This window comes from Adhaeribacter rhizoryzae (genome assembly GCF_008629685.1).
Classification (GTDB): domain Bacteria; phylum Bacteroidota; class Bacteroidia; order Cytophagales; family Hymenobacteraceae; genus Adhaeribacter; species Adhaeribacter rhizoryzae.
The window spans coordinates 276,138-333,808 of sequence record NZ_VWSF01000003.1; the positions used below are offsets into that span (position 1 = coordinate 276,138).

Annotated in this window: 40 protein-coding genes and 1 tRNA gene (2 of these 41 cut by a window edge); 6 read left to right on the forward strand and 35 right to left on the reverse strand. The window is 39.2% G+C overall.

What is annotated here, in order from left to right; translation table 11 throughout:
* From F0145_RS06195 to F0145_RS06290, 20 genes are all read right to left on the reverse strand, one after another.
* Positions 1-72, reverse strand: partial view of a DUF4956 domain-containing protein gene (locus tag F0145_RS06195; RefSeq protein WP_150087446.1) — the start only. It extends 627 nt beyond the left edge of the window; only the first 72 of its 699 coding nucleotides appear in the window; the start codon lies at positions 70-72; its stop codon lies beyond the left edge, outside the window.
* Between the two features lie 82 nt (positions 73-154).
* On the reverse strand, positions 155-1,201 hold the full coding sequence (locus tag F0145_RS06200) for a glycosyltransferase (RefSeq protein ID WP_150087447.1): 1,047 nt from the start codon (positions 1,199-1,201) through the stop codon (positions 155-157).
* A 167-nt stretch (positions 1,202-1,368) separates the two neighbouring features.
* Complete coding sequence (locus tag F0145_RS06205) at positions 1,369-2,268, reverse strand: glycosyltransferase family 47 protein (protein WP_150087448.1); 900 nt, start codon at positions 2,266-2,268, stop codon at positions 1,369-1,371.
* Between the two features lie 141 nt (positions 2,269-2,409).
* Complete coding sequence (locus F0145_RS06210; protein ID WP_150087449.1) at positions 2,410-3,552, reverse strand: glycosyltransferase family 4 protein; 1,143 nt, start codon at positions 3,550-3,552, stop codon at positions 2,410-2,412.
* Positions 3,525-4,745, reverse strand: coding sequence for a glycosyltransferase (locus F0145_RS06215; protein ID WP_150087450.1), 1,221 nt, complete (start codon positions 4,743-4,745; stop codon positions 3,525-3,527). The genes F0145_RS06210 and F0145_RS06215 overlap by 28 nt, the downstream gene beginning before the upstream one ends.
* Positions 4,735-5,709, reverse strand: a complete 975-nt coding sequence (locus F0145_RS06220) for a GDP-mannose 4,6-dehydratase (protein ID WP_150087451.1) — start codon at positions 5,707-5,709, stop codon at positions 4,735-4,737. The genes F0145_RS06215 and F0145_RS06220 overlap by 11 nt, the downstream gene beginning before the upstream one ends.
* Before the next feature lie 70 nt (positions 5,710-5,779).
* Entirely contained in the window at positions 5,780-6,988 is a 1,209-nt protein-coding gene (locus F0145_RS06225) for a glycosyltransferase family 4 protein (protein ID WP_150087452.1), read from the reverse strand.
* Positions 6,989-7,206: 218 nt separating this feature from the next.
* Positions 7,207-8,172, reverse strand: a complete 966-nt coding sequence (locus F0145_RS06230; protein ID WP_150087453.1) for a glycosyltransferase — start codon at positions 8,170-8,172, stop codon at positions 7,207-7,209.
* A gap of 57 nt (positions 8,173-8,229) precedes the next feature.
* Entirely contained in the window at positions 8,230-9,390 is a 1,161-nt protein-coding gene (locus tag F0145_RS06235; protein ID WP_150087454.1) for a glycosyltransferase family 4 protein, read from the reverse strand.
* 86 nt (positions 9,391-9,476) lie between these two features.
* Complete coding sequence (locus F0145_RS06240; protein ID WP_150087455.1) at positions 9,477-10,469, reverse strand: glycosyltransferase family 2 protein; 993 nt, start codon at positions 10,467-10,469, stop codon at positions 9,477-9,479.
* Positions 10,470-10,523: 54 nt separating this feature from the next.
* On the reverse strand, positions 10,524-11,312 hold the full coding sequence (locus F0145_RS06245; RefSeq protein ID WP_150087456.1) for a glycosyltransferase family 2 protein: 789 nt from the start codon (positions 11,310-11,312) through the stop codon (positions 10,524-10,526).
* A 46-nt stretch (positions 11,313-11,358) separates the two neighbouring features.
* The gene (gene rffA, locus F0145_RS06250; RefSeq protein ID WP_150087457.1) at positions 11,359-12,486 is read right to left on the reverse strand and encodes a dTDP-4-amino-4,6-dideoxygalactose transaminase; all 1,128 of its coding nucleotides are present in this window, start codon (positions 12,484-12,486) and stop codon (positions 11,359-11,361) included.
* Entirely contained in the window at positions 12,486-13,136 is a 651-nt protein-coding gene (locus F0145_RS06255) for a NeuD/PglB/VioB family sugar acetyltransferase (protein WP_150087458.1), read from the reverse strand. The genes rffA and F0145_RS06255 overlap by 1 nt, the downstream gene beginning before the upstream one ends.
* 50 nt (positions 13,137-13,186) lie before the next feature.
* A complete protein-coding gene (locus F0145_RS06260) occupies positions 13,187-13,903 on the reverse strand; it encodes a WbqC family protein (protein WP_223815845.1) in 717 nt (238 codons plus the stop codon).
* 16 nt (positions 13,904-13,919) lie between these two features.
* Positions 13,920-15,803 (reverse strand): DCC1-like thiol-disulfide oxidoreductase family protein, encoded by a 1,884-nt coding sequence (locus F0145_RS06265; protein WP_150087459.1) that lies wholly within the window; start codon positions 15,801-15,803, stop codon positions 13,920-13,922.
* On the reverse strand, positions 15,803-17,107 hold the full coding sequence (locus tag F0145_RS06270) for a glycosyltransferase (RefSeq protein ID WP_150087460.1): 1,305 nt from the start codon (positions 17,105-17,107) through the stop codon (positions 15,803-15,805). Before F0145_RS06270 ends, F0145_RS06265 begins: the two co-directional genes overlap by 1 nt.
* A complete protein-coding gene (locus F0145_RS06275; protein ID WP_150087461.1) occupies positions 17,100-18,353 on the reverse strand; it encodes an ABC transporter ATP-binding protein in 1,254 nt (417 codons plus the stop codon). Before F0145_RS06275 ends, F0145_RS06270 begins: the two co-directional genes overlap by 8 nt.
* 71 nt (positions 18,354-18,424) lie before the next feature.
* Positions 18,425-19,321: an ABC transporter permease gene (locus tag F0145_RS06280; protein ID WP_223815847.1), complete on the reverse strand. Its 897-nt coding sequence runs from the start codon at positions 19,319-19,321 to the stop codon at positions 18,425-18,427.
* Between the two features lie 308 nt (positions 19,322-19,629).
* Positions 19,630-21,399, reverse strand: coding sequence for an ABC transporter ATP-binding protein (locus F0145_RS06285; RefSeq protein ID WP_150087462.1), 1,770 nt, complete (start codon positions 21,397-21,399; stop codon positions 19,630-19,632).
* 300 nt (positions 21,400-21,699) lie between these two features.
* Positions 21,700-22,569, reverse strand: a complete 870-nt coding sequence (locus tag F0145_RS06290; protein ID WP_190277479.1) for an FkbM family methyltransferase — start codon at positions 22,567-22,569, stop codon at positions 21,700-21,702.
* Between the two features lie 822 nt (positions 22,570-23,391).
* Between F0145_RS06290 and F0145_RS06295 the strand changes: the two genes are divergently transcribed.
* The 3 genes from F0145_RS06295 to F0145_RS06305 all read left to right on the forward strand — a co-directional run bounded on the left by F0145_RS06295 (position 23,392) and on the right by F0145_RS06305 (position 26,653).
* Positions 23,392-25,245: a T9SS type A sorting domain-containing protein gene (locus tag F0145_RS06295; protein ID WP_150087464.1), complete on the forward strand. Its 1,854-nt coding sequence runs from the start codon at positions 23,392-23,394 to the stop codon at positions 25,243-25,245.
* Positions 25,246-25,932: 687 nt separating this feature from the next.
* On the forward strand, positions 25,933-26,202 hold the full coding sequence (locus F0145_RS26965; RefSeq protein ID WP_150087465.1) for an IS1/IS1595 family N-terminal zinc-binding domain-containing protein: 270 nt from the start codon (positions 25,933-25,935) through the stop codon (positions 26,200-26,202).
* Positions 26,177-26,653, forward strand: a complete 477-nt coding sequence (locus F0145_RS06305) for an IS1 family transposase (RefSeq protein ID WP_150087466.1) — start codon at positions 26,177-26,179, stop codon at positions 26,651-26,653. Before F0145_RS26965 ends, F0145_RS06305 begins: the two co-directional genes overlap by 26 nt.
* Positions 26,654-27,008: 355 nt before the next feature.
* Here F0145_RS06305 and F0145_RS06310 read toward each other — a convergent pair whose 3' ends face one another.
* The 7 genes from F0145_RS06310 to asnB form a co-directional block, all read right to left on the reverse strand.
* Positions 27,009-27,212 (reverse strand): hypothetical protein, encoded by a 204-nt coding sequence (locus tag F0145_RS06310; protein ID WP_150087467.1) that lies wholly within the window; start codon positions 27,210-27,212, stop codon positions 27,009-27,011.
* A gap of 294 nt (positions 27,213-27,506) precedes the next feature.
* Positions 27,507-28,445, reverse strand: coding sequence for a GDP-L-fucose synthase family protein (locus tag F0145_RS06315; RefSeq protein WP_150087468.1), 939 nt, complete (start codon positions 28,443-28,445; stop codon positions 27,507-27,509).
* Between the two features lie 75 nt (positions 28,446-28,520).
* Positions 28,521-29,639, reverse strand: coding sequence for a GDP-mannose 4,6-dehydratase (gmd, locus tag F0145_RS06320; protein ID WP_150087469.1), 1,119 nt, complete (start codon positions 29,637-29,639; stop codon positions 28,521-28,523).
* A gap of 504 nt (positions 29,640-30,143) precedes the next feature.
* The gene (locus F0145_RS06325; RefSeq protein ID WP_150087470.1) at positions 30,144-31,253 is read right to left on the reverse strand and encodes a DegT/DnrJ/EryC1/StrS family aminotransferase; all 1,110 of its coding nucleotides are present in this window, start codon (positions 31,251-31,253) and stop codon (positions 30,144-30,146) included.
* Between the two features lie 315 nt (positions 31,254-31,568).
* Positions 31,569-32,522, reverse strand: a complete 954-nt coding sequence (locus F0145_RS06330) for a UDP-glucuronic acid decarboxylase family protein (protein WP_150087471.1) — start codon at positions 32,520-32,522, stop codon at positions 31,569-31,571.
* Between the two features lie 7 nt (positions 32,523-32,529).
* The gene (locus F0145_RS06335; protein ID WP_150087472.1) at positions 32,530-33,876 is read right to left on the reverse strand and encodes a UDP-glucose dehydrogenase family protein; all 1,347 of its coding nucleotides are present in this window, start codon (positions 33,874-33,876) and stop codon (positions 32,530-32,532) included.
* Between the two features lie 110 nt (positions 33,877-33,986).
* Positions 33,987-35,891 carry an asparagine synthase (glutamine-hydrolyzing) gene (gene asnB / locus F0145_RS06340; RefSeq protein ID WP_150087473.1) on the reverse strand — a complete coding sequence of 635 codons (1,905 nt, stop codon included), beginning with the start codon at positions 35,889-35,891 and terminating at the stop codon, positions 33,987-33,989.
* A gap of 413 nt (positions 35,892-36,304) precedes the next feature.
* On the opposite strand from asnB, the gene F0145_RS06345 reads away from it, so the two are divergent.
* From F0145_RS06345 to F0145_RS06355, 3 genes are all read left to right on the forward strand, one after another.
* On the forward strand, positions 36,305-36,925 hold the full coding sequence (locus F0145_RS06345) for a C40 family peptidase (protein WP_223815849.1): 621 nt from the start codon (positions 36,305-36,307) through the stop codon (positions 36,923-36,925).
* Between the two features lie 308 nt (positions 36,926-37,233).
* Positions 37,234-40,521 carry a TonB-dependent receptor gene (locus F0145_RS06350; RefSeq protein WP_150087474.1) on the forward strand — a complete coding sequence of 1,096 codons (3,288 nt, stop codon included), beginning with the start codon at positions 37,234-37,236 and terminating at the stop codon, positions 40,519-40,521.
* Between the two features lie 141 nt (positions 40,522-40,662).
* Positions 40,663-40,736: transfer RNA gene (locus tag F0145_RS06355), tRNA-Ala, on the forward strand.
* Positions 40,737-41,371: 635 nt separating this feature from the next.
* Here the strand turns inward: F0145_RS06355 and F0145_RS06360 are convergent.
* From F0145_RS06360 to F0145_RS06395, 8 genes are all read right to left on the reverse strand, one after another.
* Complete coding sequence (locus F0145_RS06360) at positions 41,372-42,535, reverse strand: cysteine desulfurase family protein (RefSeq protein ID WP_150087475.1); 1,164 nt, start codon at positions 42,533-42,535, stop codon at positions 41,372-41,374.
* A 14-nt stretch (positions 42,536-42,549) separates the two neighbouring features.
* A complete protein-coding gene (gene brxL, locus F0145_RS06365; protein ID WP_150087476.1) occupies positions 42,550-43,971 on the reverse strand; it encodes a BREX system Lon protease-like protein BrxL in 1,422 nt (473 codons plus the stop codon).
* A gap of 36 nt (positions 43,972-44,007) precedes the next feature.
* On the reverse strand, positions 44,008-46,365 hold the full coding sequence (locus tag F0145_RS06370; RefSeq protein WP_150087477.1) for a hypothetical protein: 2,358 nt from the start codon (positions 46,363-46,365) through the stop codon (positions 44,008-44,010).
* A 1-nt stretch (position 46,366) separates the two neighbouring features.
* Positions 46,367-50,737 (reverse strand): hypothetical protein, encoded by a 4,371-nt coding sequence (locus tag F0145_RS06375; RefSeq protein WP_150087478.1) that lies wholly within the window; start codon positions 50,735-50,737, stop codon positions 46,367-46,369.
* Positions 50,738-51,301: 564 nt separating this feature from the next.
* The gene (locus F0145_RS06380) at positions 51,302-52,375 is read right to left on the reverse strand and encodes a hypothetical protein (protein ID WP_150087479.1); all 1,074 of its coding nucleotides are present in this window, start codon (positions 52,373-52,375) and stop codon (positions 51,302-51,304) included.
* A gap of 232 nt (positions 52,376-52,607) precedes the next feature.
* A complete protein-coding gene (locus F0145_RS06385; RefSeq protein ID WP_150087480.1) occupies positions 52,608-53,435 on the reverse strand; it encodes a phosphoadenosine phosphosulfate reductase family protein in 828 nt (275 codons plus the stop codon).
* Positions 53,436-53,476: 41 nt separating this feature from the next.
* Positions 53,477-56,854, reverse strand: coding sequence for a hypothetical protein (locus F0145_RS06390; protein WP_150087481.1), 3,378 nt, complete (start codon positions 56,852-56,854; stop codon positions 53,477-53,479).
* 6 nt (positions 56,855-56,860) lie between these two features.
* A protein-coding gene (locus tag F0145_RS06395; RefSeq protein ID WP_150087482.1) for a DUF4007 family protein crosses the window boundary here: on the reverse strand, positions 56,861-57,671 show its 3' portion. It continues 176 nt past the right edge of the window; 811 of the gene's 987 nt are visible here — the last part of the coding sequence; the start codon falls outside the window, past its right edge — the gene reads right to left on this strand; the stop codon is at positions 56,861-56,863.

Consider the following 57,671-nt stretch of genomic DNA (forward strand, 5'->3'; position numbering starts at 1 on the left):
ATTTCGATAAGAAAACCCTGCTAAATTATCAATTATTAATCCTCTTACAAATTGGGAAATATCCATCGTCATTAATTAAATAAAAAAAATGTGGAAAAGATTAGCTAAATATAATTAAATACAAACTTAATCAATTTCAGTTACTAACAATAAACTAAGGTTTAAACTCCTCGCTAATCCAATCAGCTATTTTTAACTCTTCAAAAAGATTCGTTACTTTTTTATGATGCCTAAATAAGTTCGTTATAAATCCAAAATGACTTTCTAAATCGGATCTAACCTGATAGTAATTTTTGCCGAAAAAAGCTAAAGGAAGTTCAAAAAAAATATTTTTGATAATCAAATATAAACCAGTAACATAAAGCCAAATAATACCGTGATTAAATCGCTCTTTTTGTTTATTAATTAAAAGTTTGTAAGGCATAAGAAAAGGATAGGTATTGCCAAAACCTTTTTTCATTTTTTTATAATAAGCCCAACTTAAGCGTCCTTTTGGTAAAAAATGCTGAAATTGCATTCTTTCATCATAATAGATTTTATTCCCGGTTAAAATTAAAGCGTAACAAAGTTCAACATCTTCTCCAGGATTTAAATTTTTACCTGTTCGACCAGTAAGAATTTTAATAAAGCCTTTTTTTTCAATATCTTTCAATACAGATTTCCGAAAAACACCGCCTGCTGTATATATAAACCCCCTAATCTTTGATATTTCACCATGTTTAACAGGACCTTGGCCACCAATGGCATAGGCTGACTTCAATGATTCAAACCAAACAGGTGGTGTAATTTCACAAATGTCATTAGCGTGTCCTCCTAAAGCACTTATATGTGGATTTGAAATCATTATCTCATAGGCTAGCTCAACATAATTTTCTGCTAACCAATTATCATCATCGCAAAATAATATAAACTCAAAGTTTGCTTTTTCAATACCCAAATCCCGAGCGGGTCCTGTGCCTGGTATAGGTTGAGGTATAATAAATAAAGGAGCATTATTTTTATACTTTTCCCATTCATTTCTAGCCACTAAAGCCGTATTATCAGTTGAGGCATTATCAATCACAAGAATCTCCCATTGGAGATTTGGCTTTGTTATTTTTTGCTTAGCTAAATGCTTTAAAGTTTGTGGTAAACGACTGCTACTATTATAGCAACAAATTACAACGGAAATTCCCAAAGGGGATCCTGTATTGGAGGGCATGAAAATAATGAATTAATTTTGTCTGCTTTTTTGATCTTATTTAAAGGTTAGCAAAAATAATTCAAAAATGGATAATTCTAATACATTAAAGAAAATATTTTTTCATAAAAAGAATAAGGATAAAATTTAATATTTAAAAATTATTTTTAGTCCTTAACCTTATAGAGCTATAAATTTCTTTCTTTTTCTTTGATTAACTCGTAAATATACTTTGCTGTTGATTTTTCGTCACAAACATTCTGCCACCATTTCAGTGTTTCTTTATGCAGGTTTGCTAATTGCTGCGGACTATTTATTAACTCTTTTAAAATTGAATCTATCTCATTCCAATGTTCAACAAAAATCATAGGCGAGTTTTGGTATGTATGCACATTGGGCATTCTTTCACTGATTATTATACTGCCGGCTTTCATAGATTCGAAATGCCGCATGGTTTCTTTTTGATTTAACCCTGGTGGACATAATACAATTTTACTTTTGTATATCATTTTATTGTATTCAGTTGAGGAAAGACCAGTATGGAAGCCGTTATTAAACTGAATATGCGAATTCGGGAATTTATAACTAAAATTACTCTGTGAACGTTTTTGTAGCCTATATAGAATAGCAAAAGGTAAAAACCTGAGTTTTGTAAAGTAACGGTATAACCTGGCGCGCCCAAGATGTAAATTGCCTGAAAAAAACACGTTAATACTTCTTCTTTCTATAGGCACAACCGGTTGGCTGTCAAAGTTACGGCTATATCCAACAGGTAAATAAAAAAGCTTATTTTTAAATGACTTACAAGGCAAATAATGCCTAAAACCTAAAAAAATTTGATTTAAAATAAAATCATCAGGATACACATCAGATTCATCACAAACAAAAAAAACAATTTGCTTTTTTGAACTTGGCTCAATTTCTATTTTCTTTTTGTCGTTATTTAATTTAAAATAAATAATAACTTCATAATCTGTTAAATTAGAAATTTTAAAAAGCTCATCCAGCACTTTATCAATGTAGCCTAACTCCCTAAAACTTAAAAGTTTTTCTTCTGGAATATTTATTTTAATACGCTGATCTAACATGCGCAACTTGATATACTTTTTAATTTATTAAAAACCGGAAACCCTATTAAATTAGTAAAGAATATAACTGAGTGCTATAACTATTATTAAATTTTATAAAAGACGTAACTGTATGTGCACCTGCTATTTCAATTTAAAATACTAATTTGGCGAAACTATTTCCCGGTACAGTTTCCCCAAGTTTAAATAGGTATTTTTGGCATTAAACTTTTCACGAACATAACGTCTGCTTTCTTTTGCAAAAGCAAGTTGTTTTTCTCGGTCCTTAGCTAATTGCAGGATAGCACTTGTCATAGCTTCCACATTCTTATTTGGTACAAGTAAACCAGATTTATCATTTTCAAAAAGCTCGGCTGGTCCTCCACAATCAGTCGCAATTAGCGGTGTTCCAAAGAATAGGGCATCTAAACAGGTTAAAGAAAATGATTCCGACTCAGAAAAATTTAGAACAATATCTGCTTCTTTAATAGCACCCTCAACATCTTCTACAAACTCCCTGAATTTTACAACATTTTTTAAATTTTCTTTTGTTACTTCCTCTATTAATCCATTCTTAAATACCCGGTTTTTTTCCAGTCCCATATCGCCTCCGGCAAAAGTTAAGTGTAAAGATTTGTCTTTCTCGTAAGCCTTCTTAAAAGCTTCCAAGGCATAATCTTGTCCTTTCCCCTTAATAAAGTTACTTAAATACAATAGCCTGACTGGAGAAGTTTGTTGTATTAATCTTTCTTTTGATGGAAGTACTTCTCTTTCTGGCAGTGGATCATAAATAACTAACGTTTTATCTGATTTGGGAAAGAAGGTTTTTACAGCATTAGATACGCAGATAATTTTAGTGGCAAATTGCAAATTTAACTTAGCCCATGTATTTGCCAATGCCGGCATAAACTTTTGTGGCAGAAAACGAACATGGGTTATTAATACAACATTGGCACCTAGTATTTTAGCCATTATACCCGTCAAATTATAGAAATCGTTCATATGAATAACTTTAGCTTTATGCTGGCGGGCTATTTTTCGCAGCCTAATCCCATTTAGAATTAAAAACGGAAAATACTTAACCAGATTTACGGGATCCTTGCTAATTTCTATAAAGGGGATTGTTTTATAATTAAGTTGCAGGCTTTGCAAAAAAGGTAATGCCTTACTGTTTTCTGGCAAAACATACAGAAAATTAAATTCTGAAGTTAATTTTGAGGTGGAGTTGACAATTGCCTTTAAGGCGCCTGTAATGGCTACAGAATTATCTACAATTACTATTGCTGGTTTATGATCCGTTCCCATTGGTTAGTGATTGTCTCCGGGGTAAAATCCGACATACGCATTTCGGCATTTTTAGCGTAAGTTCTTAAGTTTTCATCTTCTAACAAGGCATCTATTGTTGCCGCCCACATTAGTTTTACCTTATCATTATTTTGGTTTAATAAAGGCATTAAAACACCAAACTTTGTATATTCAGCTTTATCTAAAACAAAATTTGGTTTAGTACCAGGAGCCATAATTTCCCGGGGACCAGTTGGACAATCGGTGGTTATTACGGGCGTGCCACAAATCATTGCTTCTGCTAAAGCATTCGGGAATCCTTCCCAGGAAGAAGAAAAGGCAAATAGTTTAGCTTTTTGAATAAATTTGAATGGGTTGTGCTGATAACCCAGAAAATATACATGGTAATTTGAACTTATTTCCTCCTGCTGATTCCACCAATAGGCTTTCAAGTTCAACTCTTTCGCTTTTTCCAGCAAAGGCATAATTAAGCCGCCATCTCCAATAATTATTAATTTCACATTTGTTGTGGCCCTGGTTAAAGCAAATACTTCCAGTAATTGGGTATGAGCCTTCTGTATATGCAAACGGCCAGAATTTATAATAACAGGTCCATTAAAAATATGTTGGTATACAGCATCTAACGGTTCATTGGCCAGCTGGAGAATTTTTTTAGTTTCATAAAAGTTATAAATGGTTATTATTTTGTTCTTATCCAGATTAAAATCTTGTATTAACTCTTGCTTAATTCCTTCACTAACAGCCACAATAGAATCTGCTCTCTTATAAAGGTAAGGCATAAGTACCTTTTTCCGAATCCAGCCGATGGTTCCACTTATCTCAGCATCAAAAGTCTTGGAGCCCCGAATACTAATAATAACTTTTTCTTTACCTTTCGTTAAAAGATTTATATAGTCAGCACCTTCCAGGAAACTGATGCAAACATCAATAGCTAACCTTTTCTTAATTTCTTTTATTTTTTTTACACGGTTATAGAAGCTTGATATTTTGCCAGCAATGGAATCTGCTCCAAGAATCTCCAGGTCAATTAAGGTACCACCAAAAGGAAATGCAATTCCTTCTAGTTTATTAAAAACTGCTACATATACCTCATGGCTTTTAGCAATTTCCAAGCTTAACTTACTCAACGATCGCTCAGCACCACCGGCACCTAAGCCTGGAATCAGAAATAAAACTTTCTTTTTAACCGGCATTCAAATTATTTTTATACTGCTGGTTAAACCATTGTGCAAAAGCCTCTAAGCCATCTTTTATTCCTGTTTTAGGATTATAATTTAATAATTCCTGAGCTTTAGAAATATCGGCATAAGTAGCTGGTACATCCCCCTCCTGCTCTTCCTGATAAACCAATTTTGCTTTTTTGTTAAAAGCAACTTCTAATTCCTTTATCAAATCTGATAATTTAATAGTTTGATGATTGCCCAGATTAATAATTTCGTACAATGATTTGTTATAATCTAAAGCAGATATAACGCCGTTCACAATATCATCTACATAAGTGTAATCGCGCCGGGTAGAACCGTCACCGTAAACGGTTATTGGTTCTTCATTAATCAACATTTTAGCAAACTTATGAATTGCCAGGTCTGGCCTTTGCTTTGGACCGTATACTGTAAAAAAACGCAGTCCTATAAACCTAATACCAAATAGATGACTATAAGTGTGACCCAATAATTCGCATGCCACTTTAGATGCAGCATAAGGACTTATTGGTTTTAAACCTTGATCAGCTTCTGACCAAGGCATATTTGGGTTAATACCATATACACTGCTGGAGGAGGCAAAAACAAATTGTTTAATTCCCCGGCTACGCGCAAATTCTAATAAGTTTTGGGTACCCACATAATTAACAGTTTGGTAAGCTACCGGATCTTTTATACTAGGGCGAACGCCAGCTTTTGCCGCCAGATGTACAATAACATCAAAATCAGTGTCAAGAGACTGGCTTAACTCCGGAAAATCCAATAAAGAAGCCTCAACTAATTTAAAATTAGGGTTTTGGATAAGATTAGAAAGATTATTTTCTTTTATAGATCTATCATAAAAAGTATCAAAATTATCAATACAAGTAATTCTGTATTTACTTGTTTCTAATAATTTTTCCGCGAGATTACTTCCTATAAATCCAGCACCTCCGGTTAAAAGCAAATTCTTCATTAAGTTAAATTTTTTTTGCGGCCCAAATATAGATAATTAGGCTAGAAGTTCTTTGTTATTTATGTTTAAACTAGAGGTTTAAAGTTTCTAGTTGGTTCTTCTTCTTATTATACAAATCTACATAACTACTAACACAGTTATCCATATTAAATTTTTGCGCGGCTAGCAGGGCATTCTTTGCATGTTCCCGGAAAAGAGTTTTATCATTTATATAACGCTGCATTTCATTTTTAAGAAGTTCTGAAGAAACTTTGTTGCCATTTAAAGGGACTATATTACCAGCCGCATTACCATTTGGTAATGCAATCATGTTTTTAATTTCTCCAACATCTGATGCAATTACTGGTTTTCCGCAGAATAAATATTCTATAATTACGGTTGGTAGGTTATCTGAATTGGAAGGAAGCAAACCAACATCAAAGTTGTTTATCCAGTTTATAGGTTCCGACGAATAGCCAACAAAATGAATATTTTTATGGTGGCCATTCATTGCTTTCAATGAGTTTAAATAATCACTGTGGCCAACTAAAATCAGATTTGTATTAGGTTCTGCCAGCTTAATAAATGCCTCTATTGCAACATCCCAACCTTTGCCGGGGATACCCCTCGAAACCATCCCAAAAACAAAATTTTCGGGTGGTATATTAATTTTTTGTTTTAGGCCCCTCCCGTTTTGTAATAAAGCCGGGTAAAATGGATATCCATTGTATATTTTAACTAAATTAATTTTTTTACTTACTAGTGGTTGAATCTTCTCCTGGAAAAAGGCTAATTGATAATCCGAAATACAAACAATTGCATCAGTAATAGCAACGCATTCAGCTATTTTGGTTTTAAAACTAATAATTGATTTTGGAGGCTCCTCCCAAAAACGCAAATAATCACCGTGAATAGTGGTAACAATTGGAATATTAAGAGAATTGGCTACCTCAGTTGTAACATAATCTACTTTAAACTGGTTGCTGTGTACAACTTGTATATTATGCTTCTTTATTATTTTCTTGAGGTGTTTCTTAATAAGTAAATTTCTTAAACTATGTTCTATATTAATTTTATTAAGCAGAGAATCAAACTTTCGTAAAAACTCATCCAAGGAATGTTTAAAGGTGAGCTTTTTAACATCGGGAGCAAGTTTATTTACAATATCCTGGTCAATTAAATTATCATAAAATCTATACAAAAAAACTTTGTGGTCTTTGCTCAAGGCTTGCGCAAAACGCAAAGCAAAAGTTTCTGCTCCTCCGGTTACTAAAGTTTCTACCGTAATAAGAATATTCATAAGTATTTGCAGTTTCGCTATGGTGATAACCTTGCCAGATTTAAGTATAAATCCAACTGAATTACCAATCTAGTTCAACTTTTAGCTTTAAATTATATATCTCAATTTCTAAAATTGAACAAAGTTCATTTAAGTTCTTAAAATAATTAGTGTATAAATTTAAACTGAAGTTAATTAGCCACCTCCAAAATTATACTCTATTCCCTTTATTACATTCATTAGCTGTTTCTAATAATAGACTTAAATAAATAAAATAAGGTTCTGTAAGATTTAAGACTTTTTAAATTTAGCTTTAACGATTGGGTAAGTAATTCAACGGCATTCTTATAATTCTTTTCATCAATTTTTATAGCTGCCACCCTACGGTAGCATTCTGCCTGCCAAGCTTTATCGTTTATTAAAGCATTAATATAATTATCGGCTTCTTTATAATTTGCCTGGCTTAACCAATCCTGGCCGGTAGTTAATCTTTGCGTAATTAGTTCATTTACCAACCGTTGCCCGGCAAGGCGTTTATAATTTAAGGTTTTAGTAACAGAGTTAGGATTATGCCGATAATAGTAAAGCGGTTCTTCAATAAATTGTATTTTGCTTAATTCTAAAATTTCGTAAATCCAGTATAAATCTTCATAGCAGGCCATATCATTAAAATAGCTATGGTATCCGCCAACTTTTTGTAGAAGATTTTTGGTAATCATAATAGAGGGTAACCAAAAAGGCAGTTGGTAAATATCTTCTTTTGATATTATTTGCTTACTAACACCCTTAGAATTCTTAATTATTTCACCGTTTAAATAAGCAGCAAAGTAATTTGTACCCACTGCTTCTACTTTGGATGCTATTAGTATATTAACCTGCTTTTCTAATTTGGTTGGCGCAATCCAATCATCGGCATCCAGAAAAGCAATTAAACTACCTTGGGTATTCTCTAACAATTTATTCCGGGTTCTTACTATTCCCTGATTATAAGAGTTATGAAATACTTTAATCCTTACATCCTGCCCTGCATACTTATTCACAATTTCTTTAGTAGCATCATCCGATTTATCGTCTGCTACTAATAATTCCCATTGAGAATAAGTTTGTATAAGAACACTTTCAATTGCTTTTGAAACAAACAATTCGCAATTAAAAGCCGGCATTATTATGCTTACTAAAGGGGGTACAGGCTTAACTTCTGGCAATATTGATTAAATAAAAGGTTTTATAACAGCTAGAGATTTTAGGATTAAGTAGCTGCGTTAAATTTTAACTACGTTATTAGAACTTAAATGAGCCTGTAATAAAACTTTCAAAAAGGTTTCTGGTGCATTTAAATTAACTGCATTGAGAGCTGTCTGATAAGCTTGCATTCCTATACTTTCCCATTGATTTTTATTTTGCCATGCCCGCTCCAATGCCTCATCAAAAAGATTGGCTGTAGCTGCCCCTGCTATAAAACCATTATAACCATCTTTAACGACTTCGGGTACCCTTCCAACATAAGTAGTAACTACAGGCCTACCACATAACATAGCTTCTGTAAGTACCATGGGGCCGGTTTCTATTCTGGAACTCAAAAGCAATAAATGATTTTCCCGCCAAATAGCGTTAATATTTTGTACGTGCCCTTTAAAAATCACCTTATCTGCTATGCCAAAATAAGAAACCAACTGCTCCAGATATTTTTTGTCTTTCCCACCACCATATATATTAAGCTGCCAGTTTCTATTTTGCCATTTCTCCTTGCTTAATACCTCAAAAATAATGTCCTGCCCTTTCCGGTCTACGTCAAAACTGGCTACACAGGCAAAATGCACCTTATCTAAAGCAGGAAATTTTATGGGCCCGACATCCTGCAAATTTACCGGATTATCAATTAAACTCACATTGGGAAGCCTTTTTACTATTTGTTTCATAATAGTATCCAACTGAAGCTGACATATCATAAAAACATTTTTTGCCTTACTAAATAAATTTAATAGTATTCTCCTCTTTTCCTCTGTAAGAACCAGGGTTTCGTTATAATTATGGCAAATTATATAATAAGGCTTATTTACCGATAAAAGATATCTTTGAAAATTAGCCATTTCTGTAATCTCATAAGCACCGCACTGATTAAATACAATAACATCAGGGTCAAAAGCTTTAAGTAATTTTTCTGCCTCTGACTCTTTTACAATGGTATTTTTCAAACGCCTGAGTATACGTACGGTAATAGCAGGGTCATACCCTTTCATGAAATGAGTAGCTGCTCCTAGCCTCGCCAGTTCCTTAATTTTATCCGGTATATCATTAAAGAAATGCGTAATGGTAAGTACTTCATGCTTTTCGGTTAACGCTTTTTTGGCGGTTTCATACCATAATGCTTCGCTTCCACCCCATGATACGTGCCCCAAAGTTGAAATGAAAGCTACTTTCATATTCCCAATTTATTTTCTTTAACTTTTATGTAAAGTAATTAATGGCTGATTTACTTAATTCCAAAATCACCAAACCTTTTTGCGCACTATTTAAGGTTGCTTTTTTTTATTCGTTCCTTAATCCAGTATGCACCATCGTAAAGTGCTGAATGAGGGTTTCCAGAAAAATAACCATATAAAAAAACCGATTCTAAACCTTGAAAAAATTTATCCTTGAAAAATATATAATACTTTATTTTGTCTTTATTAAGTAAAGCTTTATGCTGATTAATAATTTTATTTACATACATGGGGTTTAAGCTAAGCTTACCCCTCTTTTGTAATTCTCTAATATTATTCAGTACCAGTTCTCTTGCTTGTATACGCCCTAAAAGCATTTTATCGTGTTTCCGAGCCGTGCTCGTATAATGAGCCCTAATAATACCCTGCGCCTCCACAGTAGTATCATAATAAAACTCAAAACCTAATAAAGCTGCGCGGTACCAAAAATTCCAGTCTTCAAGGCCATGTAGGCCTTCTACAAAACCGCCTACCTGTTCGTAAACTTTACGTCTGAAAATGACTGATGGCGTTAAAAAAAAGTTATCAGCTAGAAGGTTATCTATGATTAGCTCATTTTTGCCCGACACCTGGGTACTGCCAGGTAATTTAAAAAGGCGAAAATTATGTTCAGCTTCTCCATTATCCTCAAATATTAAGGCATTACTATAGACCAAATCAATATGAGGACTTGCATCTAATAATTTTACATGCAGAGCCAATTTATCAGGCTTCAACATATCATCTGCATCCAGGAGCTGAAAATACTCTCCTCTTGCTTTTTTTAAAGCGGCATTTCGGGCTGCCGAAACGCCTTTGTTTTCCTGCTGAATGTAAATAATCCGTTCATCCATTTTAACATAACCAGCAACCACCTCTTTTGTGTTGTCCTTAGAACCATCATCCACAATAATACATTCCCAATTAGTGTAGGTTTGTGCTCTAAGACTTTCCAATGCATCACTAATAAACCTACCATAATTATAACTAGGCATTATAATCGATACTAAAGGATTGATTGCGATGGTGGTATTCGACAAAATGATTATAGAAAAATTATGTATTTATATATTGAAGTATGCAGAATATTTATATCAGAAATTTATATTGGATAACAGACCAATCTTTTTAAGTACGTTAATCATTCTAGATGTCTTAACATGGGCCACAACATTATTGGCTTTGACAAACTCATCAAACAAAATTTTGGAGAAGTCTTTTGTAATAACGTTAAATTTTTCTTCCTCAACCCAATTTTTATTTAACGGGTTACTACTAATTCCATCTTCAGTAAAGTTAGATATCAGAACATCAATTTTACGGTAAGAACATTTATACTTAAGAATTGCTTCCATAAAAAATTTCCAGTCAGAAACAATTTTTAAATTTTCATCGTAACAGCCTACTTTTTCAAACAAAGATTTTTTAATAAAGGTCGCCGGATGGGGTAATGAACTATCAAGAAAATGACTAAATGTAAGATGAGAAGGATACTTTCCTAAGCTTTTTTCTTGGCCTTTTATGAAAGTACATCCTCCATAAACAATATCTTCATTAAAACCAACATAAGCAACATTACCTAGTACCGAATCGTCTACTAAGGTATCTCCAGAATTTAAAAACAATAAATAATCACCATTGGCCCTTGCAATACCTTTATTCATAGCGTTATAGATTCCCTTATCTGGCTCACTTACCCAAAAATCTATATTCCCTGAATATTGATTTATGACTTCAACACTATTATCCGTAGAACCGCCATCAATAATAATATACTCTCTATTTAAGTAATTCTGCGTAATAACACTCTCAATAGTTTGTTTTAACCCTAAATAATTATTAAAATTAATTGTTATTATTGAAATCTTGACTTCATTATTCATAGGTTTACAATAAATCTAAATTTCCTCGTCCGTAATCAATGCTCCATTAATCTTGTAAATGTTTCTTTATTAGATTACATATATAATCAACTTGTGATTCTGTAAGCTCAAAGAACATAGGCAGTCTAACCAAACAATTAGTATACTTATTTGAATTAGTTAGTATTCTGCCATCATGCTTTGAACTGTAGAAATGGCTTGACTCCAGAGATAAATAATGGAAAACCGATAAAACGCCATTATCTTTTAAATATTTTATTAAACCCGTTCTTTGCTCCAAATTTTGGCAGATTAAATAAAACATATGAGCATTATTTGTACCATAATCTGGTAAATATGGTAAATCGATTCCTTTCTGAGGAATAATATCTTTTAGATTATGGTAATACCGGTTCCAAATTGCTATACGCTTTTGCTGTATTATATCTAAGTTCTCTATTTGAGCATATAAAAATGCGGATATAATTTCTGAAGGTAAAAATGAAGAACCAACATCTACCCAACCATATTTGTCCACTTCACCTCGAAAAAACTGTGAACGGTTGGTGCCTTTTTCCCGAATTATTTCGGCTCTGGCAATAAAGCGCTCATCATTTATTGCCAACATGCCTCCTTCACCGCTAATTAAATTCTTTGTTTCATGGAATGAAAAGGCGGCGAGATGCCCAATACTTCCCAAAGATTTCCCTTTGTAATAGCTGTCAATAGCTTGCGCAGCATCCTCAACCACAAACAAGTTATATTGGTCAGCTAAAAACATTATTTTGTCCATATCACAAGCTATTCCTGCATAATGAACAGGCACAATAGCTTTAGTCTTAGGTGTAATAAGGGCTTCTATTTTATCTGCATCAATATTAGGGTTTTTAGCATTACTATCGGCAAATACTATATTGGCCCCACGCAGAACAAAAGCATTAGCTGTTGATACAAAAGTATAAGCAGGCATAATTACTTCATCACCTGGCTGAATATCAATTAAGATGGCAGCCATCTCCAGAGCATCGGTGCAGGAAGTTGTTAATAAAGCTTTTTTAAAACCAAATTTTTCTTCAAAAAATTGATGGCATCTTTTTGTAAAAATGCCATCTCCAGAAATTTTACCAGATTCAACGGCTTGCTTTATGTATTCTGTTTCTTTTCCGGTTAAGAATGGTTTATTAAAATCAATCATTATTTAATCTTTATTAAATCTTTTAAATACTTAGCAGGTGTACCTGCATAAAGGCCTGGTTTATCTATATCAGAAATTACAACTGTTCCCCCGCCAGTTTGTATATCACTACTTAAATTAACATTATTTATAATTGTTGTACCTATACCCAAAAAGCATCTTTCACCTACAGTTACAAAGCCCGATATTTTAACACCCGGTGCAAAAAAGCTATTACTTTTAATTACCGAATCGTGTGATATTAAACAACCAATATTGAAAAAAATATTATTCTCAACTTGTACGTTTTTATCAAATACGCACCCTGGTAAAATTACTACTCCTTGTCCGATTGTAATAGAATAATCTACATAAGCAAAAGGACTTATGTAAGTAGCAAAAGGTATGTGCGTTTTAAAGTGATCATATAATTGTTGCCGAAAAAGTAGGTGATTATAACCAATACCCATTATTAATTCGTCAAATACCTTAGCCTTAAATCCGGAGTCAATAGCTTCTGTAGAACCAAGAACAGGTAAATCGCTAATAATTGCACCTGGTTTCTGATAATCATCATAAAACCCGACAGCTCTAAAATTATTTGATTGGTTAATGTAATGGGCAATATGCTGCCCCAAAACACCCGCGCCAATTATGGCTATTGTTAGCATGCTTAATTCTGGGTTAATTTTCCTACAGCATAAAAAATGCCTTTTACTCTTTATTCATGAATTTTGCCTAGTTCAACAAAACTTTTCATAAACAAAGAAGCATTGGGGCCTTCGTTAAATAGAAGGTCCAGAATGCTTACGCCGTGTTCAAAGGGTGGAAATAATTGGTGATATTCTTGATAACCTGCATAATTCATCCAGGTTACTTTTATGCCTGCCTCTTCAAATAAACTTTCATTTAAGTAATCTTTTGCTGCCGGACCAGATACGTATTCTTTTCCTCCGGTCGCTTTTACTAAATTGACCAATCTTTCGGTTTTGCCATCGCCATAACTATATTGCTCGGAGCTGGTAATTTTGGTTTTAATACCTAACTCATTGCAGATAGCTGTTATAAAAAGTAAATTAATTTGGCTTAAATACGATGTGCTATTTGTTAAATATAAATTCTCAAAAAGTTCTTTATAAAATTTAAAATATGGAGCCTTTGAATAATTTTGTTGGAGTGTACGCCAATGTTTTATATTCCATTTGGGGTCAAAAACTTTAGTTTCGTTAATTTTTTGTTCTAAGGAATCTTGCTTAACTGGAATTGTAAGCCACTGAACACCATTAGGAGTCTTAATCTTATTGCGGTTACGCCAATCATTTTTGGTGTATTGCATCTCGTCATAAAGGATAAATTCATCAACCGAATTAATTAAATCGAAGTACCCTTTCCAGGGAATATAATTGGACTGCAGGATAGCAGTTTTCAGAATGCCCATATATATATGTTACTAGTTATATCTTTTCTATGTCCACCAAATCGGCTTTAAACTCTTTATTTATCCAATATACTCTGCCTGCATCTATCCATTTGTTATCCATTTGCTTTCTTAGAAAATCTTTTTCCCAATGCTGTGGAATATTAATTTGTTTTGCTACTATTCTAAATTGTGCATTGTTTAAATTTACGTCATTCTTAACTGCCCAAAAGGCAGTATATTTTAATAAACCATTTGATAATGATTTCATATTCACATTTGGTCCCATAGTCCTAAATGTCCAATTTACCCAACCTCTACCTGAGTTATAACTACTAGCCATCCCATCACTTGTAACGATAGGTAACCAAACTCTTTTTATATCATCAATATATTGGACTGCTAGAATATGATTATAATCCCTAAAATGGTAATCCATAAAGACAGCATGGGACGTCAAACCAAACAATGTTCTATTGAGACCATTTATAGAATTAAACGAAGCACTTATTTTATTCCTTACCTCACTTAAGTTAATTTTTTTTGAAATATTGATAATACCCCAGGAGTTTAATATACAGACTGACTGAAAGAAAAAACAATAAATAGTAAAGCAAAACGTAAACATTACTTTTAAATCTATTACTCTTAAATTTGAAAGTAACTTAATGTTGTTATAGTTGGGAGGAATAGTTGGAAATTCCACAGAACAATTATCTTCGTTACAGACCTGCCGAAACCTACTTTTAGCTATATAACTATAAATTAACTCTGAAATTTGTTTAAATGGTGGAATAACTAAGATAATACTTAATGGCCATAAGAACCATATCCTTCTACATATTTGAACATAGGTTCCCACGCCATTATAAATGCTTCCTTTATCACCTAAACTATGAATATTCTTCAGAAGCAGTCCATCACTAATATTGAACAACTTTGGTTCTTCATGAGCAAAGGTTTGAACACCTTTAAAAACAATTTTATTGAATAAATCAAAATGCTTTACAACTATTCTAGTTCGGTTGCATAACGGACATTCCTCATCATAATAAACAACAAGTGATGGATGAGCAGAAACAAACCTTTTAAAGAATTTTCCCCATTTCTCTGGGAAAATAAGCAAAGTATAAATACTGGTTACGCCCAAAGCAAACCAAGGAATAGGATACGCAATTAAAATACCTAAATGTAATCCAATACCTATTATCAGCAATAAAACTCGAAATCTCCTTATCCAAATAAAGAATAAAAAGACCAACTCAAACACAAGAGTAATATAGCCCAATATCAGGCTAAAATATTTAATATTCAAAATTGGAGTTAAATCAACGTATGTTGCAAAAGGCAAACTAGCCGGCAGCCAAAATCCTAAACCACCAAGCCATATTGGTGATGCAACCTTCCAAAAAATTGAATCAAAGTAAACTAGACCTACTCCAATTACCACCGGTATATAATAATTTATGATACTGGTTTTTGTAGGAGGCTTAAATTCTACTCTCAAAGTTGAATATCTTAACTTTGTTATGAGACGATCTAAAGAAAATGTTTGTGAAACAGGCATAAACATTAATAAAAAATTTATACCTGTCATGGAGTAATCTAAATGATATTCAAAGCTTTTAAAAGTTGAAAAAGTAATAAGAGTTAGTACATAATTAATAATCGTTACATATTCCGTAAAAACTCCTAATATTAAACAAATAATAACGCCTATCCATACAATTAGAATAGGCGTAAAATTTACTTCAGATGTTTCTAAATAAGGAATAGGATCAAAAATAAGATGCCTAAAATAATACATCTGAGCTATTTCACAAAGCAGCACTAATCCATAGAAAATTCTAAAAGCAGCCAGGCCATGAGCGGGTACTTCTTGTAAATAAAGCTTTTTAAAACTGCTATAGAGCTTCTTCATTAAATTTCTTTGCTTAATTCTAACATTAACCTTTCTAATGAGCTAATGGAAGCATTTTCTTCCACTATTTTTATAGCATTAGCTGAGCATGTTTGAAATTCAGTTTCTGTTAAGGAAAGTATGCTTCTTATTGCTCTAGCCAAAGCTGTTGTGTCACCTAATGGTACTTTAAAACCATTCTTTCCATTTTGAATCATATTATGCAATAAACCCATTTCAAAACCTACCACTGGTGTGCCGCATGCCAGCGCTTCATTAACCATCATAGGTCCTGAGTCTTCCAGAGAAGAGCAAATAAAAGCATCGGCTGCCTGGTAAGCTAAAGAAAGTAAGCGTTCATCTTTTATGAAATCAATAGGAATTATATCAAATGGTATTTGCTTAACAAGCTCGTTTTCATCTAATTGGTTACCTGCAACAAGTATTTTAATTCTCCCATTCTCTTCATCTGTTTGAAGCTGGTAAAGCTTTTGTAAGCTTTGTATTAATTCAGAAATTCCTTTCCTCTTTTCACCGGTATATGTGGCACCGCTGAAGATTATTTTAAAATCTTTTTGAACATGAAATACTTGTTTGGCAATATTTCTGTTAGCATTATTAAATATATTAAAATCAATCAAACCATTAATTAATGGTATGTAATTCTGATTTTTAAATAAAGAGGATGCTTTCGCCTGATTAAGGGTCCAGCCAGAACCAGCTATTACTTTAATATTACTGGCTTCTATAAAACTTCTTTTAAATAATAAATTTTGTTTTGCCCTATCTTTATACTTTTCGGTTAATATAGCAGGACAGTTGCTGCAATCCCTTGTATATCCTTTACAATCCCAGGCATAATGACACCCACCGGTAATTGGTGCCATATCTGTCATAAGCCAATAAACCTGGGCGCCTGTTTCCTTTTGTAATTTATAAGCAAGTTCTGTATTAATAAAACCAGTAACCCACGCTAAAAGAATAATATCTGGCTTAAATGGTAAAGCATTTAATACGGAAACACTTGATGTAGAAACCTGAGACTCATCAATATTAAAAAAATGATAATTTTTATCTAGCAGGAGCTCTTCATTCTTTTGATTATTAGAAAAGATCTTCAATATTCTATTAGAGGCCCTCTTTACAATTGGTTCGGGTTTATTAATTTGAGCAACCTGACAAACTAATGAATCTGATTTTGCTTTGTGTTTTACAATTAATTTAGATTCATATCCCAGCTTCTGAATAGCCTTAGCTATTCTGTATGCCGATTCGCCGGCACCGCCAAAATCATGAGTTGCAAAAACTGCGACCTTTTTACTCATTCAATACTAACCAATTAAGCTTAGGAAAAATAACACCATTATCTACATTACCATAAATAGAAAATTCTGACCCTACGTCAATAATTTCGAAAGTTAAACAATCTAAAATTTCAATTACTTTAACATTAGGAATATGTAAGGCAATACTAACCTTAAAATTATTAGGTCTTAACAAGTTTATTGGAAGTGTAATTTTATGCTTTTGATAACCAGTTTGCGGATTAATATTTATTTGTTCTGTAAAAATTCTTCTTTCCTGAAAATCCTGTAAGCCCAAAGAACAAACAAGGCCTCTTTCAGTTGAAACATTTTTTAAATCAAAATATATTGAAATTTCCTGATTATGTGCAAAGCTGCTACATTCATTTCCCTGTGCATCAACAATACCCGCTTTCAATATTTGAATTGGCTTTTCATCAATATCCACATTAGCATAGGATGATGCATTTTCGGTATTACTTCTTAAATATTCATTTAGCACCTCTTGAATATCGCCAATTTTATGTAATCCGCCATTTTTCATTAACAACCCTTTGGTACAAAGTTGGGCTACAGCTCCCATGTTATGGCTTACAAACAAGACTGTTCTTCCGTCATTAACACTTACATCTTTCATTCTACCCAAACATTTCTTTTGAAATTCTGCATCACCCACAGCCAACACTTCGTCTACAATTAAAATTTCAGGTTCCAGAAAAGCCGATACAGCAAAGGCTAATCGTACATACATACCGCTACTATAACGTTTTACCGGAGTATCAATGTAACGCTCAACTCCAGAGAAGTCAACAATCTCATCAAACTTGCTGCGAATCTCGGCCTTGCTCATACCCAAAATTGCCCCATTTAAGAAAATATTTTCACGGCCTGTTAATTCTGGGTGAAAACCAGTACCTACTTCAAGCAAGGAAGCAATACGACCATTCACTTTAATTCTTCCAACTGTTGGAGATGTTACTTTAGAAAGTAATTTTAACAAAGTGGATTTACCGGCTCCGTTACGGCCTATTATTCCTAACACTTCACCAGATTTTACTTCAAAGTTTATATCCTTTAAACTCCAAACGTAATCACTATTACCTTTAATTGTACGGTCGTTCGTTTCGCCAATTTTAGCAAAGGGGTCCTCTTTTCCGCGCATTCGGGCCCACCAACGGTTAAGGTCATGGCTGAGCGTACCGGTTCCAACTTCTCCTAAGCGGTATAGCTTCCCTAAATTCTCTACTTTAATGGCAATATTACTCATTCAATTTTATGAATTGTTGAATTTTTACTTATTATATAATTACAAACTTAAGGCCTTTACTATGATTAAAATTATACCGTATCAGTAAAGCTCTTTTGCACTTTATTAAAGGTAATTGTTCCCAAAAATAGAATAACCATCGTTACGGCGGTACTATATCCTAAATAAATCCAGTTAAAGGTACCTGAACCCAGAAATGCAAAGCGGAAGGTTTCTACAATTGAACTTAAAGGATTAGCCAGAATAATCCATCTATATTCGTCGGAAATGCTTGAAAGAGGGTAAATAACCGGGGTAGCATACATAAGTAACTGCACTCCGAAGGTGAGTAACATTGCTAGATCACGGTATTTTGTAGTAAGAGCACTAAAAATCATGCCTAAGCCCAACGATAATAAACCCATTATAATGATAAGAAATGGTGTAAGCATTATTAACCAGTTTGGCTGTATGGCGCTACCTTGAATAAGGTAATAAACCCAAACTACAAAAAAGAGGACGAACTGAATACCAAATCTTATTAGGTTGGAAATAACTATGGATAATGGCATAGTGAGACGAGGGAAATAAACCTTACCAAATATCTGAGCATTTGTTGTAAATACAGTGGATGTAGAGGTTAATGTCTGGGAAAAATAATTCCAGACGGTAACTCCGGCCAGGTAAAACACCATCATAGGTAGTCCATCGGTAGAAAGTTTGGCTACCCGTCCGAAAATAACTAAGAAGGTTATAGTTGTTAATAAAGGCTGAATAAAAAACCAAATCGGCCCCAGGATAGTTTGTTTGTAAGTAGATACAAAATCACGGCGTACAAAAAGCATAACCAGATCGCGATACCGCCAAACATCTTTCAGGCCTAAGTCCAACAAATTAGTACGTGGTTCAATTATTTCCGTCCAGGATTCTTTTTCTTCAGATGCAACTTTTTCTAACTCCGGGTTATATAGGGTTTCGGCCTTTTCCAACTATTTTATTAATTAAATTACCAGCACTTTATATTTTATAAAGAAAAAAATTCTGTAAAACCACTCTTACTGTGTAATTATAGTTTATTAGCAATATGAAATTATATTTAAACACCAAGACAATAACTTTACAAAACAGGTGCAAAGGTAGGACATTTTCTTTATATAAAAGTGTCGATACCTAATCTAAATAAAAGTTACACACGCTTACTCTTAAACTAGCCTAAAACTTTAAAAATTTTAAGCTCCTAATTAACAGGAAATTAACTACTAAATACAATCTTAACATACGTTCAGAAGCTATTAACTTAAATCACATTCTTTAGAACTTCGGCGTATGTCCGTTCAGCTATAATTTCGCCATTAGCTAATTCAAATATTCTATTGCAATCTCGTAGGGTAGTAATCCGATGCGCAATAATGAATATTGTCATATCGGTCTGGGATAATTTATCTATAGCCTCACTTACATCACGTTCGGTTAAACTATCCAGTGCACTGGTAGCTTCATCAAGTATTAATACTTGTGAATTCCTATACAATGCGCGAGCAATCCCAATACGCTGTTTTTGACCACCAGACAAATTAAAACCACCTTCACCTACTAATGTATTTTCTTTATTAGGCAAGCTTCTAACCAATTCATTTAAGGATGCTTGTTCGAGGGCATATTTGAATTTTATAGGGTCAACCTCTGTATCAAAAAGCGTTATATTATCTTTAATAGAAGATTCCATTAAAAAAGTGTCTTGCTTTACATAACCAATTAAGCTATACCAAGCTAATTTATTCGTTTCGGTTAATGGTTTTCCATCAATTAAAACTTGACCTTGTTGCTCTATATAAAAGCGTAAGAGAATATTCATTAAAGTAGTTTTTCCGGAACCGGAAGAACCAATAAAACCTACTTTTTCGCCTTTGCTAATTTTAAAATTAACATTTTTTATTGTTGGGGTTAAACTATCCGGAAAAGAGAAAGTTACATTTTTAAAATAAATATGCTGTTTAAATTCAACAGGTTCATATTTTAATTGGTACTTTGCATGTCCCTCGTGCTCTTTAAATAGCTGTAATTCATTTATAATATAAGAATTCTGTTTAAGTAATACCAGGGCCGTTAATAACCTATTTACAGAAGGCATTAGCCTATAAGCGGCAGCGGCAAATAAGCCCACTATGGTAATTAATCTTTCCGGCGAGTTGGAAATAAATATTGTATATAGAAAGATTGTTAACACTCCTAGGATAGCCACCATTTCAATTATTTTTAATGGTATCTGGGAGAAGAGATAAGACTTGGCTTCCAAGCTCTGAACCTTTTTCTGATTCTGGAAAAAACGGTTCCGAAATTCAAAGATTTTATCTGCCAGCTTTAGTTCAACAAAACCGTTGAAAGTATTACTAATAATTCTTAAAGAAGGTGGGCGCAATTGATTAATATTTCGCCCAATAATTTCTGATCTATTTTTTAACATTTGGTATGTCCCAATTGCCGAGGGGGCTAATACCAAAAGTAATATTATAAATAGCAGTGGTTCGTAAATTAGAATACCTAATATTATAACTATAATAATAGCCACCTCCGCAAAAAAGTTAAATATCGGCCTGATAATGCCGGAAACATAGCCTTGCGGCAGATTTAAAACATTATTAATTAATTTAGCAGAGCCAATATTATTAAAGTCCCAGAATGGTAAATTTAAGTACTTATTAAACTGCCGCTGAATAATAATTAACGCAACACCTGCCGTAAATCGCACCTGTTTGTAATTTATCCAGGTAGTAAACAGGTTCTTAAATAGAAAAAATAAAAAAACACAAATTATTAGCGCCAGTAAAAATATCTTTTCGTTAGGGAAATTAAAAAAATGATAAACCGGGGCTAAATATCTATTTTTAGTTATTAGTTCGGGCGTAGAAGCAGCCATTATTAATGGCACCAATGAGGCTAATCCAAAAACATCTAATATTGAAGAAAAAATTAAAAGAACAAAAAGAAATATAGCATAACGTTTTTCTTCGACAGTTAGGTAATAAGAAATACTTTCTAAAGCTTTTTGTACTATTCCTTTACTCATATATAAATAAATACTGTCGGCTACTTAAACCTAAATGCAAATGGGTATAAAAATTTTGTTTGATTTGCATAGCTAATTATTTCTTCCTCTTTGAAGAATTATTGCTTAAAATCTAATAAACAATATATTCAGCAACACATAAAAGTTGATAACTAACCTAAAAATCGCAATCAAATTAAAGCTTTAACTTGGCTAATTATTTAACAAGGGGCAAAATTACAATTTTAAATTCTTAAAAAAAGTTAAGGAGAAAAGTTAAAGCCTTTTAGATATTACATGAAGAGATTATAAAAGGGCTAGTTAAGTTGGTAATGAAGAAATGTGGTTAGGGATGAAAAGATAATCATTGCGTTCATAACTTAAATTTGTCCATTGTTTTAATTTAATACTGTTTATTTCTTCATACCGTATTATGTTTTGTCCATGCAATATCCGGTATGCTTTATATTTTAATGTTTTGAAACAATCCATTAGCTGATTAGCTCTTTTTTGGGAATATTCCTGAACATTTTCATTATGATAGTCTAAAACCTCACAAACAATTATTGGTTGGTGCTTTTGTATGGTTTTTACCATTCCGCTTATAACTTCTAACTCTGCCCCTTCCACATCAATTTTTATAAAGGAGATATGATTTATATTTAAATCCAACTCATCAAAAACAAATACTGGCACATACTTTATTTCAGCGGCGGCATAGAACCCTGGTCTAAACTCATTATTAATTGACGCACCGGTGTGCTGGCTACTGTTGGAATAAAATTTAACAACTGAACTTTGTGAGGAGAGCCCGATAGGTAATATATAAGTATTACTAAAATTATTTGCTTTTATTAGAGTTTCTAAGTAAGAAACACAAACAGGGTTAGGTTCAAAACCCCAATAAATAATATTTTCATAGCAACTCTTAAATGTTATAAGCGTCTGGCCTACATTTGTGCCAATGTCCAGGAAATCGCTATGTTCTGGAAGATTCCAGAACAGAAGTAATTTATTAAACCAATTCTCATTTAAACTAATATTAACTTCTCCCACTAAGCCCAATAATGGGATATTAAAATTCTTTTTATTTAAGGTAAGCCTAAAACTGCGGTTTTTTTTAACCACAAACTTATTAAATCTATAAGCAATAGAATTGTTCATCCTTAGAGCAATTGAATTTTGTATCATAAACATTGAATTTTTAATCTTACCAAATTTATTTTAAGTATTAAACCCTTTTAAAGCTATGGAAATTAAGGTTAAAACCTGGCCGTTGGATACCATTTTAAATATTTCGATTCATAAGGCCGCTTTATACTTCTTACGAAGCAAAACTCTTTATTACTCCATGATCTTGCAACATTTGGCTAATAGCTCTGTCGCCTTTTTAAACCATTACACATACAATAAACTCGTAATAAGCTTTTACCTAAATTAGAAAACTGTTTAGCTGGGTAGTTCAATGATTACTGTTAGTTCCTTAAAGCTTCCATTGCTCTACTGCCTCCTTTAGGCTGGTTAAGACTATTCTATATTTTTTCATCTTTCCCATATTTTAGTTTCCATTATTCAATTCAACAAGCGGTTAAAATCTGTCTATGGTACTTCTATTTATATGCTACCTTAGCAACTTCCTTTTACATGTCCTAATCGGCCATTCCCAATTCACAGAACAATTTACAACCTTATGACTATTAATGATTTATAAATATTAAATTAAGTTTTATAATATTTTTCAAATATAGTGATACCTTATATTATTTTTTCCGTATAATTAATCAGTCAACGAGCACAAAATTATCTTTAGATCATTATAAATTAATCTTTTGCCTATGGTTATAAAAACTACATAAATACATTCTTCTATTAGGTGTAAGGACTATAATTCCTTACCAAATGCTCCCCACTCGTATTGCTTTCCTTTTATAGCAAGCTATGAATACTGCCTGAAACAAAGTTATTATGTTTTAACATGCTCTTAAATCACACAATCAAAATACGGAATTAAATATGGATAATATTTTTAAGCATTTTTTTAAGTTGCTGACTTTTTTATTATTTACCAATGTGGCTGTGGCCCAGGACTTATGTGTTCAGATAGCGAATAATGACCAGCTCGGTTCTGTTAATAATAACGTCAGCTTTTCTTTTTCCCTTGAGTCACTGTTAGAGAACGATTCCGATGCATTAGATTTAGCCAGCTTTACACAGCCAAACAATGGGACTCTTAGTTTTGATGAAACCACCAAAATGTTTACATATACTCCGGCAGCTGGCTTTGCAGGACCTGTTAACTTTAACTATACTTTAAAAAGGGCACAAGAAACCCGGTTAGGGCCTCCTCTAATTATTAATGGGGAGGAACACTATTACGAGCCACTTGAATTTGATTACCGAGCTACCTGGGAAGATGCTATGGCCCAAGCTGCATCTAAATCATATAATGGAAGCAGTGGTTATCTGGCTACCATTACTTCTGCTGCCGAAAATGAATTTATTCAGGAAATAGTTTCTAAAATTACTTTACGGAACCCTTATGTATGGTTGGGAGCTAATGATAAGGCTGAGGAGGGTGTTTGGCGTTGGGCAACCGGTCCGGAGGCTGGCATGCTATTCAACTACAATAACTGGGCAAAAGACGAACCAAATGATAAAAGAGGCGAAGATTATCTTGCCATTTCAACTGATGGAAAATGGAACGATGTAAGCAATGAAGGGCCTTCTCCTTACTTCCCTTATACCTATTTAGTAGAATACGGCAGTTCTGAAAACTGTAATGCTGGTTTAACAGCGTCTGTTTCCTTTTTGCTTAATCCAACTGTGCCTAATGAAGGCAACGGCTGTAATTTAGCATTAACCACCACCACCATGCAGGCCGAGCCCTGGTGGCCAATGTGGGGTGTAATGAATGGTGCCGGTTCTATTGATTTAACTGTAACGGGCGGTACTGCTCCGTATACCTATAAGTGGAATGCTGGGGTTACTACCCAGGATATTAGCGCGGCTTCACCGGGTTTATATACCGTAATGGTTACCGATGCGGCTGGTTGCTCTGCCATGACCAGTGTGTATGTGGGTCATAAAAACAATCCTTTGATATTAACTTCTTCGCATATAGATGCCACTATGGGCGGCGGCATGGATGGGTCAGTTGACTTATCGGTAATTGGTGGCACTGGCCCTTATACCTTTGTGTGGAGCAACGGCGCTACTACCGAAGATTTAACGATGGTAGCAGCGGGCACTTATAGCGTAACCGTAATGGATGCCATGGGTAAACAAGGCATGACCTCGGTGATGGTAGGTGAGCGGGGTATGCCATTAACCCTTTCTATTGTGCATCAGGATGTGATGAAAGTGGGCGGTTACGGCTCCATTGATTTAAGCATTATGGGTGGCGTCGCTCCTTATAGTATCTTATGGAATGCCGGATCGCGAAATGAGGATTTACCACAAGTAACACCTGGTATGTATATGGTAACCGTAACGGATGCCGTTGGTGCTACTGCTACAGCTTCGGTACATGTAGCTGGCTTTGGTATACCGGCTATAGCCGGCAGAAAAGGAGAACCAGGACGGGAAATCAGTCTGAATCCAGTGAAGGAAGTCGGTTTAGCAGCATATCCGAACCCTACTACCGACCGCGCTACAATTTCCTTTAACTTGGCTGAAACAGGTAATTATACTTTGGATTTGTTTGACATCCGGGGAGCCAAAGTTAAAAATATAGCCAGTGGCAAAGGCCAGGTAGACCAGCAATTATCCGTTGAGCTGAATGTGCCATCACAAACCAAAGGCGTTTACTTAATACGGCTAGTTTCGGATAAGCAGGTAATAACCAAAAGGATATTGTTTAAACAATAATGTAGTTGTTTATAGCATCTGCAGTTCTGAGATAAATTTTACAATAAAGCCCCAGCTAAACAGCTGGGGCTTTATTGTAAAATTTATCTTGCCTTTAAAAGAGTTAATATGTAATAGGTTATACCAAATAGTAAATATGAACTTCCATAGCAGCACAGCGAAAAGCTTTACCTATCCGTCATTCTGTTAAGAATCTTCTGCATAAGTTGGATAAACAGGTAATATACCAAGTCTGAAATTTACCTGTAACGCCTTCTAGGCAGAAGATTCCTCCGGAATGACTGGTTGGGAGGAAAGAATTCATATTATCAGCTATAGAAGGTTCTTATTACTATCTGGTATTAATCCTTATTAACAATTGTAGGTTAAAGCTTGTCTTACATCGGGGTAAAAGTTCATTCCTTTTAATTTTTAAAAAATTAATCTTTCACAATAATACATACTTTGTTTTGTTTGCGCACAAATTCAAGGTTCATTAGGCCTTTGCTGTAACATAATCTTTATTTATTGCAGCTTTTAACTGCCTATGGTAATTCTTCTTAACCGAATTTTAACTATTTGGTAATGACCCACCTTTTTTAAAATCTTTTACAATGCGGTAGTGTACTAATAGTAAGGATGGGAAAAAAAGAGAAAAGACAATGAGGAGCAATTAACGTAAAATAGAAGTCGCCAAACCTATATTTTATGAACAATTGTCCTCATTGCTGGAGTGTAAAGATAGTAAAGAATGGAAAAAGCTGTTACGGCAAGCAGAACTATAAATGCCGGGGTTGTAAAAGACAAGCCGTGGAGAGAGTACCAACAGCAAGCCTGCAGCAAGAAGAACTACTGAAACGATTACTGCTGGAAAGACTGTCGCTGCGGGCCATCGGGCGAATACTACAGGTAAGCTTAGGTTGGCTCCCGCATCAAACAGCGGTGGCAGCAAGTGCCCCAGCACTTACCGGTAGGTAAGCTGGAGCAAGCAGAAATAGTGTTGTACTGCCTGGAAGCCGATGAAATGTGGAGTTATGTAGGAGCCAAAGATTGTCCGGTATGGTTGTGGCTGGCCGTAGAAAGAAGAACGGGATTAGTCGTAGGCTTTCATATAGGAGAAAGAAATCAGGAGAGTGCGCTGGGATTATGGCTGAGCATACCGCCAGCTTTGAGAGAAAAAGCGTTGGTGTTTACCGATGATTTAGCGGCTTATGCAGCCGTGTTCCAGAAAGGGCAACACCAGACAGAAGGCAAGAAGCAGACCACTAAAATAGAGCGTTTGAACAACACCTTGCGCCAGCGTTGTAGTAGATTGGTAAGGAAAACACTTTCTTTCTCTAAATCCTGGCAGAACCACTTTGAAGCTATTCGCTTTTTACTCGTTAACCTTAATTTGCAAAAATTGGCAAATAAGCCATCCTTACTTTAAATACACTACCTACAATGCAGTGTTTACATTTTTTTATAAAAATTAATGCCATGCTGAGTTACCATCAATTTCCCCAGCAGTCTAGGGCATAAATTATATAATTGATAAATACATTTGCTTTTAGCTTAAATCAATAAAATCTTCAAAACAAATTTAAATCTTAATATTGAAATTATATTACTCAATGCTGTGGCTAAATCACCCTTTCACATCTGCCCTTAAGTACTTTCGGGTAGTTTTATAGTTGGTAACAGGGATACTTCACTTTCTTCTATTTCGGTTTACCTTAATGCAAACTTATTATAGGATAAGACAACTTGAAGATAAAAGAAAAGTTGGTTATTCGCATGATAATTTACCTTCTCTCTAAATGAGCCACTATTTGAATTATCTGCTTATTTGGAAGATCTATTGTTTGAAGATGTGCTATGGTATTAACATGGTATCCTTCTTTAATATATTCTTCAAATTTATCAGTAAGGTCCAGATTATACAGAGAAGCGCTTGGATGCCAAGCCCCTGCCCCCATTTCAAATCCAATGGTTATTATCTTTTGCATGCCCTAATGTACGGGCTAAGCTGCTCAGAAATTATTTTTTTCCATTAAGTTAATGTTAAATATTACTTTTTAACCCTTTAAAACTCTCTGTATCTAGAAGAACAGTTGATATGATTGTATACCACCTAAAAAGCTAAAAGTATTAAATAGCTCAGTGTAGGATACATCCCTTAGAAACAGAAACTCTCATCAGTCATAAAAATCTAAAAAAGAAATTTCTGCTAATTCCTAATATGCCACTCTTCAGGGTTTCTTAAATAATATTTGCTATAATTGCAGATTTTTTTTAATTCTTTAGGTAGTTACAGCCTGAAAAACAGATTCAGTCTCGTATACTTTCCGGATACCAGTTTCTAAATCGATGGTATACCGCCACCCCCAAGAGGCTAATTTACTTACATCCATAAGTTTACGTGGTGTACCATCTGGTTTAGTAGCATCCCACACAATTTTCCCTTCGTAACCTACCACCCGCTGAATCAGCTCGGCTAGTTCTATTATAGATACATCTTCGCCGGTACCGATATTTACCAGGCCCGGTTCGTTGTAGTTTTGCATGAGGTAATAGCAGGCATCCGCTAAATCGTCGGCGTGCAGGAACTCGCGTTTAGGGGTACCGCTGCCCCACACGGTTACGGTGGACTGGTTAGTAATTTTAGCTTCGTGCATTTTGCGCAGCAAAGCCGGCAATACGTGCGAGTTGTTCAGGTCGTAGTTATCGTTGGGGCCGTACAGGTTAGTAGGCATTATCGAAATAAAATTACAACCATACTGACTCCGGTACGCATCGCACATTTTAATACCGGCAATTTTGGCAATGGCGTAAGGCTCGTTGGTGGGCTCCAGTTCGCCGGTTAGCAAATATTCTTCTTTTAAAGGTTGCGGGGCCAGCTTCGGGTAAATGCACGAAGAACCCAAAAACAACAGTTTCTTCACGCCGCTTAAATAACTCTGGTGAATCACGTTGTTCTGAATCATCAGGTTATCGTAAATAAATTCGGCACGGTACACGTTGTTAGCCTGGATGCCGCCTACTTTGGCGGCGGCCAGAAATACATAGTCCGGCTTTTCTGCCTCAAAAAAAGCTTTAACGGCCAGAGTATCCCGTAAATCCAGTTCTTTAGAAGTTCGGAAAATAAAATTAGTAAATCCTTCGGCTTTTAGTTTCCGGTGAATGGCCGAACCAACCATGCCGCGATGGCCGGCAATATATATAAGCGCTTCTTTTTCCATGTAATATTAACCTTGCGGTTTGCTGTATTTAGATTAAAAACCCGGTTCCTTTTAGGAAACCGGGTTTTTAATTAATTATTCGTGATAGTTGAATATTTTATGACCGCCCTCCATTAAGTAGGCATCGCGTTTAAACAACGCTACGTCGGCTTCGATCATATCTTTTACCAGGGCTGGCAAATCGTATTTGGGCTCCCAGTTTAATTTGGTTTTAGATTTGGTTGGGTCGCCGATTAATAATTCTACTTCGGTTGGCCGGAAATAAGCCGGGTCAACGGCAATTATTTCTTTACCAATAGGTAACTGGTATTCCGGGTTAGTACAACTCACCACTTTGGCGGTTTCGGTGGCACCTTCGCCCTCAAAAGCTAATTTAATGCCTAGTTCGGCAAAAGTCATGCGCACAAAATCGCGGACGGTGGTGGTAATACCGGTGGCAATTACGTAATCTTCGGGTGTATCCTGCTGCAAAATCAACCACATGGCTTCTACGTAGTCTTTGGCGTGTCCCCAGTCACGACGGGCATCCAGGTTACCCAGGTAAATTTTATCTTGTAAGCCCATGGCAATACGGGCAGCGCCCCGGGTAATTTTACGGGTTACAAAGGTTTCGCCGCGTAACGGCGATTCGTGGTTAAACAAAATACCATTGCAGGCATACATGTTATAAGCCTCGCGGTAGTTTACGGTAATCCAGTAGCCGTAAATTTTGGCTACGGCGTACGGCGAACGCGGGTAAAAAGGCGTTTTTTCGGATTGCGGTACTTCCTGCACCAAACCGTACAGCTCGGAAGTAGAAGCCTGGTAAATCCGGGTTTTTTCGGTGAGGCCTAGAATCCGGACGGCTTCCAAGATGCGCAAAGTACCCAGGCCATCAACGTTGGCGGTATATTCCGGGGTATCGAAGCTTACCTTCACGTGCGACATGGCACCCAGGTTGTAAATTTCGTCGGGCTGTACTTCCTGGATAATGCGGATAATATTGGTAGAATCGGTTAAATCGCCGTAATGCAATTTAAAACGAACGTTGTTCTCGTGTAAATCCTGGTATAAATGGTCGATGCGGTCGGTGTTAAAAAGCGAAGTTCTTCTTTTTACGCCGTGTACTTCATAACCTTTCTCCAAAAGCAATTCAGATAAATAAGCTCCATCCTGACCGGTAACACCGGTTATTAAAGCAACCTTTTTTTTCATTTAATTTTTATAATCAATTATAATTTTATCTTTTTAAAAGCTACCCGAGCTTTTAAGTTTGCTGCCCGGTTAGTTAAATAATTATATAGCAAAATAACAATATAATTTTAACACAAAAAACAAATAATATTAATTTATTTATAACCCGGTGCTTTTACCCCAATATTCGACTAAACAATAAGCTATATCATTCTTAGATTTTCCTTTAATAGCTTATAAGTTGCAAAATACCTTCTTTTAACCAAGAATTAATAAAAAAAATTTTATTTTTTATCTGTCTGGTAGCAAAATTCATATTTTTTACATAGAAGTTGTTTCTTATTTCTGTTTCGCATAGTATCTGGTGCTATTGGGGCTATTATTAAAGCTTATGTTTAAGTTGATACCAGAATACTTTTACTGAGACGCTTCGCTAATCATTAGTTGCTTCGATTCTCAAATGCGCAGGCATATTTAATTACGGCATAATAGCAGATAAGCTTGGCTTAATATATGTGTAGGTTTTTAATATTGATTAAAAAAATGCCTAATCTCGGAGCAAATATAAGCTACTTTCTCCTGATCGAGACCCGGCCAGAGGGGCAAACTTAAACCGGTTTCCGCCAGGGTATTGGCAATCGGGAACGCCTCGGGCGCAAAACCCAGGTGCTGGTAAGCCTCTTGCCGGTGCGGCGGGATAGGGTAATGCAGGGCCGTACCAATGCCTTTTGCAGTTAGGTAGTTTTGTAAGGCATCCCGGCGACTAGACCGAACCATAAAAATATGGTAAACGTGCGTAGCACCTGGCGCTACCGCCGGCAATACCAGGTCCGGAATATTACTTAATTCGGCATAGTACTGCGCGGCAATGTCTTGCCTCTCTCTGTTCCATTTATTTAACCACAGTAGCTTCTGGCTTAAAATAGCGGCTTGTAGTTCATCTAAACGGGAGTTAAGCCCTATTTCTGTATGGTGATACTTTTCAGCGGAGCCATAGTTGCGGAGGATACGGGCCTTTTCGGCCAGCTCAGGGTTGTTGGTAGTAAGGGCGCCGGCATCGCCCAGTGCACCCAAGTTTTTAATTGGGTAGAAACTGGTGGCATTTAGCTGACCAAAACTACCGGTCAGTCGGCCTTTAAATGTGGCACCCTGGGCCTGCGCGTTATCTTCAATTACCAGTAGATTGTATTCGGCCGCCAGTTGCATGATAACATCCATGTTGCAAGCCTGGCCATACAAATGAACCGGCATAATAGCTTTGGTGCGGGTAGTAATAGCTGCCCTAATATTTTCCGGATTTATATTGTAAGTAATAGGGTCCGGCTCGACGGGCACAATAATAGCTCCCCCTGCCGAAACAGCTAACCAGGTAGCCATAAAGGTATGGGAAGGCACTATTACTTCATCGCCGGGGCCAATATTTAAAACTTTTAAAGCAATTTGCAGCGCATCAAAGCCATTGCCTACGCCTACACAATACTGCGTACCCGAAAAATCAGCATAAGCTGCTTCAAATTTTTGTAAATATTTTCCCAATATATACCATTGCGCATCAAATACTTCGGTGATGGCTTGCAGTACCGGTTCCCGGATAAGTTTATGCTGCGCTTCAAAGGAATAATAAGGTATGTGCAAGGTTGTATTGAAGCTTAGGGTAGATGGAAAATATCTATTACGCCCTTTCGGAGCTTTTTCAGGTCTTATAAACTAATGCTTGTTCTTTTCGATGGGCTTCACCCATCGCTGACGTATTACGCCCCGCTGGGGCTGATTTGTTTTAAAATTTTGGTGGCTATGCTGTCAGGCAAAATATTCTCTATAGTTTATTTAACTTAACGCTTGGCCCTTCTCTTAAAAAGCAATTAAAAGCAATGCCTTTCCGCAGAATCTAGCAGAAAGGCATTGTTTGTTTTAGAAAGCAAAACCAAATTTTTTCCGGTTTGATAATATTTAGCTCTGCAGCACTTCAATTTTCTCTTTGAAATATTCAAGGGTGCGGCGCAGACCTTCGGCACGGGAAACCTGGGGCTCCCAGCCTAATATTTCTTTGGCTTTGGCAATATTCGGGCGGCGTTTTTGTGGGTCGTCTTTTGGTAAAGGCTGGTAACCTAAATTAAGTGGCACCCCGGTTAAGTTGCAAATTTCTTCGGCAAACTCCTTAATGGTAATCTCATCGGGGTTACCAATATTTACTGGCAACGGATAATCGCTGAACAGCAAACGGTAAATGCCTTCAATTAAATCATCCACATAGCAGAAAGAACGGGTTTGCGAACCATCACCGAAAATAGAAAGCTCCTCCCCTCTTAAAGCCTGGCTCAGGAAAGCCGGCAATACCCGGCCATCGTCCAGGCGCATGCGCGGACCGTAAGTGTTAAATATGCGCACAATGCGGGTTTCCAGGCCATGGTGCGTGTGGTACGCCATGGTTATGGCTTCCTGGAAACGCTTGGCTTCGTCGTAGCAGCCGCGCGGCCCCACCGGGTTTACGTTGCCCCAATATTCTTCTACCTGCGGGTGAATTTCAGGATCGCCGTAAACTTCAGAAGTAGAAGCAATGAGCATGCGGGCACCTTTAACACGGGCCAAACCTAATAAATTATGCGTACCCAGCGAACCTACTTTTAAAGTTTGGATCGGAATCTGCAAATAATCGATGGGACTGGCCGGTGAGGCGAAATGCAGAATGTAATCCAGTTTACCGGGCACATGCACGTATTTGGAAACATCGTGGTGGTAAAACTCGAAGTTCGGCAGCTTAAATAAATGCTCGATGTTGGCCAGGTTGCCGGTAATCAGGTTATCCATGGCAATAACATGGTAACCTTCGTTAATAAAGCGGTCGCAGAGGTGCGACCCTAAAAAGCCGGCCCCGCCGGTAATTAATATGCGTTTCTGAGTCATTTGGTATTTAAGCTAGGTCTATTGCTGAGTGATAATGGGGTTTTACACCAATGCCGTAATAAGTAAAGCCGGCTTCTTCCATTCCTTTAATATCGTAAATATTACGGCCGTCAAAAATAATATTATCTTTCATTAAGCGTGCTATTACTTTAAAGTTCGGCGACCGGAACTCGGGCCACTCGGTTACTACCAATAAAGCATCTGCATCAATTAAAGCATCGTACTGGTCTTTAGCATATTCAACTTTATCGCCCAAAATATGCTGCGCTTCTTTCATGGCTACCGGGTCGTAAGCTTTTACTTTGCCGCCGGCCTCAATTATTTTGTCGATTAATACCAAAGAAGGCGCTTCGCGCATGTCGTCGGTTTTGGGTTTAAAAGATAAGCCCCAGATGGCAAAGGTTTTGCCGGTAATATCGCCTTCGAAATGCTTTTGAATTTTATTAAATAAAACCGATTTCTGGTTTTCGTTTACCGACTCTACCGATTTTAAAATCTGCATTTCGTAGCCATTCTCGGCGGCGGTTTTAATCAGGGCTTTTACGTCTTTCGGGAAACACGAACCACCGTAACCAATACCGGGGTAAATAAATTTATTGCCTATGCGGGCATCGCTGCCAATACCTTTGCGCACCATGTTTACATCGGCACCCATTATTTCGCAAAGGTTGGCAATATCGTTCATAAAGCTGATTTTGGTAGCCAGCATGGAGTTGGCGGCGTACTTAGTCATTTCGGCCGATGGAATATCCATGAAAATAATGGGGTGGCCGTTCAGCAGGAAAGGCTTGTAAACCTTGGTCATAAGATCTTCGGCCCGCTCCGATTCTACACCAATTACAATACGATCCGGTTTCAGGAAGTCTTCGATGGCGGCACCTTCTTTTAAGAATTCGGGGTTAGAAGCTACATCAAACTCCAGGGGTTCTTCGCGCAATATAATTTCTTCTTCAATAGCGGCCCGCACTTTCCGCGCGGTACCTACGGGCACGGTGCTCTTGGTTACTACCACCATGTAATTATTCATGTGCCGGCCAATGCTGCGGGCTACAGCCAGTACGTATTTTAAATCGGCGCTGCCGTCTTCGCCTGGCGGGGTACCTACGGCAATAAAAGCTACATCGGCATCCTTAATGCTGGTGGCAATATCGTCGGAGAAATGCAGACGCTCCTGGCGGGTATTCCGCAGCACCATTTCTTCGAGGCCAGGTTCGTAAATGGGCAGAATACCGTTTTTCAGGTTTTCTATTTTTTTGGTATCAATATCAATACAGGTAACGTCCATACCTACTTCGGCGAGGCAGGTTCCGGTAACCAAACCCACATAGCCGGTTCCAACAATGGCAATTTTCATAAATATTTATTTATATATATTGTTTAATATTTAATACGTACAAAAATAGAAGTTAGTTAGAAAAATAAAAACAAATATAGATAAATATTTAAAAATCAAGTTATTGTAAATTATACAAGATGTTTTTTATACCAATGCTGAAACACAATTAAGGCCCAGATACGGGCATGAATATCTTCGGGATTCCGCGAAAATATTTTGGCTTTTAATTTCCGGATTTCGTCTACGTTAAATATTCCCTGCTCTTGGATAAACTGGTCCGATAATAAATCATCGGTAATAAGAGGCCGCAATTCGTTCTGAAACCATTTAAGCAGCGGTACTTCAAAGCCGTGTTTGGGTCGGTTGTATAATTCTGCGGGCAGCATGGGCCGGAAAGCATCCTGCACCAGCTTCTTTTTCATTTTATTATCTATTTTAGATGATTGCGGCAGCGAGAAAGCAAAATTCACTACTTTATAATCCAGGAAAGGCGTGCGTACTTCCAGGCTGTTGGCCATCGACATTAAATCTACTTTCGTGAGCATGTCGTTGGGCAACACCAGTTGCATATCGGTATACAGCACTTCGTTAATATCACCGTCCTGGTGAATATGTTGCAGAATACGTTTTTTGCGCTTTTTGTAAACACCTTTGGCCATTAATTGCCGGCTCTTTTTAGTTAATAATTGCCGGGCTTCGTCTTCATCGGCAAAAGTAGCCCAGTTGTAGTAGCGGTCTTTAGCCGAGGCCATCATGCCTTCGGAAAAACGCTGAAACTGCCGTACTTTATTACCAATAGCAGAATTGCGGGATTTAGGCAAAAGATCCCAAAGCGGACCTAAACCTGTAACCATTTCGGCCATAAAACCACCCTGCCGCACTTTGTAATCGCCCATGTGCTTGTTGTAGCCGGCAAATAATTCGTCGGCGCCATCGCCCGATAAAGCTACGGTAACCTGCTGGCGGGTATATTTACTTAATATATATACTGCTAAAGCCGACGAATCGGCGAAAGGCTCGTCTATATAATCGAGTACCTGGAAAAGATGATCGTATAAATCCTGGTTGGTGAGCGAAAATACCGTGTGGTTGGTTTTATATTTATCGGCAACCAATTTGGCATAATGGGTTTCGTCGAAAAAAGGTTCGTCTTTGTAGCCAATGGAGAACGTATTCAGCTTATCGGTGTGCCGCGAAGCCAACGCCACAATAACCGAAGAATCGATACCGCCGCTCAGGAAAGCGCCCAAGGGCACATCCGCAATCATCCGGCGTTGCACCGAAGCATCGAGCAACTCTACTAATTTTTGCTGCTGCTGTTCGTAATTTAGCGGGTTGTTTTTAACTTTCTTTTTATCGTACGGAATGCGGTACCAGGCTTTTTTCAGCACCTTGCCATTCTTAATATATAAGTAATGGCCAGGCTCCAGTTTTTTTACCCCTTTAATAATAGAAGCTGGCCCGGGTATATAGTTAAACTGTAAATATTGGTACAGCGATACGTAATCTATTTTGCGGTTAATGCCAAACGCCAGCATGGCCTTCATTTCGGAAGCAAACAACAGCTTGTCTTCGTCTTTGTAAACGAGCAAGGGTTTTACGCCCATGCGGTCACGGGCAATAAATAAAGAATCTTCTTCTTTGTCGTAAATGGCAAAGGCAAAAAAACCGTTCAGGCGTTTCAGAAACTTGCGGCCTTCTTTAATGTATAATTTTAACAGCACTTCGGTATCGGTGCCGGAAAAAAAGCTGTAGCCGCTGGCTTTTAATTTTTGTTTGAGTTGCGGGAAGTTGAATATTTCGCCGTTGAACACAATGCTGTAACGCCCCGACTCGTCGGTCATGGGTTGCGCACCGTCGGCGGTTAAATCCAGAATAGCCAGGCGGCGGTGCCCCAATCCGCATTTATCAAAATAAAAATGCCCTTGCGAATCAGGACCTCTGGTTTCGATGGCATCCGTAGATGCTTTTAATTTATCTAAATAATCGCGACCAATGTCGCTGAACGCATAAATACCGGAAATTCCACACATATTGGCCGTAAATTTAAAAACATATCCTGTATTAACTCTAAATAATGTTGGCTTTTCGGGCCGGTAGCAAAGTTCATCTGCAAAAATTATAATATACCAGCTTCGGCAAAGAGCAGCAAATATTTATTCTGCAACTACCTACCGCGGTTTACCTGTTATGCCTTACACCCGAATCAGCACACGCATTTAAACTACCGATTGTTACATTTTAAATTTTAGACTAACTTATAAAAAGGCAAATTTCTGCTGTTTCAGGTCTGAAACAAAGGCGTAAAGTAGTTGTTTTGGCGAATGCAAAAGAAAGCTTTTGGTAATCAAAGGATTAAGAAAAAAAAGAGCCTTTTTCCGGTAGAACCCTTTTTTAAAAACCTGCTTTCCCTTAAATTCATCCTTCCATCATTATTTTTTCGCTTATGACTTGGCGTTCGTTATACCCTATTCTGAAGCTAATGTTGTCTTGCCTGGCCTTGTGCCTGATGGTATCTTGTAAAAAATCTTTCACTGGTTTTCGGTCCGGCATGGTTTCAAATAGCCCTTACGCCGATACCGACCAACGGGTATTAGAACGCGAGTTTAAGAAGCAGGAAAAAATGGTTATCCGGGCGCAGCGACGCGCCGAAAAACTAGCCTTTACCCGGCCCAATAAAAAAATACAAAAAGTAATTCGTACGGCGCGTTCTTACCGGGGTACCCCCTACCGCTGGGGCGGCACCACCCGCATCGGCATGGATTGTTCGGGTTTATTATGCACTTCTTTTAAAGCCATTAACGTAGATTTACCCCGCACCTCTAACGAACAAAGCGAATTTGGCCGGCGGGTCAGGCCAAAAGAATTAAAACCCGGCGATTTGGTATTCTTTGGCGCCTCGGCCAACAGCCGCCAGATTACGCACGTGGGCATGGTAACCGATGTAAAAGGCCGCGACGAAGTTTTCTTTATTCATGCCTCTACCAGCCTGGGCGTAAAAGAAGATAACTTATACTCAAACTATTATCAGAAAATATTCATCAAAGCGGTTCGTCCCAGAATCTAATTTTCCCTATCTTTGCCGGCGTAAATGCCTATTTTTTTATTATTCTAATTTTATACTGATTTTGTTAATTATTTTTTAACAAAACTTTAGATACTTTAGATTATTTTTGTGGAGCCAAGTAGCAATATTGCAGGCAGGTAAAAAATATTTGCCTTTGCATTAAACCTTTGTATAAAGGCTAACTCATTTGGTTACAATTAAATAGATAAAAACATAGTTGCCAAAAAATCGTTTTTACACCTGTACCCTGTTTAGAAACCCAATTATTTCCTTTTTCACATATACAAACAAACAACAAACAACCCTTTATGAAGAAGTTCATACTTACTACAGTTATTCTGTTGCTGGGTGCGATTAGCTTGTACGCACAGGTAACAACCAGTAGTATTACCGGTTCGGTCAGGGATAATAGTGGGGAGCCCCTGATTGGCGCCACTGTTAAAGCAACCCACCAGCCTTCCGGTACCGTTTATGGTACCACTACCAACACCGATGGCCGTTTCCAAATCCAGAACATGCGGATTGGCGGCCCCTACGCCGTAGAAGTAAGTTATATTGGCTACCAAAACCAGACTTACAATAATATTGCTTTGTCTTTAGGTGTACCTTACTCTTTAGATGCCCGGATTTCGGAGGGTGGTACTGCGCTGGCCGAAGTAGTAATAAATGCCAATCGTTCCGAAGTTTTTAATGCTACCAAAACCGGCGCGGCTACCAATATTGGCACCGAGCAACTTAACAACCTGCCTACCGTTACCCGCAGCCTCGAAGATTTTACCCGCCTTACGCCACAAGCCAATGGTGTGGGTTTTGCCGGCCGCGATAACCGTTACAACAATATTCAGATAGATGGTGCCAACTTTAACAACGCTTTTGGTACCAGTTCCAGCGATTTATTGCCCGGTGGCAGTACCCGCCCGGTTTCGATTGATGCTATTGAAGAAATTCAGGTAAATATTGCCCCTTACGACGTGCGCCAGTCGGGTTTTACCGGCGCCGGCATAAACGCGATTACCCGTAGCGGTACCAACACTTACACCGGTTCGGCTTATACTTTTTACCGGAACCAGGATTTAAGAGGTACCCAAGTAGGCAGACGGGAATTGCCTGCGCAACCCGATAATAGCACCATTACTTACGGTGCTCGGTTTGGCGGACCGATTATCAAAAACAAATTATTCTTCTTTGGTAACCTGGAGCGGGAAAAAGAAATATTTCCGGGGGTAACCTGGATCGCTAACCGTCCCGGCGCTACGGGCAACGTAGCCAGAACCACCGCCGTTGATTTAGAAAGAGTGCGTCAACATTTAATTAATACTTATAACTATGACCCAGGCGCTTACGAAAATTACGCCAACGAATTCGAAAACAAGAGCACGCGTTTCTTAACCCGCCTGGACTGGAATATTAGCCAAAACCACCGGTTTACCACCCGTTTTAATTACGCCGAAGGTACCAGCGACCAAACCGTAAACGCAACCTCTGCGCCTAACCCGCGTGGCAGCTCCGCCCGTATCGGCCCCAATGCTTTGGCTTTCCAGAATGCCAATTACGGCTTTTTAAATAAAGTATGGTCGCTTACCGGCGAATTAAACAGTACCCTTTCTTCCCGTATTTCAAACCAAATTTTAGCCACTTACAGCTTTAACCAGGCTACCCGTACTACTCCCGGCGGTCTTTTCCCGTTTGTTGATATCTGGCAAGGCGGCGACAATTACATTAGCTTTGGTACCGAGCTATTCTCGGCGGCCAACGACCTGATTAACGATAATTATACCTTTATTGATAACTTTACCTACCAGGCCGGTAAGCACACTTTAACCGCCGGTGCCAGCTACGAACTAATTAAATACGGTAACCTTTTCTTACGGAATGCTTCTTCTTATTACCGTTATCCGTCCGTAGATGCGTTCATCAATAACGAGCAGCCCACATCTTTTGGTTTGTCTTATGCTTATCCGGGCCAGGACCCGTACACCCGCGTTAGCTTTGGCTTAGGTGGTTTGTATTTACAGGATAAATATTCTTTCAACAACCAACTAGACGTAACTTTTGGTATCCGGGGCGAATTACCACTTTACCTGAACGATATTGGTACTAACCCCCAAATAGATAAATTGGAACTGCTGGATCAGGATGGCAACCCAACCACTTACAAAAGCGGTACCTGGCCAAAATCAAGAATAATGTGGTCGCCGCGGGTTGGTTTTAACTACGATGTATTGGGCGATGGTACTTTTAAACTACGCGGCGGTACCGGTATTTTTGCCGGCCGGATTCCGTTTGTTTACTTAACCAACATGCCTGGTGCTACCGGTTTAATCACGAATACTTTAGACCCAGCGCCGAGCAGCGCATTGCCAAATATCCGGTTTAACCCCGACCCTACTTACTGGTTGAACAACGGTCCGGAAAATGTATTTTTAAAATCGCCGGCCGGTGGAACTCCCAGCACCATTGCCCTGGTGGACGAAGATTTCAGAATGCCGCAAATCTGGCGGAGCAGCTTAGGCGTGGATTACACCATACCGGGTACACCATTGGTAGCTACCACCGATTTATTGTATACCAAAGATATTAAAGGTATTTACCAGTTTAATGCCAACCGGAAACCCGCTGCGGGCCAAATGAATTACGCCGGCGATAACCGCGATTTCTGGAATGGCAGTGCCAATGCACTTTATAATAATGCTACCGGGCCTTTTGCCACCGTATTATCTAACACCAATAAAGGCTATTCTTTAGCGGCTACCGTTGGGCTTTCGTTACCTAGCCAAACTGGTTTCTTTGGGTCTATCTATTATACTTATACCGATGCCCGGGATATTACCGGTAACCCTGGTTCTACTGCTTCTTCTGTTTGGCAAAGCAATTATTCTGTAAACGATGCCAACGAGCAATTATTAGGTATTTCGGAATTTGCCATTCCGCACCGGATTGTTGGTAATATTTCTTATCGCCAAGAATATTTAAACCATTTAGGTACCACCGTTTCTTTATTCTATAATGGTGCGCACCAAGGTCGTTTTTCTTACACCACCAACGGCGACTTGAACAAAGACGGCGTATCGCTGGATTTATTATACATCCCGCAAAATGGATCTGAGCTTAATTTTGCCACTAGAACGGTAAACCGCGTAACCTTTACCGCCGAAGAGCAACGGGCTGCTTATGACGAATTTGTGAAAAACAGCAAACAGTTAAGCAATGCCAAAGGCGACTATGTACTGCGGAATAATGGCTTAATGCCATGGTTAAACCGTTTCGATTTCCGGTTGCTGCAAGATGTATTTACCAATATTGGCGAACGCCGGAACACCTTACAAGTAAGTTTCGATGTTCAGAATGCTGGTAACCTGGTTGGAAATTTCTTTAACCTGCCGTGGGGTATTGCGCAGCAATTAAACGGTGGTTCTAATTTTAACTATCCGTTATTAAATGTTGCCAGCGTAAACGCCGAAGGTATTCCTACTTTTAACATGATAACCGTGGTAAACGAACAAGGCCAAACCGTATTGCCAACTAAGCCTTTCCGGAATACTTTTAACAATACTACTACCTGGCGGATGCAATTGGGCTTACGTTACAGCTTCTAATCTGCTATTTGCCCTATAATAAAAAAACCCGCAGCCTACTGCGGGTTTTTTTATTTAAAATATTTTTGGGCAGGTATTAGAACTTTAAAAAAATTATTTTACTTTTGCATCACTATCGCAAACGGCAATAGAAACAAACCTGGGGGATTAGCTCAGCTGGCTAGAGCGCTTGCATGGCATGCAAGAGGTCATCGGTTCGACTCCGATATTCTCCACCCTCATTATCAGGCACTTATAAGGTAAAACTTGTAAGTGCCTTTTTTGTTCGCAAACAATTCGCAAACAACTAATTGATGATGTTTCATTCTCTTCTTTAGAATAATAGTAATTCCAATTACGATGTAAGTACTTGACATTACAGAACCAGCAAATAATAAAAGGTACTTGATCCAATAAGGACTTAAAAGGAGTTTTAAATATAACCAAGGAAAAGGATATTCTCCTCCCTTAAAGGTCAGTGGACAACTCATAGCAGTAGATAAAACTACGAATCAGAAGGTTTGGGGTTCGACTCCCTACGCGACCACAGCTAATTTCTAAAAGCCCCTAAGAATCAAAACCTTAAGGGCTTTTTTGTTTTTAAAACGTACATATTTACGTACAGCTTTCTAAAACTTTAAATATCGTGATTACTACCCAAAGGATTTTTTTTGTAGGTACTTAATTTCTTCTGTGCTACATTGGAAATTATTTTTTAGGCACTAGTTGTTGATCCATGCAAAAGAACCTATTCAAAAATATTATAAAATCAAATATCATGACTTCCTTCGGGAGCACAAAAAAGGCCTCAAGACTTATTCTTAAGGCCTTTTTCATTTAGTTCATACATATCTCGGACACTAAATTAGTTTTAACCTATTCCTAATTTAGCCCCAAGCCTTTTAAGTTCTAAAACTTGTTTTATAATCAAACTACTTGCCTGAGAAATATCACTGCGAGAGGAAAACCGACCTAAACCAATTCTGATAGTAGAACGAGCATCGGAACGGGAAAGTCCTATGGAAATCAGTGTAGATGAAGGTTCAATGGTGCCGGCATCGCAGGCAGAGCCGGTGCTTAGGGCTAAACTAGGCAAGCGTGCAAGTAATGCATCTGCCTCAAGCTCAGGAAAGGTTATACTAGAATTATTGGGTAACCTATTTTGAAGGTCTCCATTACGAAAGGATTCAGGAATGGCTGATAACATTAAATTCTCAAACTCATCTCTTAACACAGCAAGGTGAGCGTTTTCATCTTGTTGCAGTTCATTACAACGAGCACAAGCTGCGCCTAAACCAACAATACCTGGAACATTGGGGGTACCAGAGCGCCAACCACGTTCTTGACCACCGCCGTAAGCCAAAGGCTCCATCTGGGTACGACGAGGATTGCGAACAATCAAAGCACCAATTCCCTGTGGTCCATAAAGCTTATGTCCACTAAGCGAGAGCATATCTACACCCCAAGCCATTATGTTCACTGGTATTTTACCAACAGCCTGAGCAGCATCGGTATGCATTATTGCACCAGCAGCATGGGCTAATTGGCTTAACTCCGAAATGGGTTGGATGGTGCCTATTTCACCGTTAGCAGCTTGAATGGAAACCAAAAGGGTTTCAGAGTTAATAGCATTTCTAGCAAAGTCCACTTTCACTTTTCCGTCGCTATTTACTGGTATGGTTACGACTTCAAAACCTTCACGGGCAAGTTGCTTTCCAGGATTAATAATTGCTTTATGTTCAATGGCAGAAATGACAATTCTGCGGCGGGAATTAGTCAATTTAGCAGCGCGGGCATAACCAAGCAGTGCTAAGTTATTTGCTTCTGTAGCGCCACTGGTAAAAATCACCTCCCCAGGCTGGGCACCTATAAGTACTGCAACCTGCTCCCGTGACTGCTGAACTGCATCAAAAGTACGCATGCCTGCCTTATGTAGGGATGAAGGATTACCGAATTGAGAGGTAAAATAAGGCAACATCGCTTCAAGTACTTGCGGATCACAAGGTGTACTTGCGTGGTGGTCAAGGTAGATCATAATAGGTGAAATCGCTATTCAGATAGTACAGGAACAATGGCTCTGTCAAACTTACGATATTCTCCTCCTTGATTATAAAGTAAATTCCAAACCCCCTGTCTTAAACGGATGGCTGGTTCCAAACAATGTAAATAAAATTCAGAAAGTGTTGGTTGAGTATGGGGAAAAAGAAGCTTCAAATAGCCACTGGCAAGCGTAGTTACTGCTTCTTTATTCCGATGATAGGCTTTATCACCTAAATCTACATTTCGGGCACAGTAAATATCCGAAGCTGAATGATGGTTACGTAAGGCTAATAATATATCACCAAAATAATCAGCTTTAAGGCCAAAGCCTAAGGCAAAGCTGTTCTGTTCAAGTTTAGGAATCTGCCATCCGGGTATAAGCCCCTTAATACGTTCAATAAATGCTGTTTCCTGTAAAAAAGGTGGTAACTCACGTGTTATAGGATCATTAGCTGGTTTCGATTGTGAATCAAGTGTGATGTTAGCCAACAGTACAAAACTGCAATCAGAAGCAAATTCATGGAGACCACCACGGGTGATTCTACCATTTGCCATATAACCTTTAAGTCCACCAACTATTTCAGCAGGACTCTCAAATTTGAGTGTTTGTACTTCGTCTAGTACCACAACCGAGTAACGGGTTAACAAGCCACCTTGTCCATTAGTATTGTTTACAAACAAAACTGCTGGCGATACATTTCCTCCGCTTATTAATCGCACCTGAGGTGAAATATTCTCATAAACGTAGCTCTTGCCAGTACCACGAGGAGCAAGCTCAATCATATGGGCATGTTTCTGTACTAGCGGTATAAGACGTGCTAATACTAACATTTGCTGTTCAGGGGTATAAAAATCTGGATTGTAACCCATAGAACGTAAGAGAACAGCACGCCACTCTTCAATTGTAAAATTAGCCCTGGCAGCACTCCAATCATCTAAATTGGCATCAGCTTGCATTGGGCGAAAGTTCGTTATGACTACTCCTTGGCCAGTGAGGTAGACAAGCTCTACTACACCCCACATTCCATGTTTGAGTAATTGTGGATTTTGTTTAATGATATCTTCCCCAATACGTCCATCAAAAATCCCTATCATAGCAAGACGGGCATTTCTAACTGCTTTATTCTGACCGAGTGTTACATCAATCTGAACACGTGTAAGGATTTTAACTCTTTCTCCAGCTAAAAGGCGGTTGCGAATAGCATTTCCTTCATCTGCTTTTGGAATGACACGAGATGCCCAGTCTTGTACCTTAGTTGCGTCTGCAGAGCTAAGCTCTCCCTGACCAGGAACTATTGTCTCAAGTACCCACTCTGCTACATAACCTGGAACGCCCCGGTTCTTAAGTCCAGAAGCTGCCAAACGGCGTTTATCTATCGCGGCATTGGTAAATACACGATCTATTTTAGTTTCTAAATTCTCGAACTCCATAAATACTAAATTGGTGAAAAATGAACACCATGTAATTTATATTAAATCATCAAGCGGATTTGAGCTGGTCTGCCTTAAATCATTGTTTCGTAAATCAGCAGTTAAAACAAACGAATGCAGCTCACCATCTGGTGTTTCAAATATAGCAGTTACAATCGTTTTTTCGGCTTGAGCAGTATCAGGCCAGCGAGGCAATTCAACTGTTTTCTTTAACTTATTTAATCCAGGCAATAATTCATCAAATTCTATAACCAAGCCTTCTAGGCGGGGAATATCAATTTCAATTTTGCGTAAACGACCTGGGCGCGAACTACTATTAACTAAGCTTAATTCTGCTTTACCAGGACGATTAGAACGAGATTCTCCAATTAATGAACCACCAACTAAGAAAGCGGCTAAGTTACTTTGCAATTCAATCCAAGGCACAACTACTTCTTCGGGCCAGGCACCACCATGTGGGAAGATGTCTGTCCCGCCTCGCATGTTACCAGTGTGATTAACAATTTTGAAAGAGGCATCTGAGCGAGCTATGGCTACCCAATCTGGTAATTTGTAGGGGTCAGGGTCCAGCCAACGCACTGAATCTGTATCAACAGCTTCTTCTGGTCTAGGAATAGGCTTGATAGTCGGTGGAGTTGCTCTGAAAGCAGCCCTGCCGTGGCCTGTAAAACCAGATATAGGTTCCAGTATGCGTGGACTCTCGCTTAGAAGGCGACCATGATCAGTGGTGATAAGAACGCGTACTGACGTATTTGTCGGTACAGAAGCAACAGCTTCACAAATACTATCTGCTAGCCCAGCTAGCGAACCTTTGGCTTGATTTCTAATAGTCTGAGCACTACCTGGATTATGGTAAATGGAATCTGGTTGCGGTGGTTGCCACACTAAAACTTGACCAGCTTGAGCTGTTTGTACTGCTTCGGCTAGGTTATCAATACCACGTATGTCTGCAGGTGGTGCAGGTTGTTGAGCAAAATATTTAGTCTTAGCAGCTTCAGTAAATTCCAAAGGTACTGCCCATCTCACCGCCCGTTTCGTGTGAGATGTAATTGTAGGTACTAAGCCAAAACAAGGAGTAGCAGCGGCAAGACTTAGCCGCCCAGCTGCTTGATTTAGAATATTTTGTTGTAGTGTTAGAGCATCGCCCCATCCTAAACCATCAGCTATAACCCACAAAACGATTTCATCAGATGAAGGCTTCTGGAGCGCTCCTTTAGCCCAGTACTGCTGCTGATAATGAGCAGGTTTACCTACTAACTTAAGTGGGTACGTTTCTAAAAACCAATCGCTGAAAGCTTCTGCCAGTTTCTGAACTTTATCTTTAGCTTCTAGATTACTGTTGTGACTTGCTTGCCACAACCGGTAAGGTAAATAATATTGGGTTACCCATTGTAAAACGGAGGATGGCTCAGTAGGTGGGTAAGGAGGAACAGGAGGTGGAACCAACTTACGTAGCGTTGTCACTATAGAATTAGTGGCAACCGAACTCCGTTCTAATTCTGACACCAAGCGCTCAGTAGCTGCTTGAGTAAATGCAGGGGATTGCAACTGTTGAACTAAAACATTCAACGCTACTAATCTAATTTCCGGTCGCTGTGCTTTACTGGTTTGTAATTGCCACCAAGAAAGAGCAACTTGATCTTGGGCGTTAACGGGTGCACCACTCAAAATACCAACAACTTGCTGATTAAAAGCACTATAAGCATTAGCCATCCATGATGTAACAGGTAATGGAAATTGCTTTGCCCATGCAAGGGCTGGGGCAAGTGATGATGAAGCTGTGGGAGCTTCGTATCCAATCCAAGTAGTTAGGATAGTTTGGGCCTCTGCTGGTGATGTTGGAAAAAGAGCAGCGGCATCTGGAAAGCTTAAATACCAGGCAGCTAGCACAGTTTTAACTAAAGGTAATTGGTGTGCCGGAAATGTGGATGGTTGAGCCGCCAACCATGATAGCCAATGAGCTGCGTGCTTGGACAGTTCAGTGGCTGCGGGATGAAGGGGTAGTTCTTGCCAATGGGGAGAAAAACTAGGATATAGTTCTTCTAACAAAACCTCTAAAGTAGGCAATTTTGCAGTGGTAGCTGTAGACAAGTCAGCTAGCACCTGACGGGCCTGGATTTCTGAGAGTGAAGGGCACAGCTCCATTAGTTGCATTGTTGGAGAGGTGCAAGTTTCTGTTTGACCACCAAGAGCTTGCCACCATTTATAAGCCCAATTGCAACGGTCTACGCCACGGATGATTATTTTAGGGGCAATTACATGGGTCTTAACCTGTGCTGCAACCCGCAGCCAGGCTACATCGGTATCTACCACCATATAACCGGTAGGTACAGGGGCATCACCAGCTGGGTCAAGCAGTAGTGCGTTAGATATTTGGGAAGAGGTTTGAGACATCTTAATCAGCTGTTACATAAGTTTCCTGCTCAAGCAGTTGTCTCAAGCGCGCTACACAACTTTTTCTTTGCTCTACATCCTTTATTTGACTAAAACGGAAAGCAATATCCTCTACTTGGTCAGCATCCAAACGCTTTTGAAGTGCTTTCTCAAGGCGTTCCCGCCGTTTTATTTCTTCTTTGGGTAAGAAATGAAACGCGCTATCCATTGCAGTTTGCAACTCCTTGTAAATTTTGGCAGGAGGCTCACTTTCGTCTTTTTGCTCATTGCGCGTAATAAGATCATTTAAAGTATCGATAGCAACTTGCACATGCTCCTTAAACTTATCCTCTACCGCTTGTCTTGCCTCTAATACAAAAGATTTTTGGTTTTCTGTACTTCCTTCAATTAACCTTAATTTTTCATATTTTTTAAGAAGCTTTTGGAGCTCACTGTTATTTTCTGGAGTATCGTCACTCAAATCTGTGATATCATCCATAATTTTACCCCAGATTTCGCACCATTTTAGCGCTTGGGAATATTTAGTAGCCTCTGGCTCCGTATTAAGGTAATTATCATGCTGCCGCTGAAGAGTACTTGTAAGGGTACTAATCTCTTTAGCTAAAACTTTGATAGATTTTCCTTCTCTTTCTGGTAGATCGCTTGCCTTAATATAGTAAGAAGTTAGATTTTCCTCAAGCTCCTTAATACGACATTGAATAGTTTCAAGCGTGGATTGTTTCGCAGCACTACCTTTTTCAGAATGTACATTGCGCGAAGTAATCTCTTCTAGTGCTGCCCTTAATTCTCCTAAGTTTTTAAGCTTCTCCACTTCCTTAAGACGAGCTAAGAAGTCACTATCTAACTCCTCTCCTTTAAGGCGATCCCTTTCTTTTTGGATTGTTAACATAGCTTCTTCTACCCTAAAGATCCCAATTTCATCAGTAAGGCTGTTTAAGTAACTTTTAGTAGAGAAGAGTTTAATTTCACTTTCCTTACATTTATTCAGCGTATTAATTTGCAGTGGAGAAGTATAAATATTACATATTTGGATTGTTAGTGTTCGTAGTTTGTTTAATAATTGCGCTTCTACTTGCCCCGAGTGTCCTGAATTGAATGATTGTACAGAAACTTGAGGCGGACCACTCCGAACATAGGTCAAATGCTTTACTAGAGTCTGAATTGTATCTGGATGTGCATTGGTTAAGGCTGGCAGTTCTTCAGTTATTCTATTCAACTGGGAGTGGTAGTCACGAATATTCTGAATAGCAGCGGTTAGCTGAGATACGGTTTCGATGGTTTGTTCTCGTAGTTCAGGATCACTGCCCTCATTATTAGCATAATCCTGGAGTTCAGCTAACCTTGTTTCTGCTTCTGAATATTCAAGATTTTTATGGTCCTGCCATTCCCGGAGAATCTGTTCAATATGAACCTTTACAGCCCCTTGGTCCTCACGAGCAGCATGTAAGTCAAGTGGACCTAGTAGTGTGGAGATAACCCTTTCAAAGTTGGTTTCAGTGGTAAACCATTCCTCACCAGAAAGGCGCTGGCGAGTAACACCATGGTAGAAGTGAAGGGTACGGCGGTGTCGGCCAGCCCAGGCGCAAAATAACAGCCCTAAAGCATAATAATCATATCCATAGGGTGCGTTAAGTAATTTCAGCAGGGGCGCCCGCAGAGAAACGCGCTCATCCGGGTTAGTACCAACCGGTACTGCCCCTTCTAACACTTGCCAGCCACGCTGTACCACATCTAGTCGTGGATCAACTACGCGTAAGCCAGCATCCACAACACCCCAGGTATTAGGTGTATCACGTAAAACTTTGTCGTAAACTTTTCTCGCAGGTGCACCTGCTGAGCTTCTTGTATTTTCATCCCAGTCGTTAAACTTGTCGCGCCGCAAAAAGTCACAGGCTGTCCATACTCCTCTTCGATAATTAGTACCTGTCGATAAATCATCTAAATAAGGTGCACGCCAGCCATAAGCAGGGCCATAACATGCTTTGAGTATCGCGCTCAAAGATGGTGTGGGATTTGTTGAAAATATGGCGTTTACTGTAGGGGCATAAACGCTTGGAACTTTATAATCAATAATTCTCCTTTCCTCGCTACGGAGTTTTTCTATTTCTAATTTTCGTTGCTCTGCCGTCTGTGCTTGTATTTGCTCAATAGCCTTTTCTCCTAAATCTGCACGGGTTTGGGCTCCCCAGCCATCAAGTACTTGTTGCTGTGCTAAGGCACGCAATAAACCATTGTGAGGTTGTTGTGGTAGGACAAGGACTGCGGGTGGCGGATACGCGGGGTCTAAGTCTTGTATTACTGCATCAAAATCAGCTTGAGCATGGGTCCGGAGCCATGCTACCTCTTCATCAATATTTCCTACAGGCCGAATAACATATCCTCGGCGTACACTAGTATCTAGCCAAGTTCCTTCTGTATTGAGCTGGTAGCGGCGAATTAATTGACGAAGGTAGGCACGGGACCATAAAACACAAGGTATTATATATACGGGAGCTGCCCAATCAATGGCATTCCCAAGCGCCACCTCTTCAGAATAGTTAAGTGTATGGAGCTGTTTAAGTAAAGCATTCGCAAAATCAACCGAATCAAGTACGAGCTGATCTGTTTCTAAGGCAAGCGTTCGGCTTGCTTTCATCCCATCTTGGCCTAAGCTCCAAAATAAATATTTCTTGCCAGCAGGATCATACTGAATACGACCATCAGCGGCCAATTCCCGCAGCGCTTGTTCAACTTCAGTACGTGAATGGCCACAAAGGGCAGAAATAATACCTTCATGATCAGTTAGGCCAGTCCCAATGGCAAGGTTAGCCGTTTCGCGCACAAACATGGCGGCTAAAACATCGTCCTTCAAATGGGTAGATTCAGGCATCTTTAACTGAGGCAATGCGGCTCCAGCTAACCTTAATGCATTTTGGTACCTGTTCCAATCTTCGTCGTTCTTTGCCAATGATTCTTTGAAATAAGCTACTAATTGAGTGGCTGGAATAAATTGCAGGGTACCATTTGTGGTAAGAGCGGGATAATCTGCAAAGCGGCGATATGCCTCCTGCACAAAACCCAAGCTGGGCCGGGCTGATACAGTTTCACGGATTCCTAAAGTACAGAGCAGCGCAGTAGTAAGCGGATGCAAAGGATAGCACTCATAACCAAGTTGTTTTTGAACTTGTTGTGGTGTCCAGCTTGCGTAACGTGCCCGAAATAGTAGCTTTGTCATGTCTACAGCAGCATCAAGTTCTGCTTCAGCACTTGGGTTAGAATCTAGAATAGCACTAAGATGTTCCTGTTCTTGTTGAAGAAAATCACCCAAAACAGCTTCTAGCGGCGAAACAAGTACCTTACGCTGAGGATCTGGAAAACGGGTTAGCTCTCGGTTCACTTCATCTAATCTTGCCGAGCCTGCGCCCATGGCCCGCTTGGCTATACCTTCAGGCTTAGCCTGTGTAAAGGCTACAATGGCGGCTCTACTTTGTAAACCAGCAACGGCTTCGAGTAAATTCTGTAGCGGCTGATTTTTGCTGAGCAAATCATATTCATTAGCATAGTCTTGAATAAAACGACCGAATTCATCAAAAAGAATAAGTAACCCAGCAAATGGTTTACCCTCACCGCAATATCTTTCAACTACACTTTCTATTACTTGCTTAGGGCCAAGCATATCACCAAAAGCAGGCGGAAACCCGGTTACATGGTGCACCATTTGACTTAACTGTTCACGGTACTGGCCTCTGCGTGAAATAAGGTCATCGCGCAAATCCTGTAGGGTAAGTGGCGGGGTAAGTGTTTGCAAAAAGGCAGTTGCTTTTTCAACGTCAGCTTGCTTAGCAGAGAGCGCCTCCAGCCCCTCCTCGGCGGGCTTGAACCACAAGCCTAGGTCTTCATCTCTGGTGATTGGATTTGCTTTAAACGCTTTTTCAAGGCCCCGTACTACTCCTTGAGCTATAGTAATTGTATCATTTCCGAAAAGAGTCAAAACCAAGTATGGTTGGCGTTCTTCTTTAAAATTTTTAAGTCCTATGTAATCGCCTTTTGCATGCTTTATGGCTTCAAGCACCGCATTTACCTCTGGTGAACCAGCGGGCTTTCCAAAAAAGTTGGCTAGGGCTAAAGCTAAATGTGACTTACCGTGACCATAGATGGCCTCCCAAAGATGACGGTTTCCCAGCTTTGCAATCTCGTCAGATTCGAATCCAAAACGTAAAGTATTTAGAGCATCCAGAGAGGGCAACTCTTCCCCTATCTTTTGGCGAGTCCAGGAGTAAGAACCAGCAAGCCGGGTATTGTTAGAGTGTGCTGGGTACCAAGCCAAAGCTACATCACTTACAAAAGCAGCCTGGGGATTTTCTTTTGTGATTTGACGTATAGTGTAAGTCATAAATTGCCAATGTAAGTGTTAACTAGGAATGATTATATTTAAAGTGAAATTTTAAGATTCTAAAAGTAAATAGCGTAGAGGCCCCCATGTAGAGTCAGGATCTGCAGGGCCAAAACGTTTAAGTAACTTTGAGGGCAAAGCTATAATTAGTGGAGGCCGGTAAGAAGCAGTGCCATGCAAGCGCTGCCAGAAAGCACTACGTTCGGTTTCTGATAACTTAGCCAGTAATACATCAATACCCCACACCCAAATACCAGGATGAGTGGGGTCCGGATCTTCTGGGCTTGGAAGCAAGCTCAATGCGTAGTCGAGCAGGAGAGCGGAGCTTAGGCTAACATGGCCATGGGCTTGGCATCTGTCAGCTACGTATAATCCTAAGTGATGGGCACGGAGGTCCAGGGTTTGAACCCAATTTTCAGGGGCAGCAAAATATTCAGGAGAATTCAGCACTACTAGGGCTGTCCGAATTCGGGGAGCTGCAGGGCCACGCAACCCTCCGGTAAGCAAACGAAGTGGCAATGGAGGATGGGCTATTATAGTTGTCATACTTGGGTAATGAGGGAACTAAGCATAAAGAGCTGTCCAAAGTGGTTCTTTATCAGTCCAACGGCGCAAAATCTGAGGCGGGTCAAAACGTCGCTGACGCTGAACCAAGCCAAGTTGAGGAGCAGCTAACTCGGCTAATTTTGCATTGAAACCATCTACTCCCAGTAACAGTAACTTCGGCAAGTTACTTTTAGTTAGTTGTTCCTCATCAATGGAAGCTGAACTTGGGAAATTAGCCTGCCAATAATCTGCTAAAATACAAGCGAAAGCATTTGTAGGTATGGTTTGGGGAGTACGAACCATATAACTATTCTTCTCTGGCCCTTCTAAAATACCCAATTTAACTAACCCATCATTGGCAGAATAACTACCCAATAATGAAGTTGCAGCCACTTCATAAGTACCAAAAGCAAGTTGCTTTTCTCCGGCTTCTATACTAGCAGAAAAAATGAATTCAGCAATTTCCTTTTTATTTAATGCATTACCAATAAGAAAGCGGTTGGCAATTGTTTTACCCCAAAATTCAGGGCCTAATTCATGTTCAACAGAAATAAAATAGTGTAAAAGCCACTGTGTCTCAATTCGACTTAAACTTGGGTCGTTATCATAAACGATATACCCAAAATTTGTGATTTCACCATTCCTTTTAATTAACCCGCTGCCTCGTGCATAATTTAAATTAGCAATTACTTGATTTTGGCCAAGGGTTGTATATTCTTTTAGAAATGTCTCTGTTGGGATTGATAGTTTGTTTTTTTCTGAAGAAATAAATGCACTCAAAATTTGGCTTAAACCTGAACGGCTCATTCTAAAACTTTCTGAGAAAGAAGTTTTTAGTTTTTGACTACCAGCTTCAGCATTCGGGCTATTTTGATTATTCAGTATTAACATAATCGTGCTTGTTATATCACAAAGGCTATTATCATTATTGATTAAAATCCAAACATCATCTGAAAAATAAGCATACTCAATGTTTTCTATGATCCGCTTACTACCACCTCCAGAAGTTGTTAAAATATTGTATCCTGTTTCCCTATTTGGAAGAACCTTATGATTCCAGAAATAGGAGCCTCGAAGATGAAAGAATGGCAAGCTTACTTGTGCCCAATCTTCTGGACTTGCGTATTCAGAAAAGCGTTAATTGAAAGCTTCAGTTAATTCAGAACTAAAATAAATTTTTATTTTGGGTAATATATTTATTTTTAATTAAATCTAATACAGCTAACAAAAAAATTAATTTGTGCGGTTTTTCGCGGCTAGCTAACACATAGCGTTTTAGGGTAAACAGCTCATTTTTTAATTTAGATAGTGCTTCCATCATGAACTATAGGTGACAAATATTGCAGCCGTTTTCACTGTCGTCATCCTCTCCTAATAAGTCAACAAGCAATGGATTAGATTTTTTACGAGCTTGTTTCCGTTCATTAAAGTCAGCCATAATTTTAGCTGTTCTTTCTGGTTCGGATAACTCATCCAAGCTTTCCTTTTGATTCCAAGTATAGCGTCGACCAGATTCCTCATCATACTTTTCAAAGGCTTTTGCCTTTTCGAATAAGTCTGGATGCCTTTCTTTCAAGCCTACCCACTCATTTCGCTGCTGGTAGAAGCAGAAATAACAACCAGAACGTGAGCGCCACTCATAATATTTAGGCAGTCCAAGCCCACTATCATTCAGAATTTGCATGATATCATCATAATCTAATCCATCGTCTTTAAAAGGTAGAATTGGTATTATATTTGGCTTACTTGAAATATACCCAGAGCGGTTTTCATCTGCCCGAATTCCAACATATGAATAAACTAGATCATCACCTACAAAATCTTCAAAAGGCTTAATTTTAAGTACTCGGGTACACCATCGAGTACGGGCATCTGGTAACATATTATTCCATAAATCCAAAAAATGCTGAAAAGGTCTGTCTGGATTAAGTCGTTCAATTCTCTTACCTAACTGTGCTTCCAGCAAAGCTAAGTAATCATAGGTTTCAGGTAATTCTTCACCCGTATCAGCAAAGGCATACTCCATTTCGGGCACTTTGTCACGCATATATAAAGCCAAGGCGGTGGAATCCTTTCCGCCAGAAAGACATAGAATGTGGCGCACCTTTTGTCCTTCCGGATGGCGCGGGCCGGTATAGTTGGGAAGATTCATATAATTAACTTGGTAAATATATAAAAAAATAAATATAAATACTACGCTTGATTCTCTTCTAATGAATCAAGCCATTCTAACACGGCAGCTCGTACCACGTGAGTTGGTGGGCGCTGGCCATTAGCGGGTTTGGCAATTTGGTCAAACTGCACCAACAATTGTTTTACTTGCTTGCGCTCCAATGCGGTAACGGATGGCCTCGCAGGAGCCATCGCTGGTGTAGTTCCATTCCAAACAGCTTGCAAAGCCGCACCGAAGGGCGCAGCATAGCTAGGAAAATTAGTCACATCACTATCACGCCAGAGGTTTGGCGGGCGGTTAGCCACAAGCGCAAGCACCCGCTCCAGATCAGCGGAAGGATTTTGGACATCTGTGAAACGGTTTACAAATGGGCTTAAAAAAGGTGGTAATGTGCGAGCTGGCAAAGCTTGAACCCGCTGGTGCAGGTCCAACCAACTATCTTCGCCACCTGGTAAGCCGCAGGCCTGAAGTAAATAATCCCTGGCTTGGTCACGGGCAGTAGGATAAGCTGCTGCCCATGCCTGTAATGCCTGGTTGAGCTGCGTAAAAAAATCTTCCACCTGCTTCTGTTCCGCAGGTGCATCGGCTAACCAGGATGGTAATCCAAGAGCAGCCGGAGCGGATTGGAACAGTAAAAATTCGGGAGCACTTGCCTTCTGGAAAGCCTCACGTAAGGCGAGGGCTGCAGCGGGCAAATGACGTGTCTGCTGGGTGAATTCAGGTAAGCTTGCTTGCATCCGAAGTAAACGGCGCACTACTGGCACAAGCTGGGGCTTAACGCCAGTTGCATTAGCAATACGCTCTACTACCGCTAACCGGGCTCCGGCAACCCGGCTATCCGCCAAGGCAAACATATCCGGCCGGCGCAGCAATAATTCCCAATCAGCTTCTTTTTCCTCGGCTAAAAATTGCCCCTCCCGATAAAGTGAAGTATCACCTTCCCGCACACGGCGGAATGCTGCTACCAATACCGGCAGAACCCCATCGGTAAGGCCATGGGGTGCAGCTCGTAAGTGGCTATAAAGACTAGGCAATGGCAAAGGCTCAGTGGCGTTAAACACTTGGTCCTCGATGGCTTTCCATGCAGGAACAAGATTGAAAGGGTCTGATTCGTCTGCTTGTTTAGGTGAGCGCCAAGCCCATACACCATTTTCGGTCCGGTAGTGAATACCCGTAGCTAAAAGCATAGATGCATACATAGCAAATTCTGGTGGAAAGCCTGTAAATCCCAAGCGCTCCTGGTGCCCTTGACTAAGCATGGCTTTTACCAATAAACTGCGAGCCGCAGCCCCAGCAGAGGACAATTGGCGGCGGTTAAGTATCTCGTTACGCAGAATAGCAGTATTAGGAAATGTACTATCAGCAAGTTGAGATAATTGACGGCTAAAGGCACCGGCATTAGCAAAGGCTTTTACTTCGCCATTCCAAAACCAAGTTGCAGCCATTGTAGGGGTTTCAGTAGGTTCTGCCATGCTACTATCTCCTCCTAAGGCAGGTCCATAAAGGCGGCCCCATTCACTACGGAAGAGCATTTCGGCCTCGTAGCGCCTCAATGCTAACTCCCTGCGACCGGCCCTGTCTCCTGCTAGTGCTGTTATGGTATCCGCTACTACGCGAGAAGCAGCTAAGTAATAGGCAGCTTCCCGTAATCCTTCTGTTTCCAAAGCTACTCCAACAAGAAGGTTTGGCTGGTTCAATCTTTGAGCATCTTTTTCCGCAAGATCTTGCGCTTGTTGGTTCGGAGCCAAGCAAAGTATAACCGTTAAGTCCGAAGAGAGCTGGTTAGTCCTATTAATTAAATCCGCAGGTCGAACCACTTCCACGCCAACCGGACGTAGGGTGCCAGTGCGGAACGAGTGCCGCCGCGCTATCAAACGAGGGAGCTGAAACAGAGTTTGATCGGAAGTAGCTAGAAGCAGAACATCACCTGATAATGAGGCACGAGCAGCATTCAGTTCTGCATCAATATCAACATCACCAACTTCCCAAAGGCGGTAACTATTCCGCGCACGGCTATACACAATAAGTGAGCGGCGCTCCAATTCAGTTAAAGCTTCTACCGCATCTACTCCAGGCCCCAAAGCGGCGGCTAGTACAGTGCGGGAAGCCGACAGGCGGGGCTCACGTAGCCAGTTTAAGAGAGCAATACATTTCAGGACTTTTACAGCTAAGAAGCTAAGAGCAGGCTCTTTGTTTATTGCTTGACTTACTAGCTCTACAGCCTCAAGCCATGTTCGGGCAGTTGGACCAGTATAATGAGTTAAAAGTACATCCCGTCCATAATCAAAAAGCGTATCTAAAGGGAAAAATGCAGGATTAGCAGGATCGTAGATCTGTTCGTTTAGAAATTGTCCTAACGCTCCATTTTCCTGTCCCTCCAGAAAATTAAAAATGCTTCGGTGACTTTGGCCAGCCCGCCGGAATAAGGCTGGCACAGCTAATAGGGTAACCGGATGTAAAGGGTAAGCAGCGCGGGCGAGCTGTTCAAATCGGTTGGCAAAGCCAACAGGAAGAAACTGGCTTTGATGATTTATAACAGGTTCAAGCTGGGCTGAAAAAGTACCATTAAGGTGTAAATTCGGATCATGGTAAAGTGCACGCCCAATAAGATCCATTCGTTCTACGTCTGAAGGAAAAAGGGGTAATTGGCGAAAACGCTGAGCTACTTTTGACCACTCTGCTTGTTGTGTTCGGCCGAGTCTGTAAGCATAAGCCTCAACATTTTGGTGCAATATGATTAGCACCCATAATTGGGTACCCTCTGGTGCCCTTGATGCAGCTTCTGCCAGTTCCTGAAGTACAAATACATCACCTGCTTGGGAGTGCCCAGCTGCATGCTCAAGGAATTTGCCTGCTTCATCCACTAACAGTAATAGACCTTCATGAACTCCGGCAGCAGCTACCGCTTGACCTGATGCTAAATAAGCGTTAGCCAAAGCTCGTGGATTAGGTTTCATTTCGGCCGAAAGTAAAGCTGGCGGCAGAGTTGGGGAGCCAGGAGCAGTTTCGAGTGCTAGGCGTAAGGCAGCTAATAACGCAGGTCCTATTGCTGCACGGGACCCCACTAGCGGTACCGGCAAAAGCTTTGGTACATCTGGCAAGTTATCTGGTAGTTTTACGTTAAGCTTAAATTGTGGATCAGACACAAGCCTTGCTAGGAAAGTCGCGAAAGCACTTTTACCAGCCCCATAAGGTCCAATAAGAGAAAGTGCCCGGTCAGCAGGTGTATGCTGTGCCCGAAGCACACCATTCAGAGCTTCAAGAGCAGAAGGAGTAAGAAAATAATTTTCAGGTGTAGTTGCTTGGGTAGCAAGGTCCCGCTCCAAATGAACCGACCGGCCAAAACGTGGCCGAACGGAAATTACATCAGATAGCGTTTGGGTAATTATATTAGACATAAAGGGTTACGCTAGATTAGGTGCAGCGACATAATGGTGGCGCAACAGGGATAAAGATTTAAGTGGTCCGTCAGAAGTTTTTATAACCTGGCGGACCAATGGAGTATCTTCAAAACGCAGGACTCCAGAGGTGAGCTCTTCGAGCTGGTCGAGGTAAGCCAGCGTGGAATCTTCATCAAGCTTGAAAACAACGCCTGGGGACCCCTCTGCATTAACAATATCGCGTACAGCTATGGTATAATTATTTAAATAATTCAATTGCCAGAATTCAATTAAAGCCCAGGCGAAAACAGAAGGTGGCAGACTTGGCTTAGGGCCAATGGCAAAGGTCAGCTGTTGATTACCACCAAAGCCAGACCGGACCAATCCCAACTCTCGTAAAGGGCAATCGAGACCATCTTCTGCATTTTGGCCCCGGTCGGAAGGGGCTAAATAAGTTTGAATAAAAACATTCACATCACGTTCTACCGTTTCCTGAGAGGAGGTTTTAGCGCTAATGGCACGGGCTGCAATGCTTACAGCATTAGCAAGAGAGGTGCTAGTCCACTCCCATTCTCGAAAAATATTAAATGCGAAAGCCCACGTAAAGGCAATTGAGCCGGGACCACAGAGATTCCAATGAAGAATCCAAAGGGTAGCTGGATCTTCCAGATAGGGATCCACACCATCATCAGCGAGTAAAAAGTCACCTAGTTCAGTAGGTTGTAAATCGACCCCTCGATCTGTAAGAGAGTTTGCTAATTTGGTCACTAATAACCAATGACGAATTGCCACAACCATATTTTTGCCCACTCCTAACTTTACAAGAGCGTCCTCA

Bases quoted from the DNA above. Each gene is read 5' to 3' on its own strand.
- F0145_RS06200 (WP_150087447.1), bottom strand. From the start codon at position 1,201: ATGCCCTCCAATACAGGATCCCCTTTGGGAATTTCCGTTGTAATTTGT.
- F0145_RS06205 (WP_150087448.1), bottom strand. From the start codon at position 2,268: ATGTTAGATCAGCGTATTAAAATAAATATTCCAGAAGAAAAACTTTTA.
- F0145_RS06210 (WP_150087449.1), bottom strand. From the start codon at position 3,552: ATGGGAACGGATCATAAACCAGCAATAGTAATTGTAGATAATTCTGTA.
- F0145_RS06215 (WP_150087450.1), bottom strand. From the start codon at position 4,745: ATGCCGGTTAAAAAGAAAGTTTTATTTCTGATTCCAGGCTTAGGTGCC.
- F0145_RS06220 (WP_150087451.1), bottom strand. From the start codon at position 5,709: ATGAAGAATTTGCTTTTAACCGGAGGTGCTGGATTTATAGGAAGTAAT.
- F0145_RS06225 (WP_150087452.1), bottom strand. From the start codon at position 6,988: ATGAATATTCTTATTACGGTAGAAACTTTAGTAACCGGAGGAGCAGAA.
- F0145_RS06235 (WP_150087454.1), bottom strand. From the start codon at position 9,390: ATGAAAGTAGCTTTCATTTCAACTTTGGGGCACGTATCATGGGGTGGA.
- F0145_RS06245 (WP_150087456.1), bottom strand. From the start codon at position 11,312: ATGAATAATGAAGTCAAGATTTCAATAATAACAATTAATTTTAATAAT.
- rffA (WP_150087457.1), bottom strand. From the start codon at position 12,486: ATGATTGATTTTAATAAACCATTCTTAACCGGAAAAGAAACAGAATAC.
- F0145_RS06255 (WP_150087458.1), bottom strand. From the start codon at position 13,136: ATGCTAACAATAGCCATAATTGGCGCGGGTGTTTTGGGGCAGCATATT.
- F0145_RS06260 (WP_223815845.1), bottom strand. From the start codon at position 13,903: ATGGGCATTCTGAAAACTGCTATCCTGCAGTCCAATTATATTCCCTGG.
- F0145_RS06265 (WP_150087459.1), bottom strand. From the start codon at position 15,803: ATGAAGAAGCTCTATAGCAGTTTTAAAAAGCTTTATTTACAAGAAGTA.
- F0145_RS06270 (WP_150087460.1), bottom strand. From the start codon at position 17,107: ATGAGTAAAAAGGTCGCAGTTTTTGCAACTCATGATTTTGGCGGTGCC.
- F0145_RS06275 (WP_150087461.1), bottom strand. From the start codon at position 18,353: ATGAGTAATATTGCCATTAAAGTAGAGAATTTAGGGAAGCTATACCGC.
- F0145_RS06285 (WP_150087462.1), bottom strand. From the start codon at position 21,399: ATGAGTAAAGGAATAGTACAAAAAGCTTTAGAAAGTATTTCTTATTAC.
- F0145_RS06290 (WP_190277479.1), bottom strand. From the start codon at position 22,569: ATGATACAAAATTCAATTGCTCTAAGGATGAACAATTCTATTGCTTAT.
- F0145_RS06295 (WP_150087464.1), top strand. From the start codon at position 23,392: ATGGATAATATTTTTAAGCATTTTTTTAAGTTGCTGACTTTTTTATTA.
- F0145_RS26965 (WP_150087465.1), top strand. From the start codon at position 25,933: ATGAACAATTGTCCTCATTGCTGGAGTGTAAAGATAGTAAAGAATGGA.
- F0145_RS06310 (WP_150087467.1), bottom strand. From the start codon at position 27,212: ATGCAAAAGATAATAACCATTGGATTTGAAATGGGGGCAGGGGCTTGG.
- F0145_RS06315 (WP_150087468.1), bottom strand. From the start codon at position 28,445: ATGGAAAAAGAAGCGCTTATATATATTGCCGGCCATCGCGGCATGGTT.
- gmd (WP_150087469.1), bottom strand. From the start codon at position 29,639: ATGAAAAAAAAGGTTGCTTTAATAACCGGTGTTACCGGTCAGGATGGA.
- F0145_RS06330 (WP_150087471.1), bottom strand. From the start codon at position 32,522: ATGACTCAGAAACGCATATTAATTACCGGCGGGGCCGGCTTTTTAGGG.
- F0145_RS06335 (WP_150087472.1), bottom strand. From the start codon at position 33,876: ATGAAAATTGCCATTGTTGGAACCGGCTATGTGGGTTTGGTTACCGGA.
- asnB (WP_150087473.1), bottom strand. From the start codon at position 35,891: ATGTGTGGAATTTCCGGTATTTATGCGTTCAGCGACATTGGTCGCGAT.
- F0145_RS06345 (WP_223815849.1), top strand. From the start codon at position 36,305: ATGACTTGGCGTTCGTTATACCCTATTCTGAAGCTAATGTTGTCTTGC.
- F0145_RS06350 (WP_150087474.1), top strand. From the start codon at position 37,234: ATGAAGAAGTTCATACTTACTACAGTTATTCTGTTGCTGGGTGCGATT.
- F0145_RS06360 (WP_150087475.1), bottom strand. From the start codon at position 42,535: ATGATCTACCTTGACCACCACGCAAGTACACCTTGTGATCCGCAAGTA.
- brxL (WP_150087476.1), bottom strand. From the start codon at position 43,971: ATGGAGTTCGAGAATTTAGAAACTAAAATAGATCGTGTATTTACCAAT.
- F0145_RS06370 (WP_150087477.1), bottom strand. From the start codon at position 46,365: ATGTCTCAAACCTCTTCCCAAATATCTAACGCACTACTGCTTGACCCA.
- F0145_RS06375 (WP_150087478.1), bottom strand. From the start codon at position 50,737: ATGACTTACACTATACGTCAAATCACAAAAGAAAATCCCCAGGCTGCT.
- F0145_RS06385 (WP_150087480.1), bottom strand. From the start codon at position 53,435: ATGAATCTTCCCAACTATACCGGCCCGCGCCATCCGGAAGGACAAAAG.
- F0145_RS06390 (WP_150087481.1), bottom strand. From the start codon at position 56,854: ATGTCTAATATAATTACCCAAACGCTATCTGATGTAATTTCCGTTCGG.